Below are 57671 nucleotides of genomic sequence, written 5' to 3' on the forward strand. Positions count from 1 at the left end.
CTAACCTTCCCCTGTCTTCTAATCCCAGAGCATATGCCGAACGAAATGTAATACCTGCTAAAACTTCAGCGGTCGTTAACTTTTCGTATGTTGCTAAAATGGAAGCCTGGGTAATCAAGTTACCCATTGGTGCGGAACCCGGGTTCCAGTCACTGGCTATTGCAAGAATAGCTCCTGCATCCAACAACTTTCGTGCCGGAGTGAACTTCTCCCCCAGTCCTAAACTCGCTCCGGGTAGTGCTGTGGCTACTGTATTGGAATGAGCAAGAAACATGATGTCGTCATCAATTGTTGCCTCTAAATGGTCCGCAGACTGTGCTCCTACTTCTACTGCAATCCTTGAACTTCCGGGAGTAAATTGATCTGCATGAACAGTTATTTCAAAACCGAGCTCTTTAGTTCTTAATAAAAAATCCTTACTTTCTTCCGGTTGGAATGCTGACTTTTCAATAAAAATATCAACTCTTTTAGCAAGTCCTTCTTCTTTTACTTTAGGCAAAATTTCTGCGATAATAAAATCTAAATAAGATTTATTATCTCCCTCAAAATCTTTCGGCTTCAAATGTGCGGAAAGACAGGTAGGAATTAATGTGGCTTTGGTTAGTGTTTGTGCTTTTTTTATTATTCTCAGCATCTTGAGCTCATTTTCCACATCCAGACCATAGCCGCTTTTCACTTCAATGGTTGTAATTCCCAATGAAATAAGAAAATTGATCCTTTCTGATAAAGTTTTAAGCAACTCTTCTTCTGACGCATTTCTTGTATGTTGTACAGAACTCCAGATGCCTCCTCCGCTTTCAGCAATTTCAAGATAAGTTTTTCCTGCATTTCTCATGGCAAAATCATTTGCTCTGTTTCCTCCAAAGCAAATGTGAGTATGGGAATCTATGAAAGCAGGAAGCACGATCTGTTCACCTTCAACCTCTTCAATTGTTACATTGGGATATTCAGATCTTAATTCTTCGAAATTTCCAACTTTCTGAATGGTTTCACCTTCAATCAAAATACCTCCGTCACCTATAATTTCAAGTTGTTGATCAGATAATTTTCCTCTCAGTGAAAGATTAGCGAGTGTAATGATTTGCTTAAATGGTCCTATTAATTTCATAAGTAAATGGTCAGAAAATATTGTATTGGGATTTAAATTTCCATTCCAAAAATACTTAAAAAATATCTTTTAACCTTGATTTTTTAGCATAACCTTTTCCCCAACCTAAGTCTAAAATCCCTATCTTTGAGGTAAATGAAATGAATTAATGCCTGATTTTTTACATCCAGATAAGGAAAACTTTTCTCATGAAGAGCTCATGCAGGAAGAACAGATTCGTCCCCAGAGTTTTAAGGATTTTGCGGGACAGAGAAAGACGTTGGAAAATCTTGAAGTATTTGTAACTGCGGCTAAAAAGCGAGGCGGAGCCCTTGACCATGTTCTTCTTCACGGGCCTCCGGGACTTGGAAAAACAACTTTAGCGAACATCATTGCGAATGAATTGGGTGTGAATTGTAAAATAACATCAGGTCCAGTTCTTGATAAACCGGGAAGTCTGGCCGGCCTTTTAACCAATCTGGAAGAAAATGACGTTCTCTTTATTGATGAGATCCACCGTCTATCACCTGTTGTGGAAGAATATCTTTATTCTGCGATGGAAGATTATAAGATTGATATTATGCTGGAAACAGGTCCTAATGCAAGGAGTGTACAGATCGGGCTCAATCCTTTTACACTGGTTGGAGCAACTACAAGAAGCGGAATGCTTACCAAACCCATGTTGGCGAGATTCGGTATCCAAAGCAGGCTTGAATATTATACCATAGAACTTTTATCCATGATCATCATAAGAAGTTCCAGAGTTCTTGGAGTAAAAATTTACGAGGATGCAGCCATTGAAATTGCAAGAAGAAGCCGCGGAACTCCCAGAATTGCCAATGCTTTATTGCGAAGGGTACGAGATTTTGCAGAAATAAAAGGTAATGGAGAAATAGAGATCAATATCACAAAATATGCGCTCAATTCTCTGAATGTTGATGAATTTGGGTTGGATGAAATGGATAACAAGATCATGCGTGTCATGATTGAAAATTTTAAAGGAAAACCTGTAGGTATTTCAGCACTGGCAACCTCTATCGCTGAAAACCCGGAGACATTGGAAGAGGTTTATGAGCCTTTCTTAATTCAGGAAGGATTTATTATCCGTACCCCAAGGGGAAGAGAGGTGACAGAAAAAGCCTATAAACACTTGCAGATTCCGATACCTAAAAATCCGGGGGAGCTTTTTTAGGCTTGTTATTTAAAATATAATCGAGCTGATAAAGGTGTTGATCTTTTAGCCTTATGATAAGAAATATAAAGAGTTATTAATTAATGTTTATACCGAAGCTATACAGAAGTGAGGATTATAATGTAATGCGTGAAATCATTAGAGACAATGCTTTCGCTTTACTTATCTCTTCAGTCGACAAGATACGGGCCACTCATTCCATGATGATGCTTAATGAGGATGATCCGGATCACATTTATATTGAAACTCATATTTCCAAAGCCAATCCACAGGCAAAAACACTGAAAAAAGGAGATGAGGTATTATGTGACTTTTTAGGAGCACACACTTATATTTCCAGTAGCTGGTATGATCATATCAATGTTTCAACATGGAATTATGAAGCTGTACAAATTCATGGTAAAGTAGAACTTATGAATAATGAAGAACTTTACGCGCATCTGGAAAAGTTAACCAATAAGTATGAAAAGTTTCAAAAATGCCCTGTACTGGTAAAGGATATGGGTAAAGATTTTGTAGAAAAAGAAATGAAAGGAGCATTTGGAATAAAAGTAATACCAACGGAGATCTTTATTAAACAAAAACTTTCCCAAAACAGGAAAGAAAAAGATTATCAAAATATTATTTCCCATCTTGAAAATTCGGATGAGCAGGGAAAAAAGATTGCTGAAAAAATGAAACTTAACAAAAATTAAATACATAAAACATAATATTATATGAAGCTATATCCAATACAATGTGGAAAATTTAAGCTGGACGGCGGCGCTATGTTCGGAGTCGTCCCAAAGAGTCTGTGGGAAAAAACCAATCCTGCAGACGAAAGAAACCTGATAGAACTGGGAACTCGATCTTTGCTTATTGAAGATGGTAAGAAACTGATTTTAGTGGATTGCGGTCTGGGAAATAAACAGGATGAGAAATTTTTCGGACATTATTCTCTTTGGGGGGATGATAATTTAGATAAAAACCTTAAAAAATATGGTTTTGTAAAGGAAGACATTACTGATGTTTTTCTTACCCATCTTCATTTTGACCACTGTGGAGGAGCCATCGAATGGAATGACGATAAAACGGGGTACAGACCGGCTTTTAAAAATGCTCATTTCTGGACCAATGAAAACCACTGGCAATGGGCTACTGAGCCTAATCCGCGAGAAAAAGCAAGTTTTTTAAAAGAAAATATCATTCCTATGCAGGAAAGTGGTCAACTGAATTTTTTACCACTACCAACGACAGGAAACTATGGTTTCGCCCCGGACTTGAAAATGGATGTTATTTTTGTTGACGGACATACCGAAAAGCAAATGCTTCCTGTAATTCAATATCAGGAAAAAACAATCGTTTTTGCTGCAGACCTTATCCCTACAGCCGGACATATCAACCAGGTTTATGTGATGGGATATGATACAAGACCTCTCTTGACAATGGAGGAAAAAGGAAAATTTTTAAAGCAATGTGTCGATAACGAATATTTATTGTTTTTCGAGCATGACGCACATAATGAGCTGGCCAGTCTGAAAATGACAGATAAAGGAGTAAGGCTTGATGAAGTTCACAGTTTTAATGACGTTTTCGGATATTAATTGAAGTATGGAAGAATTGAATTCAGAAACACAAAAAGCAGAACCGGAACCAGCACCCAAGATCATTGGCCTTACTGGTGGAATAGGTTCAGGAAAAACAACGGTAGCCCATTTTATTGAAGAATGCGGATTTCCGGTTTATTACTCTGATGACAGAGCAAAAACCATTGTCAATGACAATGATACCCTAAAAGAAAAGATTAAAGAGCTCTTAGGAGCACAGTCTTATGATAATACCGGCCTTTATGACCGGAAATATGTTGCAGACAAAGTTTTTAATAATTCGGATCTACTGCAAAAATTAAATGAAATCATACACCCCGCTGTACGAATTGATTTTGAACAATGGGTAAAAGAACAGTCAAAATATTTAGTTTTTAAGGAAACTGCCTTATTATTTGAATTAAAGCTTAATCTGCAGTGCTACAAATCACTTTTAGTAACTGCACAAGACAACATAAGAATAAAAAGGGTAATGGACAGGGACAACAAAACCTATCGCGAAGTACAGGCTATTATGGAGCGGCAAATGCCCGAAAAAGAGAAAATAAGGCTTGCTGATTATATCATCTATAATGACACTAATTTAGAAGATTTAAAAGAGCGGACAGAACGCACCATCTTCGAAATAGAATAAAAAAAGAGCTCGTTAGAAAATAATTCTAACGAGTTTTTTATGTAAAAAAATAAGCTCTCATTTCTGAGAGCTCATTTTTTAATAGTAAATAATTTAATTATTCTTTGATAAACTTCTTCTGAGCTGTGCCCTGAACATCATCGATATCGATAACATATACTCCATTTATCAATCCGCTTACATCAATCTTATTATTGAGGATAATTCCTCCGGAAACAAGCTGACCTGCTGCGTTGTATAGCTTATAATTAGCTTTCTTGCTAATATTTTTCACATACAATATACTGCTTACCGGATTAGGATAGATCAGAATTTCAGTCTGGTTAACAGGATTAGGTACTGCCTGCTTAGAAATTCTTACGGTATAATCTTCAACTTCTCCGTTTGCAAAACTTACACAATTCACAGGAATCGCATCTTTCTGCATGGCAACTCTCATCACAACATATTTAAAATCCGTCATGCTGATGAATGCATCCGCCGGTACACTGAACGTTCCTTTAACAGGGGTTGTTGAGTTAGGCGAAGACACAAGGATTCTTTCATTAGGATCAAATGTTCCACTTCTGTCGAAATCTATCCATACAGCAATACCTTCATTATTCGTTGTTCCTGTCCATGATTTAGCAATTGAAATCTCATTACCAGTAGATCCCTGAATCAATTCAATAAACTTGGTAGGATCTCCGGTAAAGTCTGAATAATTCTGAGCATTTGAATCATTTGACATTTGCGGTTTACCAGTAGGTTTTACCGTAACGTTTGAAATGTATTCACTCACAGAACTTCCAGACGACATCTGACAATAAATAACGGTAGGTGTTGTAAAGAAGTATGGTTGTGTATACGTACCAGGAGTACCGCTACAAATATTAGCAACCTGTAATTCATACTTCGTCAACTCTGTTAATCCCGTAAGGGTAAGTGTATTGGTAGCCACCGGAACCGTTGTCCAGCTCGGAATACCTACTTTTCTGTATCTTAAGATATAAGTAGCTCCCGGGAATGGATCCCAAACTACAACAGCTGTTGTAGGAGTCAGGTTAGTGATGGTTAAGCCCGGAGGTGGTAATTCACATGTCCTTTCTGTAGTAAATACTTTAGGATTTGAATATGGATTGATTGTAGTCTCACCCACACACTTGTTAGCCACCTGAACCTCATAAGTAGTGTAAGGGCTTAATCCTGTCAACTGATAAGAGTTCCCAGGTGTTACCGGCACAGTTACATCCACCCACGTGGTTGTTCCCACTACTCTGTATCTTAATACATACGTTGAACTTGGCGCAATTGGTGCCCATGTTACTAATGCAGAGTTTGTTGTTACGTTACTGATTGTTACAGTAGGAGGCGTAGGATCACATCTGGTAGAGAATGTTTTAATCGCGGTAAATGTACCTGGTGTTGTACCACAGCTTGCAGCAACCTGCACCTCATAAGTAGTAGCAGGAGTTAAACCTGTTAACTGAATTGGAGGGTTACCAAGAAGAGTAGAAACGTTAATACTCGTCCACGCAGTAGATCCTAAAGGTCTGTACTGTAAAATATAGGTAAGCCCATTGGTTACACCAGTCCAGTTTACGATTGCTGAAGTATGGGTAATCGTATTAAACGCAAGGTTTGTAGGTGTACCTGTTGCACATGGTCTTATTCTCACTGCATAATCTTCCACTTCACCATTCACAGCTACCTGACACATTACAGGAGAACTGGAACGTTTTAGCACCACTCTCATTGTTGTTGTAAGAGGTCCGCTGTATGCAGTAGACGGAACATTGAACAATGCATTAACAGTACTTGTTGAATTGGAAGCTACTGCCATGATTTGTTCATTTGTCTCGAATACCCCATTTCGGTTAAAGTCGATCCAGGCACTTACAGCATCACTGTTGGTTGCTCCTGCCCATCCTTTAGTTACGGCGATTTTATTTCCCGTTGAGCCAAGCTCAAGGTTAATCAACGTAGCTGGTGTAGTATAACTGATATAGTTTGTCTGTAATGAGGTATTACTCATTGGAGCAATTCCCGGATTTACAGAAGTCACTGTTACATTAGCTATATAATCATTGGTTCCTGTTCCTGTCATGTTACAATAACTGATAGCAGTTGTAGTAAACGGAATTGAAGCAGAGAAGGCACCTAATGTACCACTACATCTTGTGGCAACCTGTACCTGATATCCGGTTAATTCGGTAAGCCCAGTAATCGTGTAGCTATTTCCAGGTGCAAGTACAGGATCAATTGTTGTCCATGCTCCTGTAGCCCCTAATCTCCATCTTAATACATAAGTAGCTCCCGTAGATGCTAACCAGGAAACATTAGCAGTAGTCGCAGTAATGTTGGACACTGTAATATTGCTTGGAGGAGCTGTTGTACATGGTTGAATGTCTACAAATTTAACTGCATAATCTTCTACTTCACCATTACTTGTTAAGTTCTGACATGCATTATCAATTGTATTATAGTATACGATAACACGCATTTTGACAATGTTCGTTCCTGTATATGCATTAGCAGGAACCGTGAAAGTAGCAGTCACAGGAGTAGTACTGGAATATCCAAGATTCATTACTCTCTCCGTACCATTATCAAACACACCGTCTCCGTTATAATCAATCCATACTGATGTAGCATACGTACTTGATAAGATCACTCTACCAATAGAAATATTATTTCCGGTAGAACCGCGAACAAATGTAATAAGTTTAGTAGGGTCAGTAGAATAATCTGTATACGTCGTTGCTCCAGAATTATTGATCATCATAATCGAATTCGTTGGAGTAACGGTTACATTATTTATATATCCGTCACCTACAGTCGCAGTACCGGAGTTACAGTAACTAACGGCCAGTGTGGTGAAATTCACAGATGTAGACCAAGGTCCCTGATTTCCCCCACAGATGGTTGCCACCTGCACTTCATAAGCAGTGGTTGCATTTAAGTTAAGGATCGTATAGGTATTTCCAGGCGCCGGAACAGGATTAACGGTTGTCCAGGCTGCTGCTGCTATAGCCTTATATCTTAATACATAAGTAGCACCTGTAGAGTTTAACCAGGAAACCGTCGCAGTAGATGCACTAACACCTGTTACAGAAATTGGTGAAGGTGCAGCGGTAGAACATGGTTGTAGGTCTACAATTTTAACTGCATAATCCTCTACTTCACCATTAGTAACATTGACACATGGATCATTGATATTTGATGAAGAAATGATGACTCTCATTCTAAGGGTAAGCGGACCATTATACGATGTGTTTGGAACCGTATATGTTGCCGTAATCGGAGTTGTAGTACTTGTTGTACTGTTGATTACCCTTTCATTGTTTTCAAAAATTCCGTTTCTGTTAAAATCGATCCATGCTCCGACAGCCAGAGATGGAGGGAATGTACTTGGTGTGATCCATGATTTGCTCACAGAAATTGCATTATTTGCAGATCCACGTACTAACGTAATCAATTTAGTTGGATCCACGGAATAATCCGTATAAGAGTTTGCTCCGGAATCATTATTCATAATATATGAATTGGTCGGAGTCATCTTAACATTTGAAATATATCCGTTGGTACTGTTACCTGTTACTGTACAGTAGTTAACCGCCGGAGTACTGAACTGAACAGGAGCTGTAAACGTTCCAGTAGTCCCGGAACAAATATATGCCACACGAACTTCGTACTGTGAAGATTCTGTTAAACCTGTAATTGTATAAGCACTGGTTGTTAATGGAACAGGTATCCATGCGGTTGCGCCAACAGCTCTGTATTCAAGTATATAGGTTGCTCCTACAGCAGGGTCCCACATTACGTAAGCTGATGTAGCCGTAATATTTGTTACGCTTAAATTCAATGGAGCATTACTTGTACAAGGTATAGGCTGAATTAATTTCACAGCATAATCTTCTACTTCTCCATAAGTAAAGTTCTGACACATCACAGAAGGAGAGCTAAAGCTTAGAGCCACTCTCATTCTTGTTGTAGAAGGTCCATTATATGCATTGGCAGGAACTGGGAATGTAGCTGTAACCGGGGTAGTTGTACTTGCCGGAGAAGTCATTACCTGTTCATTTGTTTCAAAAATTCCGTTTCGGTTAAAGTCAATCCATACATTCACAGCTTCACTATATGTACTACCCGTCCACCCTTTCGAAACAGAAATTGTATTGTTAGCAGACCCGATCACAAGATTTACCAAAGCACTTGCTGTTGTCGTGTAATCAGTATAAGTAGTTCCTAAAGAAGTATTACTCATTACGGCAGCTCCCGTAGGTGTTACTGTAACATTAGCAATATACTCATCATTAGAATTGCTTGACTGCATCTGACAGTAGTTTAGTCCCGGTGTTGTAAAGTTAACAGAGGCAGAGAAAGTACCCTGCGTTCCTGAACATACATTAGCAACCTGAACTTCGTATTGAATTCCATCCGTAAGACCTGTTAATACTGTAGTATTGGTCGTTGCATTTACTGTAATCCATGTTGTGCTTCCAACAGGACGATACTGAACAACGTAAGTTGCCCCGGCAGAAGCAGCCCAGGAAACAGTAGCCTGAGTCTGAGTAACTGCAGAAACTGTAATACCAGTCGGCGCAGCTCCAGTACATGCAGCTAAACTGGCTACTGTAGCACTGCCAATGGCATAAAATACATTTCCGATCGCACTTACTCTGATTTTCACGGTAGACCCTAATGTTAAAGCTCCAAAAGTTAAGCTTTCACTTCCATCATTAGGAGTAGATGGCGCCAAAACATTCCAGGTAACTCCATTGTCCGTAGTGTAATCTATTTTAACATTAGCAACACTATAAGGAGCAGCTGTGGTATTTACCACATCCCAGGTTACAGTGCTTGGTCCGTTATTATAAGCTGTTGCTGTTGTAACCTTAAAAGGTCCTGCACTACCTACGATAATTGTTTGTTCAGCAAACTGTGTCTGCTGTTGATTCGCAATGGGACTATTATCTCTTACTGTTACAGAGAATTTGGTTGTTCTCGCAACATTAGAAACAGATTCCCATCCATTATTCGAATTGTTAAGAACTCCGGCAAGCACAGAAGATAATTTAGGAAAATATCTAGTTGGACTTGTCGTTGGCAATACCGATCTAAAGGTTGCACCTGAAGTTGTTGTTCCTAAATTATTCTTGTTAATAGTAACGCTTGCATTATCCACTTCTTCCCAGGTATAGGTCATTGGATCATTTTCCGCATCGGTGGCAGAAGCTGTTAATACGAATGCGGTTCCTTTAGGAATATTATAAGTTGGTAATGCAGAAATCACAGGTGGATTGTTGGCAACTGTAGTTTCAACATCACAGGTTTTAGAAATTAGGTTAGCCTGTACCTGCTTGATACTGGCGATATGAAAATAATCATCTGAGTGAGGCTGAACATCGGTATTAGCTCCGGTAATTCCTGCATACCCCATAATTGTGGATCCAGAACCGGGTTCCATATTCACCCCTGTTCCTTCAAGACCGTGAGAAAATGTATGGTTTGCTCCTAACTGATGACCCATTTCATGGGCAACATAATCAATATCAAAATTATCTCCTTGTGGAATCCCATCTGCTGGCGATGTATATCCGGATCCTTTTCCTTTCGGAACTCCTGTAGTTGGATCTACGCAAACGCATCCGATACATCCTGCATTACCTCCACCTCCGGAAGCACCAAATAAATGCCCTATATCGTAATTGGCATTACCTACATTAGCCGTTAAAGTATTTTGCAATTCTAGATTCCATGCACCTCCAGCTCCTGCAGCAGCCGGAGAATAGGGATCGGTTGCCGGGTTGGTATAAATTACACCCTGAAAGTTTTGTAAATTTAAGTGTAATGCAAAATCTTTTTCAAATACACCATTTACCCGGGTAAGTGTTGCATTAATAGCCGCCATCGCCCCAGGAACTGTTCCTCCATGGAACTGGGTATATTCTCCTGTTACAGACATTACCAATCTCATCGTTCTGTACTTCTTATCTGAAGACTTCGCAAAATTAGTAGTTTGATTGCTAAATGCAGATCCTTTCTGATAAAGTTTGTTGATCTCTTCCTTATCCAAAAGGCTTTCATTCATGGAGCATAGAAAACCTTCTTTGCTCTTATCAGTTTTCGGATGCACACCGTAAACTGTCTTTTCTCTATTTAGAGGTTCTACAAATTCAGCGATCCCGTTTTTGATGATCATAGACTGAAAATCATTCGGCGCTAAACTGAACCTCAGATACTTACCCGGATCGTCGATTCCGACTCCGACATAAGATCCAAGTTGATACTCGTCTGCCAGTTCTTTTACAACAACCGGAAAGCTGTAAACGGCAAACCTTTCAATTTTCCCATCCATGGTTGGCAATGAAATTGTTACAGGTCGGGCATTCTTGCCCGTCTCCTGTGCATTGGCCAGTTGGGATTTTAATAAGGGAATGTCTAGAGAGTAATAGTTCTTAATTTCAGAACTTCCTCTGATTTTATCTCCTCTGAAAGATGTCGGGCTCCATTGTGCACTGGTGACCACAAACAGACAGAGAAGAAAGAAAGAAGTAAAAATTTTCTTCATAAGCTTCTCAATATATTATATTAATTACACAAATCTAATCATTTTTCATTATTAATTTGTGGCTACAATCATTTTTTTTATACAAATTTCACAATAATATATTTTATAAGTTCAAAATAAAAAAATCCCCAGGATTACCTGAGGATTTTTTATTGATAAAAATAATATCTTACTTTTTAATGAATTTGGAAGTGAATACATCTTTTCCTTTGTCATCAATTGTAATTACATAGCCACCTTTGATCAAAGCAGAAACATTAATTTTTCCACCATTGATATTCCCGCTGTCTACCAACTGACCCGCAGCACTATAAATTTTATATGCAGCTTTATCAGAAACTTTAGTAATGTTTAACACATCACTTGCCGGATTAGGATATATCTGGATACCATCGTTTTTAATAGCAGTATCAGAAGTTCCTAAATTAGAAGCAATGATCACATTGTAATCCTCAACTTCTCCGTTCGGGAAACCTCCACATGCAAAAGAATCTGGAATAGTAGCCCCTATACCTGCAGGATTTATCAGAACAGTAACAACTCTCATTCTTAAAGGAGTATTAGTCATAGCACTTGCAGGCACCGTAAAGTTTCCTGTCTTAACTGTAGCACCAACCGGTAATGCTACCACAGGCATATTTAAAACTCTTTCATTAGCTTCAAAAACCCCATTTTTATTATAATCGATCCATGCAGCCATACCATTAACTGAAGCACCACTGATTGTTGTAGTAACGGAAACACTTATCGAATTCGTACTATTAGGCAACAAAGTAGGTTGTAATGCAGCATTAGTGGTAAAGTTTGAGTATGAACTTCCTACAGTAGTATTATTTACTGTTCCCAACGTTACATTGGAAATATAATTAACTTGTCCACTTGTACTTGATGAAGTACAGTAAGTTACAGCTGAAGTGGTAAAGTTTGTTGAAGCTGAATATGCACCTGGAGTTCCAGAACAAACTGCAGATATCTGCACTTCGTAAGCTGTTCCGTCAGTTAATCCTGTTAATGTTACTATTGGGGAAGTAGAAGTTGTTTGTTGCCAAACAGCCTGCCCTACTTTTCTATAACGGATATTATATGTTGCATTAGCTACCGGAGTCCAGCTGATCGTTGCTCCGTTAATTGTAATATTACTTGTAGTAATTCCGGTAGGAGCCGTACCATCACAAGGAGCAAAAGCTTCAACAGTAATAGGCTTCACAGCATAGAAAATATTTCCGATAGCAGAAATTCTCAATTTAATCACCTGCCCGTTCAATGAAGTCGGGAACGTATAAGATTCTGATCCGTCATTAGGTGTTGAGGCAGAAAGCACAGTCCATGTTGTTCCGTTATTTGTTGTATAATCAATTTTAACGTTGGCAACACTGTAAGGAGCTGCTGTAGTACCTGCAACATCCCACTCTATTGGTGTAGGAGTATTAACGTTGGCATATTGTGTATTAACCTTAAATGGACCATTGTTCCCAACAACAACTGTTTGAATATTATAATCTGATTGTTGTTGAGCAGGATTAACATTATTATCTCTGACAGTTACGGCAAAATTAGTAGTTCTTGCAACTTGTGAAACTGATTCCCATGTATTATTGCTATTATCTAAATATCCATTTAATACAGATTCTAATTTAGGAAAATAACGGGTTGGGCTTGTTGTTGGATTCACAGATCTGAAAGTGGCACCACTAGTTGTTGTCCCAAGGTTATCTTTATCTATCTCAACGGAGGCATTATCAATTTCTTCCCATGCATACGTCATAGGATCATTTTCTGCATCCGTAGCAGAAGCCGTTAATACAAATGCCGTTCCTTTAGGGATGTTATAATCCGGCATATCTGCAATCACAGGAGGATTATTGGTAATTGTAGTTTCTACATCACAAGTTTTATCAATCAGGTTTTCATTAATCTGGTCAATACTTACAATATGGAAATATGGATCAGAATGCGGCTGAACATCAGTAGTAGCTCCGGTGATACCAGCATATCCCATAATGGTAGACCCTGACCCTGGCTCCATATTCGTTCCTGCACTCTCTAAAGAATGAGCAAAGGTATGAGTTGCCCCTAATTGATGTCCCATTTCGTGAGCAACAAAATCTATATCAAACGTATCCCCTGATGGCGGAGCTGCTGCACTAGGATTTACACTCCCTGTTAAAGGAGAAGTAATACCAGACCCCTTCCCATAACCCGCTACAGGATCATAAGTAGTACCTACAGGGTTAAGGCAAACGCAACCAATACAACCAGCATTTCCTCCTCCTCCGGAAGCACCAAATAAATGTCCTATATCATAATTAGCCTGTCCAACATTAGTTGCCAGTATATCTCTAAGAGACGTATTCCATGAAGATGGAGGTTGATTGGCATTTGTAACAGTAGCATATGGATCCGACGCAGGATCGGCATAAATAAGCGCCGGATAATTTAATACATTTAAATGCAAAGCAAAATCTTTTTCAAAAACAAAGTTTACTCTTGTTATCGTAGCATTAATTTGCGCAAGAGCCTGAGGTACTCCTCCAAAATACTGGGTATACTCTCCTGTAACAGACATTGCTAATCTTAGTGTTCTATACTTCTTATCATAACTTTTATTAGTAAAGCCTAACTGACTTGATGCAGATTTGCCTTTTTTAAGCAATTCATCGATTTGCTTTACGGAAGATGGAGCTTCTGCTGTACTACATACAAATGCTTTATCTCCTGTTTTTGCTGTTTTAGGATGCACATAGTATAATCCTGTTGATTTATCTACAGGTTCTACAAATTCATAACTCCCATTATTGAATAACATCGATTGGAAATCATTTGGAGCAACAGAAAATCGGATACTTTGTGAAGGATCATCAACTGCTGTTCCTACATATGAGCCTAATTCATATTGATCAGCAAGCTCTTTCACCACAACAGGAAAACTATAAACATTAAAGTTTTTAATCTTACCATCCAGTGTCGGAATAGAAACAACAACCGGTTTAGCATTACGCCCAGCTTCCTGCGCGTTTTTCAATTGAGATCTTAATTGGTTCAAATCCAATTTGAAATAAGATGCAACAGCCACAGCCTTTACATCACCACCTCTTTTTTTGTTATCTAGTTTAGCAGCAGCTGGCGTCCATTGCGCAACGGCAGAACCACCGACTAAACTACAAAACAAAATAGTAAGTAATTTCTTCATAAATTAATATATTTTTAAATTCACATTTAACAAAAATATAAAATATAGAAGAGATATTTTACATAAAACACAATAAATATACAGATAAACTCAATACACCTAAAAGACTAACTAATTAGTTAAAAAATAACACATTTTTTAAAGATAAAAAATCATATTAAAAAAAATACAAAACACATCACTTTAACAACAATTAACACAAAATACTTTTATATCACCAGATAATCATAAAAAACCAACATCCATACAAAAACCCCTATACTGTAAAATATAGGGGTTAAATATTTTAATATAAAATTAATTAAACAAATTCAGTGATTATTATTAATAATATTCAAAAATAAAAATCACCTTTCATTATTTATTTTTTTATAAACTTGAGACTTTCTGAAATAGTATTATCTTTTATTGAAATGATATAAGCTCCTTTCAACAATTCAGCTACCCTTACCTGGTTATTGGTAATTACACCGCTTTTCACAAGCTGTCCAACCGCATTATGAATCTCAAAATTTGCCTTGTTGGAAACCTTAGTAATATTCAACACATCATTCGCCGGATTAGGATAGATCTGGATCCCTTCATTTTTGACGTAAGATTCTGAAGTTCCGAGATTAGATGTTACCATCACATTGTAATCTTCAACTTCTCCGTAAGAAAAAGTTCCGCAGGTATTAGCCGCCCCCAATGAAGCCCCGGCACTTGTTGAATAACGAAGGATAACCCTCATTCTTAAAGCCTGGCCTGTTACCGCAGACTGTGGAACTGTAAATGATCCGGTAACAGGAGCAGATATAGCAGCTACTGGGAAATTAAGAACCTTTTCAGAGTCTTCAAACGCTCCATTTCTGTTATAATCTATCCATGCTGCAACTGCATCAGTATCAGGATCACCGATAGTTACAGAAATCGGATAAGTACTGCCTTTAACCAAATTGATCTGTAAAGCAGGGTTAGTTGTATAGTTGGTATAAGAACTTGCCAGAGACGGATTGTTTATATTAGCAACCGTTACATTAGAAATATACTCATATGTAGAATCATTTGCAGAAGAAGTACAATATGCTAAATTTTGTGTTGTGAAGTTTATGGATGCTGAATAAGTTCCTGTTGTACCACTACAAACAGTAGCCACCTGTACTTCATAAGCTGTACCATCTATCAAACCATTCAATGTAGTATAAGGAGTAGTTACATCCACCGATGTCCATACTGTTTCAGACACCTTCTTGTAACGAAGCTTATATGTAGCTCCAACAACTGGCTGCCACGCAACATCCGCAGAATTTGCTGTAATATTAGAAACAACAATATTAATTGGTGCCGCACTCGTACAAGGAGCAAGAGTAGTAACCATGATTGATTTAACGGCATAAAAAACGTTTCCTATTGCTGAAATTCTTAATTTAATAGTTTGTCCGTTCAGAGCAGAAGGTAAAGTAACGTTTTCTGAACCGTCATTTGGTGTAGTGGCAGCAAGCACTGTCCATGTAGCCCCGTTATCAGTTGTATAATCGATCTTCACATTGGCAACACTATAAGGAGCCGCAGTCGTATTGGCAGCATCCCATTCTAAAGATGAAGCTCCGCCACCGTTAAGATACAAAGTATTAACCTTAAACGGACCGGTATTACCCACGATAATCGTTTGATCGGCGTATTGCGTCTGCTGCTGATTAGCCGCAGGGTTATTATCTCTTACCGTTACTGTAAATTTCGTTGTTCTTGGCACCATGGAAACAGATTCCCATTGGTTATTTGAGTTATTAAGAACCCCTGATAACACCGAGGATAATTTAGGGAAATATCTTGTAGGACTTGTCGTAGGAACTACAGATCTGAATGAAGCTCCGGTAGTAGTAGTCCCCAGATTATTCTTATTAATGGTAACACTTGCATTATCCATTTCTTCCCAGGTATATGTTAAGGGATCATTTTCAGCATCTGTAGCAGAAGCTGTTAAAACGAATGCTGTCCCTTTAGGAATATTATATGTAGGTAAAGCTGCAATTACTGGAGGGTTGTTAGCAACCGTAGTTTCCACATCACAGGTTTTAGCTATTAAATTAGCCTGCACCTGTTTGATTGTTGCAATATGAAAATATGCATCAGAATGAGGCTGAACATCAGTATTCGGACCTGTAATCCCGGCATACCCCATAATAGTAGTCCCTGAACCTGGTTCTACATTTACACCTGTTCCTTCAAGACCGTGCGAGAATGTATGATTTCCACCTAACTGATGCCCCATTTCGTGAGCAACATAATCAATATCAAAAGAATCTCCCTGCGGAACATTATTAGCAGGTGAAGTAATTCCGGAACCTTTACCTTCCGGTTCTGCCGTTGTAGGATCTATACAAACACATCCTATACATCCTGCATTTCCTCCTCCTCCGGAAGCACCAAATAAGTGTCCGATATCATAATTAGCATTGCCTACCACCGAAGTCAGTGTATTTTGAAGCTGTAAATTCCAGTTCCCCATCTGAGCAGCAGGAGAATATGGGTCTGTTGCAGGATCTGCATAGATAAGAGCAGGATAACTTAATACATTTAAATGCAAAGCAAAATCTTTTTCAAAAACACCATTAACTCTTGTCATTGTTGCATTAATCTGGGCAAGCGCCTGAGGAACCCCTCCGAAATACTGAGTATATTCTCCGGTCACAGACATAGCCAATCTCATAGTTCTGTATTTCTTATCAGAAGATTTAGAGAAAGAAGTAGGCTGATGAGCAAAGGATTTCCCTTCCTTCAACAATTCTTTAATTTGTTGCTGAGAAACAGCACTTTCTTTTGTCGAACAAACAAAAGCTCCCTCTTTTTTTGTTTTCGGATGTACACCATATACTGTTTTATCAGCATTTACAGCATCAATGAATTCGTATTGCCCATCCTGTATAATCATCGCCTGAAAATCATTAGGAGCCACAGAAAATCTTAAATATTTACCAGGATCATCCATACTTACTCCAACATAAGAACCCAGCTGGTATTGCTCTGCAAATTCTTTTGTCATTACAGGGAAACTATACACCGCAAATCTTTCGATCTTTCCTTTTAAAGTAGGAAGTAAAATCTCTACAGGTTTAGAATTAGTACCCATTTCCTGAGCACCTCTAAGTTGTGTTTTAATTTTCTCGAGATCCAGCTTATAGTAATTTCTCACATTAGTGGATTCAAGTTTGTCACTTCTTTCAAATTTAGTTGGAGTCCATTGCGCAAAAGCTGAAACCCCAATTAAACTACAAAATAAAGTAGAAAATAGTTTTTTCATAAATTAATATCTTTTTAAAAATTTGGTTAAACAAAAATATGAAACCAATACATATTTATACTACAAAACATCAATAAAATCAAAAAATTATTTATACTTATAAACTATTAAATGAAAATATCAGGATATTATTGAATTTTTAATAAACCATTCAATCCATAATAAAATCAGTCCTATAAAGCAATTGGAAATCATAATTCACAAAAGCAATTGTTAAATTATAAGTAAAAAAAATACCTCAGTAAACTGAGGTATTTTCTATTGTTCTATTGAATCTATTTTTTAATAAACTTAATGCTTTCTGAAACAGCATTATCTTTTATTGAAATGACATACGCGCCTTTCACCAATTCAGCTACTCTTATCTGATTGTTGGTTATAATACCACTCTTTACAAGTTGCCCAACAGCATTATGAATTTCAAAATTGGCCTTATTGGAAACTTTAGTAATGTTCAATACATCATTTACCGGATTAGGATACACTTGAATTCCACTGTTTTTAATGTTAGATTCTGATGTTCCCAGTACCTGTACTTTTAAAGATCTGCTTTGCGTTGAAGCAAAATGAGATCCGGAAAGAAGGGTTGTTCCTGATAAAGACTTAATATTGTAATATCCTCCATACGGATAGAATCCATCACCAAATTCATCATTAACTGTTAATGTATAACACTCATCAGGACTTAAGGTCCAGTTAAATGTCTTCAGGGCAGGAAGAGCTCCCGTTGATGAATCAGTATAAGGACCTCCACTCTCCACAGTAGCCCCTGAGCTATTCTTTAAAGTCCAGCTTGTTTCAGAACCATATTGATCCAACTGAAGATTAAATACAACATTAGCGTCAGCTCTCACTACAGCTCCCAGATAATTTACTGTGATATTACTGTTAGATGCTCTTTGATCCGTAGTACCATTTACTGATGTTACATTGATATTCATTTGACCACCTAATACATTAGCATCCATTGGTAGTGTAATTATCTGGTATTTATCCTGAGCAAGATTTCCCGACCAGTTGTATGTTTTCGAATTACCATTTACAGAGTAAGTAATTACCGCAGATGTTAATGGGCTTGTTCCTCTATTATATAAAGATATTTTCGGATTTTGAGCTGCTGTAGTAGCACAGGTTGCTGTAGCACATTCTCTTTCAAGCTTTACTTCTGCATCATTTGGAAATAAAGGAATTGGCTGATCTGCAATTGAAGTCTTCAGCTCCATTCTTCTTGGAGAATTATTCATTACGGCAGTAATTCTATCTTTTTGATTGATTGTAAAGATATTCATACAGGTATCATTCGTATAATCCATATAGTTCTGAACCATTTCGAATACAGAAGGATTGGTACAACTTGCGATTGCAGGATTACAAGTATAATTGGATGTATGAGCTGTAGGAGTATCTGCACAGAAATCATCACCACAATTTGCATCCCCCCAGATATGTCTTAGACCTAAGAAATGCCCTACTTCATGTGTCATCGTTCTCCCTTTATCATAAGGAGCCCCAAGAAGGAATGTATTATTTACATTATAATCGCTGCTTCCAAATGTTGCATAATTAGCCACAACACCATCTGAATAAGCTTCACCTCCCTGTACATTCAAGCCAGGTAGTCCTGACGAAGAAGGGAACTGCGCATATCCTAACAAGGTATTATCACTAAATTTCACACTCCACATATTCATGTATTTGGTAGGATCCCAAATAGTTGAAGGCTTTACAAAAGTTTCGATATCAGCTCTTGCCCATGAAGCCTGACATAAGTTAATTCTATCAATACCATTCGTAGGATTTCCATTTGGATCTACCTTAGCCAAAGCAAACTGGATTTGCACGTCTGCCCCCACTGCATTATTATTAAAACCAGGAGTTCCCGCAAGTCTACGGTAATCGTTATTCATTACGGTAATTTGAGAAATAACCTGCTCATCAACTATATTAGGAGCAACTCCCAGATTCTGACCATTATGGATAACATGCACCACAACAGGAATTGTAATAATATTACCATTTTGGGATTTATTAGCTTTAGCATTTTGAACCAATGGAGCCAACCATGCTTCAAATTGGTCAGCATTCATTCTGCCAGGGAATTTTGCCTGCAAATAGTTCTCATACTCTACTGTAGAGCATCTTTCAAAACCATGCGATTGTGTAAGTTCTTCAGAAGATTTGCTTACAAAGTCCGCTTTCTTTTTAACAGCTCCATTTTTGCTCTGAGCGCTTAAAGCAACCGTAGCAAATAGAGGTAATAAAAAAAGAAATTTCAAAGTAGTAGATTTTTTCATTCTATAAATTTCTATAAGATTCGCAAATATATCAGTTTAGATTAATATATTTAACTATATTTAAATAAATAAAATAAAAAAATACAAAATGAAAAACATTATCATATTATTATTCTCAATAACAACAACTATTATTGGAAGTTGTCACTCTCAAAAAAGCACAGAAAACAAGCATGTTATAAAGAATAATCAGAAAAACGATCTGGAAAAAATTGAATTAACAGAGCAAACGCGAGGTACCGATAGAAAAATAACTTTTACCTCAGATTCTATAGTAACATATCTGAATGGAGAATCAAAGATCACAAAATCAAATGATACTCAATGGACAAGTATTGTAAAACAAACCAGTTCATTGAATCTGGATAAACTATCTTCCTATACCGCTCCAACAACAGGTCGCTTTTCGGATAGTGCTTTATCTTCAGTAATCATTATTACCTATAAGGGGAAAATATATCAATCTTCCGGATTCGATGCCGGAGCACCTCCAAAAGAACTGAAAGCTCTTTATCTGCTGCTAAAAAAATAAACCTGAAGAAAACTTCAGGTTCAGATATTTTTAAAATTTATAGGCTATATTCCAGGAGAACCCCATATTGAATTTGGAAGAACTCCTTCCAAATCCAGGGACGATCATGGGCTGTATATCGTCCTGTTTGGTTGTAAATACCATATATTTAGGCTGGAGGTTGACATCAATATAAAAATTGGATTCAAATAACTGTACTCTTCCTCCTATCACTCCTTCAAGCCAATAAGAAGATTGGGTAGAAGACGGAAAAGCTACAGAAGAATTACTACCTCCAAACCCCCGCACAGGCACAGCCATATACTCCTGAGTATAAAATGATCCTGCTGCCTTTCCTCCGGCATAAAAACCATTAAATTCATTCTCCGGATCCTGGGCTAACATGTAAAAAGCTCCCAGCTTAACAAATGGCCCATTCACTTTAGCGTCATATCCGTTTTTCTGGTATACATTTTTTTCAAAACCAGCTTCTGCAATTGCATGTACATTTCCGTTTATTTTGGAAGATATAAAACCTTGGTAGAGTTTTCTATCCGAAAAAAAGGCACTCCCAGCATTGAGAAGATCCAAACCAACCATAAAATTTGGTTCATATTTCCATTTTTCTTTTTTTTCCACAGGCTTTTTTTGCTGAGCAAATCCAAGCAGGCTTATGCTAAAAAAGAAGGTAAAGATTAGTTTTGTCTTCATTCTCTATATTATTTTGTCCTATTTCAACTTTCTTTACCGGATTGCTCGGTGTTGGTGAATCAGAGTTCAGGTTTTCATATGTTTTTTTCAATCCACATCCGGGAGATACATATGTAGATTTAGTGGTATAACTTATCCTTACCTTTGACTCAGTCCCCTTGTCCGCTAACCGGAAGTATACGTCTGTATAAGGGGAATCGTCAACCCTTAATGGAATGAGTCTTGAACTTATTTTTTGCTGTTTTCCCAACTGCACTTTTCCGTTCCCATAATCTACGGCTACGTAAAGAGAGTCTAATGTTATGATTTTGTCATTATCTGCATTTTTAAAAGCAATTTTAATTCGTGGCGTACCTTCACCACTCTCACAGATATCATCATCTCCGCCACAGGAGCAAAGCATTCCCAACATCAGGGTTAATAAGAGAAATTTAAAATATTTCATAATAATATTTAAACTCAAATTTAGGTAAATTATTTCTTTATCAGCAATGCAATATTCTCCACATGGTGGGTTTGCGGAAACATATCCACAGGTAATATCTTAACAACCTGATATTGATCTTTCATCAACGCAAGATCTCTTGCCTGGGTAGCTGAATTACAGCTTACATAAACCACTTTTTCAGGGGAAAGCTTTAATATTTGTTCTACCACTTTCTGATGCATTCCGTCTCTCGGAGGATCAGTAATCAACACATCCGCCTTTGGATGATTTTCGAGAAATTCATCATTAAAGACATTCTTCATATCCCCACAATAGAATGTACAATTCGTAAGACCATTGAGTTCAGCATGTTCAATAGCTGCATCAATAGCCTCCTGAACAGATTCTATACCTATCACCTGCTTCGCCTTTCTGGCCACATACTGTGCAATAGTACCTGTTCCCGTATAGAGATCATAAACTACTTCATCTCCTTTCAGATCTGCAAATTCCAATGTCTTTCTATATAACTCTAATGCCTGCTTATAGTTGGTTTGAAAAAAAGATTTAGGCCCGATTTTAAATTTCAGTCCATCCATCTCTTCCATTAAAAATCCTTCCCCGGAGTAAACATTAATATCCAAATCGTAAATCGAATCATTTTGTTTTGGATTAATTGCATACACCAATGTTTTGATCTGTGGAAACTGACCCAATAAAAATTCAAAAAGCTTCTCTCTGTTTTCAGTTTCTTCCCTGTATAACTGAAACAAGACCATCCATTCTCCCTGGGAATTCTGCCTCATCATCAGAGTTCTTAAAAAACCTTCCTGATTTTTTACATCAAAAAAGTCCAAACCATTTTCAACAGCATAATTTTTTACGGCTAAACGAATTGCATTGGACGGGTCTTCTTGAAGAAAACATTCTTTCAGGTCTAAAATCTTGCTCCACATTCCCGGAATATGAAATCCTAAAGCATCTTTATTTCCAAAATTTTCTTCGGAACTGATTTCGTACTGAGTAAGCCATCTTGCATTGGAAAAAGAAAACTCCATTTTATTTCTATAATAATATTGCTCTTCAGCACCCAGGATTGGCAACGTTTCAAAGTTCTCAATTCCTCCTATTCTCTTAATATTATTATATACCTCTTCCTGTTTAAAATCCAGTTGCTTTTCATAGCTCATATTTTGCCACTTGCATCCTCCACAAGTGCCAAAATGAATACACTTTGGATCTACTCTGTACGGAGAGCTTTCCACAACTTCTACAGCCTCTGCTTCGTAATACTTAGACTTCGATTTCTTCACCCTTGCATTTACCACATCTCCCGGAATAGCTCCTGAAACCAATACCGTTTTGCCTTCTTCCGTTCTACCTATGGCAACTCCTTTTGCTCCGGCTGCTATTAATCTTATATTTTCAAGAATAATATTCTTCTTCTTTTTCATCCGTAATTTCTATTTTTTCTATCTGTTCTAATGTAACCTTACGGTTTCATTTTGCAAAAATACAATAAAAAAAACCTTATCCTAGGACAAGGTTTTTCATGTATGTTAAAGTTTACTATTTTGTTGGAGCCGGTTGAGGATTTGCAGGTTGCGGATTTACTTGCTGAGCAGAAGGGTCAGCTCCCAAACCAGGTTGTAATTGTACATTCGGATTAACTTTTGGCGCAGAAAGTCCGGTTAATTTATCCAGTATCGTTACCAATTCAGGCTCTCCAAGATTTACAAAAGATCTGCTGGCAATTTTACCGTCTTTATCAATAATTACAAAACAAGGTAACTTGAATCCATAAACACCGTATTTTTTAGCAATATCAGAGTTCAGTCCCCCATCACCATAAACATTCGTTCCCGGAATTCCTTTCAATAAAGAATTGCTTGTTTTTACAAACTGATCTTTTGTATCGTCAACATTTACAAATACAAAATTCATTTTTGATTTATAGAAATTAACAACTTCTTTTAGTACCGGTACAGCAGCCTCACTGATATATGGATTCCATGAAGCATAGAAAAACAGCATATAAGGTTTTCCTTTATTTTCAGAAAGCTTATAGGATTTTCCATCTTGCTTTATTAAAGAGGCATCTGGCGCTAATTCTCCAATTTTAACCCCATTTACAGCTATCTGAATTTTATTAAGGTCGTTTTTAATGGTTGCGTCTTTTATATCCTCATCAATAATCTTCTTGATTTTATCCGTCACCTTTGCCGGTGATCCAGGATGGATATCAGACTGAGCCATAACAAATGCTAATAGATAGTCTTTCGTGGTTTGAGAAATATCCTTTTTTGTTTTTAAATACTGGGCAAATAATTCAGAAGTAGTGATATCTGTTTTATTTTTACTGTTAGCTTCAGCATATTTTTGAAAATCAGGACTCATTTTAGCCAATAAGTATTGTCTGTAGTAAGGATTCTCCTTTATCATAACATCCTTATTTTCCTGAAGTTTATTTTCATAATCAGTGAAAGTCTTACTGGCTTTAAAAGATGGATTTCCAGGCGTTTGGCCTTGTCTCATTTCATACTGGTTGATGATGGACAACAAAGTGCTGGAAAGATCATTCTTCTTCCAATTTACTACCTCGCTGTCAGGACTAAATTTTTTAACGTTTTCTTCAATATTATTATTGATATCCTTTTCAACTTTCTGAATTCCCTGAAGAAATCCCTTTTCATCTTTCATCATCAGCTCATTCATATTAACTGTTTGAGCGTAATTGGTAAGATATTTTTGAGTTGCCGTGAAGAAATCATTATTCTTTTTTGCATCACCTGTAATTACATAATCATTCGGAAAATTCATTCCGCTACCTGAAATGTTAAGTGTTTGCCCTCCTTTTAGATATACCAGATTTTGTTTTCCGGCGTAGGAAATAAGATACATCCCGTTTTTTGGAGCCTCAAAACTCCCTGAGAATGTTCCGTCATTTTTCACTCCAATGTTTGCCAACGGTAATGTAGCAACTCCTGAAGCTTCAATGAACTCTATTCTTTCCAATGGAGATCCACCTGTGATTTTTCCTTTTACTTCAACTTTTTTAGAGCAAGACATTACAAATATTGCAATGATAAACAATAAAAGATATTTTTTCATTTTGATTTTTATAATTAAACAAAAATAGGTTTTTCAGTATTACTAAATACAATTTAATAGTACTTTTTATGAAAGATTTAACTAAAAAAATCGCCATCCTATAAGGAGACGATTTTTTCTATTTAATTTAGCTGGTGTTATCCTTTATCTACCAGTGCTGCCATATATTCTCTGTTCATTCTTGCAATGTTTTCCAGAGAAATTCCTTTAGGACATTCTACTTCACAAGCACCTGTATTTGAACAGTTACCAAATCCTTCTTCATCCATAGCCTGCACCATGTTAAGAACTCTTCTTTTCGCCTCAACTCTACCCTGAGGAAGTAAGGCAAACTGAGAAACTTTAGCTCCAACAAATAACATCGCAGAACCATTTTTACATGTAGCAACACAAGCTCCGCAACCAATACATGCTGCAGCATCCATTGCTTTATCCGCATCATCCTTAGGAACAAGGATTGCATTAGCATCCAATGTGTTTCCTGAAGTATTCACAGAAATGAATCCACCTGCAGCCATTACTCTGTCAAATGCACTTCTGTCTACCATTAAGTCTTTAATTACCGGGAAAGCGGCACTTCTCCATGGCTCAATAACAATTGTTTCACCGTCTTTGAACATTCTCATGTGAAGCTGGCAAGTTGTAATACCTGTATCAGGTCCATGCGCTCTACCATTGATGTAAAGAGAACACATTCCGCAGATTCCTTCACGGCAATCGTGATCGAATGCGATCGGTTCTTTTCCTTCGTTAATTAAATTTTCATTAAGGATATCCAACATTTCTAAGAATGAAGAATCTGTTGATACATCCGATATTTTATAGGTCTCAAACTGACCTTTGGTTTTATTATTTTTTTGTCTCCAAATTTTCAGCGTAAGATGTAAGCCTTTTTTTGCACTCATAATTTTATATTTATAGGTTGGAGATTATTTGTAGCTTCTAGTTTTAACCTCAATGTTTTCATATATCAGGTCTTCTTTATGCAGAATTTCATTATTGATATCTGCTCCCTGATATTCCCAGGCTCCAACGTATTTGTAGTTTACGTCATCTCTTTCAGCCTCTCCATCCGGAGTTGAGTGATCTTCACGGAAATGTCCTCCACAAGATTCGTTTCTGTGTAATGCATCGATAGCCATTAACTGTCCAAGCTCTAAGAAATCAGCTACTCTGAAAGCTTTTTCAAGCTCAGTATTCATTCCTTCTCCTTCTCCCGGAACCTTTACATTTTTCCAGAAATCGTTTCTTACTTCTTCAATTTCTTTTATCGCTTCTCTTAAACCTTCAGGAGTCCTTCCCATTCCTACTTTGTTCCACATAATGTTTCCTAGTTGCTTGTGGAAATGGTCTACAGAGTGGGTTCCTTTATTATTTAAGAAGAAATCTATTTTCTCTTTAATTCCTTTTTCAGCTTCTTCAAATGCTCCTGTATTCGTAGGAATAGCTCCTGTTCTGATATCAGCAGAAAGATAATCTGCAATGGTATAAGGAAGAACGAAATATCCGTCCGCAAGACCTTGCATTAATGCTGATGCTCCGAGTCTGTTTGCTCCGTGATCAGAGAAGTTAGCCTCACCAATTACGAAACATCCAGGAATTGTTGACTGAAGATTATAATCTACCCAGATTCCCCCCATTGTATAATGTACCGCAGGATAAATTTTCATTGGTGTCTTATAAGGATCATCTGCGGTAATTTTTTCGTACATAACGAATAGGTTACCATATTTTTCCTCCACCCATTTTTTTCCTAAATCATAAAGCTGCTGATCTGTAGGATTATGAATATGCTTTTCAATTGCTGCTTCTCTACCTTTCTTCATGATCTCTGTAGAGAAATCAAGATAAACACCTTCTTTGGTATCATTATTTTCGATTCCATAACCAGCATCACATCTTTCTTTAGCAGCTCTAGACGCAACGTCTCTAGGTACTAAGTTACCAAATGCAGGATATCTTCTTTCTAAATAATAATCTCTGTCTTCTTCTTTTATATTTTCAGGTCTTAATTTACCTTCTCTGATTGCAACAGAATCCTCTATCTTTTTAGGAACCCAGATTCTTCCTGAGTTTCTCAAAGATTCGGACATCAAAGTTAATTTAGACTGTTGTGTTCCATGAACAGGAATACACGTCGGGTGAATCTGTACATAACAAGGGTTTGCGAAATACGCTCCTTTCTTATGAATTTTCCATGCTGCGGAAACGTTTGAACCCATTGCATTAGTGGAAAGGAAATAAACATTTCCGTATCCTCCAGATGCAATAACCACTGCGTGAGCAGAATGTCTTTCAATTTCTCCGGTTACAAGATTTCTGGCAATAATACCTCTGGCTTTTCCGTCTACAATAACAAGGTCCAGCATCTCATGACGGTTGTACATTTTGATTCTACCTTTACCGATCTGACGGCTCATTGCAGAATAAGCACCTAACAATAACTGTTGTCCTGTTTGCCCTTTTGCATAAAATGTTCTTTTTACCTGAACACCACCAAATGAACGGTTGTCTAACTGGCCACCGTAATCTCTCCCGAAAGGTACTCCTTGAGAAACACACTGGTCAATAATATTGGCAGATACTTCAGCCAATCTGTATACATTAGCCTCTCTTGCTCTGTAGTCACCACCTTTAATAGTGTCATAGAATAATCTATAGGTAGAGTCACCATCACCCTGGTAATTCTTAGCTGCGTTAATACCTCCCTGCGCTGCAATAGAGTGTGCTCTTCTTGGAGAATCCTGGTAGCAGAATGCCTTTACATTATATCCCTGCTCTGCTAAAGTAGCAGCTGCAGAACCTCCGGCCAAACCAGTACCTACAACAATAATATCAATCTTATCTCTGTTGTTTGGTGCAACAAGGTTCATATGGTCTTTATGATGCTTCCATTTATCCTTAAGAGGACCTGCTGGAATTTTTGAATCTAATTTACTCATACTAGTATAGTGATATTATTGAGTTATAAAATGATAAATCGCGATGAAAATAAATCCAAAAGGAATAAGGATTGAATACCATGTTCCTATCGCTTTAATTACCGGAGTATATTTTGGATGTCTTGCTCCAATTGACTGAAAAGAAGATTGGAATCCGTGAGCAAGGTGTAGTCCCAATAAAACAAATGAGATTACATATAAAGCTACTCTCCAGATATCTGCAAACTTTTCATGCAATTCCGGCCAGAAACGCTCTGCATCAGGTGCAAGCACTTCTACGTACTTATAATTGATTTCGTGAATCCAGAAATCATAAAAGTGAAGCGCTAAAAAAGCTAATATAACAGCTCCGGAAATGATCATGTTTCTGGACATCCATGTAGAATTTGCAGAAGCATTGTTGGAATCATATTTAATCGGACGCGCTTTATTATTCTTAACTTCCAAAACAAATCCCATAATAAAATGGAAAAGTACTGCGAAACCAAGAATAGGTTGCATTAAGAATTGAACAAAAGGATTATACCCCATAAAATCGGACGCTGTATTGAATGCATCTCGATTTATAACAGATAATAAATTTGTTGTTAAATGCAGTATAAGAAAAATCAGCAAAAACATAGCTGATAATGCCATAGCATATTTTCTACCTATTGTAGAACTCGTTAAACCTGCCATATTAAGTTTAAATTTGAATTTCTACAAAATTAGGAAATGTTAACAATACTGAAAAGTGAGAAATCTCACTATTAGCCAGTTTGTAATCTTTCTAAATAAGATTGTAAAAGCTTAATAAATAAGCGAAAATCAGAGAATGACAAGCATCAATTTATCTCATAAATCTTACCCTTGTAAATAATCTTTTTCCTGGTTACGTCCAGACTTTTTAATTCAGCACTTTTTATTCTTCGGGAAGTACAATAAGGATTAACCATATATTTAATAATTTTATCCCTGTCAGTGGAGTCTGATATCCAAAACAAGGCTTTATTGCCATATTTAATTGAAAGCACTTTATTTTTTCCTGAATCGTGTATTAAAACCTCATCCTTTTGATTTTCTACAATCGTAAAGATAGCTCTTGCAATAAAAAACAAAAGAATAAAACAAATCAGCATCATCCTGTTTTCAAAATTGAATTTCAGTATAACAAACCTCAACCAATAGACAGACACAGATAAAATAAAGACTTCAACAAGATTCATCGGAATATTCTCAAAAAAAAGAGTATCGAAATCAGCAAACCACCGGATACTTGTAAGCAATCCGTTAATCATGATATCATATCCTTGGTTGATCAAATTAAAATCCATATTAAATGCGGCTAAAGCTGCAATAACAAAAGAGCATATAATAATAAGCTCTGAAAAGGGAATCACGATGAAATTGGCAACAATGGAAATAAATGAAAACTGATGAAAGTAGTATAAAACTAAAGGAATTGTTGCAAGCTGAGCAGAAACAGAAACAGATATCGTATTGAAAAGCAATTTTTTAAAATAGCTATCCTTCTTTGGAAAGCATTTTAACAATGGCTGATTCAACCAGAATATTCCTATGACAGCTATAAAGCTTAATTGAAATCCAATGGTAAATAACTGTTGGGAATCCATAAATAAAATGATAAAAGCGGACAAAGCTACAGAATGCAGTACATCTGGTTTTCTCTGGAGTAAAACATAGATAAAATAAACAGTAAGCATAATACATGCCCGCAGAACAGAATTTCCAAATCCAATAAACAAAGCAAACATCCATATAAATATTAAACTCAGTATTACTGTATATTTCCTGAATTTCAAAGGAAGGATCATTCTGAAAATAAAATAGAACAGACCAAAAACCACCATTATATGCGTTCCCGAAATGGCAAGAAAATGCACCAATCCTGATTTGCTGAAATCCTGTATTACCGCTGAATCCATTTCCGTTCGATCAGCAAGGATAATTCCCTTTAAAAACTCCCTGTTTTTAGGAGAGATATTTATTCCGTCAATTTTTTGCAAAACTTCAAGCCTTCTCTGCCGAATAGATTCCTTTAAACTCATATCGTTTCTGGCAACGGATAACAGTTCTCCCGATAGGTACATCTGGTACCTTATATTTTTGCGATTAAGGTAACCGGAATAATTAAATTGAAAATCATATACAGGAGGTTTCAATTCCTGAATAAAAACCCAGCCTTTATAATAGTAATCAAAGTTAAGCTGATGAATATTCTTAGGAATAAATAAAATTGACTTGATGTTTTTTCCTTCTGCCTGAGCAATAACCTCATATTTCTTGTATTTTTCTGTTGAGTTTAGCTTTCTGACTATTTTAAATGTTACAAGTTCCCTGGATTTCATTACATCAGAATTCAAAGGAAACGTATTCAATGAATGTAAAATAATGCCAAGAAAAAAGAACATCAACGCTAAAAAAATTGGCCTGCCCCTATGGGAAAGATAGGACCGGAGAAACAAAGCGAGCAAAAGAACTGAACATAGAATTGTTACAATGACAATAAATCTCTTATCAAGTGATACATAGTCCTGAAAAAAGATCCCAAGAATAAAACATATAACGAGAATAAAAAGTGGCTGCTTATTCAATTCGAAAATTTGTGTTACTCAAAAATATTTATTGAGACAAAAATTAGCACATCAAAATTTCAGAATCTTTAAAAGACTATTAAATTCGTTTTAAAAAATAAAAATCGCAGAAAAAAATTCTACGATTTATGTTATTTATTATTGAATATTTCAAACTTTCAAAATCACATCTGCAGCATGATCACTTGCCCCCCTTCCACCGAGCTTTTCTTTTAAAAGAACATAATCATTCAATACTTGTGATCTTTTATTTCCATCCAGTATTTTTTTTAATTCCTCGATTAAATTTCCGGTGTTCAGATCATTTTGGATCAGCTCCTTTACAACCTCCCGATCCATAATCAAGTTTACTAAAGAAATATATTTTATATTTTTAACCAATCTTTTAGCAATAGCATAAGAAATCTTACTTCCCCGGTAACAAACTACTTCAGGAACATTCAGTAAAGCAGTTTCCAACGTTGCTGTACCCGACGTTACCAAAGCGGCTTTTGAACATCTAAGTAAATCATAGGTTTTATTTGAAACAAAATGCACATTATCATCTACATAAGATTCATAAAAATCTTTTGGCAGACTTGGAGCTCCGGCAATCACAAACTGATACTCTTTAAAAGATGATCTCACAGAAAGCATCATTTCCAGCATTTTTTCAACTTCCTGCTTTCGCGAACCTGGTAATAAGGCAATAATTTCTTTGTCATTTAAGCCGTTTTCCTTCTTAAAAGCATCAATATCGATTTCCTGTAAGCTGGATATAGCATCTAACAGAGGATGCCCTACAAAATGGGAATGAACTCCATGTTTTTTATAAAAGTCTTCTTCGAACGGAAGAATGACCATCATTTCGTCCACATATTTTTTTATGATCTCTACCCTGCCTTCTTTCCATGCCCAAAGCTGTGGTGAAATATAATACACTACTTTTATTCCAAGTTCTTTGGCAAATTTGGCTATTCTTAGATTAAATCCCGGATAATCAATTAAGATTAAAATATCTGGTTGATTATTTTTAATGTCCTCTTTACAGAATTTAATATTATTTAATATCGTCCTGAGATTCATAGCAACTTCCAGAAATCCCATAAAAGCAAGATCACGGTAATGTTTTACAAGGGTTCCTCCCTGCTTAGCCATCAGATCACCTCCCCAGAATCTGAATTCAGCATCCGGATCTTTCTTTTTTAAAGACTTCATTAAATTACTCCCGTGTAAATCTCCTGAGGCTTCTCCGGCAATGATATAATATTTCATTTCTATAATAAGGATAGAGAACAAATTAAAACTTTGTTGGATCTTAATTTGTAAATTTGTTCAAAGATAATGATAAAAAATGTCAGAAGAATTTGAAATCAGAAATAAAGTAAACGAAAGCGGTCTTGTAAATTTTGATCTTGCCACGCTTCTTCCAAAAGGCACAAGAAAAGGAATCGACCTGAAAGATTTTCTTTTTAAGGAAATGATTTTGAAAGAAAAAGAATTTCGTGCACAGGTGGCCGCTATCAATACTGATGAATATAGTGATGCTTACATATACATTTACAATTCGGCAGATGCTATTGTTCCATTGTGGGCTTATTTTGTCCTTACAGCCAAACTTACTGATGTTGCAAAGAAAATAGTCTTTGGTAACCGTGAAGATCTTGAAGTTATTTTAATGCACAATGCAATACAGACTTATGACTTTGATGATTTAAGAGATAAAAGGGTATTGGTGAAAGGATGTTCGGATAAGGAAATTCCTGAGAATGCGTATGTAGAATTGGTAGAACAATTGAAGCCGATCGTAAAATCTCTGATGTTTGGCGAAGCATGTTCCAATGTCCCTATTTTAAAAAACTAAACTCAGTACCAGTTGCTTAGAAAAAATAAAAAACTTTAACAGTAATTTTAGATTAAAAAAATTATTAGGGAATATTTTTTGATAACATTGGTTTATTAACAATTTAAATAAACACAACATGAGTTTAATCGATTTGCTAACAGGAAACACAAGCAACCAGGTTGCGGTACAGGCTGAAAACAAATTTGGAATCAGCAAAAACCAGATTATTGCTTTGTTAGCTGTAGCAGCACCCCTAATTATTTCATACTTAAGAAATAAATCTCAGGATTCTAAAGAAGCTGAAGCATTAAACAATGCTCTGGATAAAGACCATAACGGAAGTATCCTGGATGATGCTTCACAAGTTGAAGCAAGACAGGCAGAAGGAGGCTCAATCCTTAGCCACATTTTCGGTAACGACAAACAAAATGTTGAAAATCAGTTATCACAAAATACGGGAATTTCCATTGATAAAATAGGTCCTGTTTTGGCAATGCTTGCTCCGGTTATTATGGGCTATATTGGCAAAGAAAAACAACAGAACAATGTTGGAGCAGGTGGATTGGGAGATTTATTGGGTGGAATTCTTGGAAATGCCTCTAATCAGGCACAGGCTCAACAATCAACTCCGTTAAATGACATTCTTGGTAGTGTTCTTGGCGGTGGCGGGCAGGCTCAATCTTCAGGAAATCCATTAAATGATATTTTAGGAAGCGTTCTTGGTGGAGGCCAAAAGCAACAACAAGGCGGACTGGGTGGTATCCTGGGAAGTATATTCGGAAAATAATTTAATTTGTATAAAAAAAGACCGGGGATTTATTTCCGGTCTTTTTTATTCTGTTACTTCTTTGATTTTTCCTCCGAAGTTTCTAGTGATTTAGAGGCTTTTCTTGGTCTTCTTTTTCCATAGCTGCCATTATTAATTTTACCTCTTCTTGATTTTTTGTCTCCTTTTCCCATAATAAATTATTTGTTGGTTACGTCTAATGTAAGAAAACTTGTAAAAAAGCACAAAATATTGCCGTTAAAATTTTTATAAAACCAGTATACAAAAGACTAAATTCTCACAAACAATCCTTTAAAATTAGCAGAATTACATTTTGTCATTATTAACAAATAGCATATATTTTATTTAATTTCAAAAATTGAAATCATAATCATAGTAAATTGTATCAAAAAAATAAATTAACTTTGTGTATTCTTAAAATAAAATTTTCATGAAAAAAATAATCTCTACTACATTGGTTTTCGCAATTTCTATTTTTGCTGGTTCATTATTCGCTCAGCAAATTTCAAGTGAACAGAGAATAGCTTTTCAAACAGATAATATTGAAACATTTAAAAAAGCTTTTCCAAAAGAAGACTACGATAAATGTCTGGGAGAAAAAAATATCAGCTACAATCTTTTGGCGTACAGTGTAAGATTCGACAAAAAAAATATTTTTAATTATTTACTTACAAATAATGTAGACGTCAATAAAATCTGCAGCAATCTAAGTCCGCTTATGGCCGCAGCTAAATTTGGAAGACCTGACCTGGCTAAAATATTATTAAAAAAAGGTGCTTCAAAAAATCTGAAGAATGAAAACGGAGAAACAGCCAAAGACATTTCAGTAAAATATAAACAGGCGGCTCTTACAGAAATTCTAAAATAATTTTCTTAAAAAATATATTCAAAAACTTCCTTTGGGAAGTTTTTTTATTTATAAGACTTTCAAAAATCTTATCTTTGCACTTTAAAATTCAGACCTTAATGAGTCTGATATATAAAGTATAATATCTAACATCTAAAACTAATGTTTCGATCGCACACAAACGGAGAATTATCTCTAAAAAATCTTAATGAAGAAGTTACACTTTCAGGATGGGTACAAACTATCCGTGATAAAGGATTTATGATTTGGATAGATCTTCGGGATCGTTACGGAATTACACAATTGGTTTTAGACCAGGATCGCTCTTCAGCTCAATTAATGGAAGAAGCTAAAAAACTGGGACGTGAATTTGTGATTCAGGTTACCGGAAAAGTAATTGAGAGAGTAAGCAAAAATCCTAATATTCCAACCGGAGAAATTGAAATTTTAGTTGAAAAACTAAGCGTTCTTAATGACTCTCAACTTCCACCCTTTACAATTGAAGATGAAACAGACGGAGGTGAAGAATTAAGAATGAAATACCGTTATCTTGATATCAGAAGAAATCCGGTAAAAGATAAATTAATCTTCCGTCATAAAATGGCTCAGAAAGTGAGAAATTACCTTTCTGAAGAAGGATTCATTGAAGTAGAAACACCTGTTTTAATTAAGTCTACCCCGGAGGGAGCGAGAGACTTCGTGGTGCCAAGCAGAATGAACCCAGGGCAGTTTTACGCACTACCTCAATCTCCACAGACATTCAAACAACTTCTGATGGTAGGTGGAATGGATAAATATTTCCAGATTGTAAAATGTTTCCGTGACGAAGACCTGAGAGCAGACAGACAGCCGGAATTTACACAGATCGACTGCGAAATGGCCTTCGTTGAACAGGAGGATGTGATGAATGTTTTTGAGGGAATGACCAAAACATTGCTTAAAGATATTACCGGACAGGAATTCGGAGCTTTTCCGAGAATGACCTTCGCAGAAGCGATGCAAAAATATGGGAATGACAAACCGGATATCCGTTTCGGAATGGAATTCGTGGAGCTTAATGAACTGGTAAAAGGAAAAGATTTTAAAATATTTGATGATGCGGAATTGGTAGTTGGAATTAATGTTGAAGGCTGTGCAGACTATACCAGAAAACAGATCGACGAATTGGTGGACTGGGTAAAACGTCCTCAAATCGGAGCCTCAGGGATGGTGTGGGCAAAATTCCAGAATGATGGCGTAAAAACATCATCTGTTAACAAGTTTTACAACGAAGAAGACTTAACAAAGATCATTGAAAAATTCGGGGCGAAAGAAGGAGATTTGATGCTTATTCTTTCAGGAAATGAAAATAAAGTAAGAGCTCAGCTTTCCGCATTGAGAATGGAACTGGGAAACCGTTTGGGATTAAGAAAAGGAGATGTATTTGCTCCTCTTTGGGTAGTCGATTTCCCACTATTGGAATTTGACGAGGAAACTCAGAGATACCACGCGATGCACCATCCTTTCACTTCTCCTAAGCCGGAAGATATTCACCTGCTGGAAACTGATCCCGGAAAAGCCAGAGCAAATGCTTATGATATGGTTCTTAATGGAAATGAAATCGGAGGAGGATCAATCAGAATTTTCGACAGGGAACTTCAATCTAAGATGTTTGATTTATTAGGTTTTTCAAAAGAAGAGGCGGAAGCACAATTTGGGTTCTTGATGAACGCATTTAAATATGGAGCTCCTCCTCATGGTGGTTTAGCTTTCGGGTTTGACCGTTTGGTGGCCATTCTTGACGGAAATGAAGTGATCAGAGATTATATTGCCTTTCCTAAAAATAACTCGGGACGTGATGTGATGATTGACGCACCGGCATCAATTGCTGATGCACAGCTGGATGAACTGGAATTACAATTAAATTTAAAAGCATAAATTAAAGCGAGGTTTTTACCTCGCTTTTTTATTTTATACTATCTGAGATATCAGTTTGAAGTCAGCTTTATCATATCTTCCCTGCCAGGTCCTGTAGAAAGATAACTCACAGGAATTTCAAGCTCATTTTCAAGAAATTGAATAAACTCCAACAATTCCTCGGGTAAAGAGGAAGGATCTTTACATTCTGAAAATTCAGTTTTCCATCCTTTCATCCGACGGAAAACCGGACGTGCTTCATCATCAGTCATTAAACCTGACACTACAGTCTGATCTTTGACTTTATAGTGAGTACATATAGCCACAGACTCAAAGCCATTCAAGACATCAGCTTTGGTAATGATCAATTGAGTCACTCCATTAATCATTACAGCATATTTTAAAGCAGGCAGATCCAGCCACCCTACTCTTCGGGGCCGTCCTGTATTAGAACCAAACTCATTACCTATTTGCCTTATCTTCTCACCTGTTTCGCCAAAAAGCTCCGTAGGAAAGGCACCATTTCCTACCCTGGTACAATATGCTTTTGTAACCCCATAGATTTCGCCTACCTTTTTAGGCGAGACTCCCAAACCGCTGCACGCTCCTGAAGCAATCGTTGTAGATGATGTAACGTAAGGATAGGTTCCGTGATCTATATCGAGTAATGTTGCCTGTGCACCTTCTGCAAGAATTTTTCTTCCACTCTTAATCGATTCATTTAAAAACACTTCAGCTTCTATCCATCGAAATTTTTTCAGAAACTCTATAGCATCGAAAAATGTATCTTTCAGATCTGTTATCGGAGGAAGTATCTGACCATAATCTAACAGCTGCTGATAGTCTCTTTCTACAATATGATTTACTGTTTCATTAAAGTCGGATCTATCAATATCACCCACTCTTAGATTCTGCCGCAGAATTTTGTTAGCATAGGCCTGTCCTATACCATTTTTAGTTGTACCAATTGTATTATAGGATGAATTCTCTTCCATAAATACGTCCATTAATGTATGTGTGGGTAATACAAGATGTGCTTTCCTAGATACAGCCAGGCGTTTTTCAACCTGAATATTCATATCAAAAGCATTTAGTTTCAAAACTTCCTGCTTGAAATTAACAGGATACAATACGATCCCTGCCCCGATTACATTGTCTACTCCTTCTATAAATATTCCCGAAGGAAGAGTTTTCAATGTTATTCTTTTTCCATTTCGTTCAATACTATGTCCTGCATTCGCTCCTCCGTTGAAACGTGCGACAATGTCATAATTCCGACTGATCAGGTCAATGAATTTACCTTTCCCTTCATCTCCCCACTGTAATCCTAATACGATATCCATATTTTATAATTTATCTCTTTTTACAGAGCAAAACTATAGCATGAATACGAGGGAGCAATTGTCATTTGACAAGAAAGGGAAATCTATATTATATTTTTTCTGATCCGGCTGAATGAGGAGGGAGTAATTCCGAGATAAGACGCCAACATTGCCTGAGGAACACGGTTTGCCAATCCTGGATAATGATCCAGAAAATGAAGATACCTGGATTTCGCATCCAGGCTCAGCATCGTGCTGGCAACCTTTAGCTTATTCTCTGCTACAAAAGCATGCAACTTAGCGATCAGAACCGGCCAAACAGATATTCTGCTTTCTATGGTTTTAAAATGATTAAAATCTATGACCCATAAAGTTCCATCCGTAATTGCTTCTATATACTCGTTAGAAGGGGTTTGATTAACAAAACCCTGAAAATCTCCGATAAACCGGCCTTCATAAATAAAATATCGTGTGCAATCGTCTCCTTGTTTATTATAATACAATGAACGAAATACACCTTCTTTTACAAAAGCAATCATCTGGCTTATCCTGCCCGCCTCTACAAATACCTCTCCTTTTTGGATAGTTAGTTCCTGTACTCCAACAGCAATCAGGTCTTCCTCTTCTTCACTTAGTCCCGCGAATTTCCTTATGTAACTGAATAGCTCTTCCATTCTTTATTCATTGGTATTTTAAAGATATACAAATACTTTTATTTTCAATTGACAATTGAGAATAAAACAAAAACACATTTTTCTTTTTACATTTTATAAAATCATAATAAAGTACCACATTACGTAAATATTTTTCATACGGCACAATCATTGTACGTTATCTAAACAAACATAGTACAATGAAAGCAATCTGGAATGGCGCCATTGGCTTTGGCTTAGTAAATATCCCTGTTAAAATATATTCAGCAACAGAAACCAGCAAACTGGATCTGGACATGCTGGATAAATCTGACTTTTCTAATATTAAATTCAAAAGAGTTAATGAAAAAACAGGGAAAGAAGTAAAGTGGGAAAATATTGTGAAGGCTTACCTGATGGAAGACCGGTATATTGTTCTCGACGATGAGGATTATGCAGCGGCAAGTCCTGAAAAAAGCAAAATATTATCGATCGACCAGTTTGTAAAAGAATCTGAAGTAGATAGTGTTTATTTTGAAAATCCATATTTTCTTGAGCCCCAGAAAAATGGGGAAAATGCTTACAGGCTTCTCATGAAAGCTTTAACAGAAACCGAAATGGTAGGTGTAGGAACATTTGTATTGCGCGAAAGTGAAGCAATAGGGATGATCAGGCCATACAATGAAGAGGTTCTTATTCTCAACCGATTACGCTTTGATCAGGAAATAAGAGATTACCATGATTTAAAAATCCCGGCTAAAAAAGCTCCTAAACCTGCAGAATTAAAAATGGCAGTAAGCCTTATTGAGCAGCTTTCCCAGAAGTTTGATCCTACGATGTATAAGGATACTTACTCTGAATCACTCATGAAGATCATTAAACAGAAAGCTAAAGGTAAGAGTGTTAAGGCTCAGAAAGCTGAACCCGCAAAAGAAGGAAAAGTAATTGATTTGATGGCTCAATTAAAAGCCAGTTTACAAAGTTCAAAATCTAAAAACGCATCCTGATGGCTCTTAAAGATTATAACGAAAAAAGGAAATTTAACGAAACAAGTGAGCCTAAAGGCAAAACAAAAAAGAGTAAGGATCAGCTTATTTTTGTCATCCAAAGACATGCGGCCTCACATCTTCACTATGATTTTCGTTTAGAGATGGAAGGGGTTCTAAAAAGCTGGGCAGTTCCTAAAGGTCCTTCATTAGATCCAAAGGATAAACGTCTGGCTATGATGGTTGAAGACCATCCTTATGACTATAAAGATTTCGAAGGAAATATACCCGAAGGAAATTATGGAGCCGGACAAGTCGAAGTCTGGGATAGTGGAACTTATGAACCTTTAGAGAAAGACAGCAAGCTTTCTGACGAAAAAGAATTGTTGAAAGAACTACATGCAGGATCTTTGAAATTTATTTTACACGGTAAAAAGCTGAAAGGTGAATTTGCTTTGGTAAAAATGAAAAACACTGAAGGGAATTCCTGGTTACTCATAAAACATAAGGATGACTTTGCAGAAGCTGGCTATAATGCCGAAGACAATACCTCTCCCAAATCTTTGGTGACAAAATTCTTAGAGGAAAAAAAAAGCCCAAAAAACAACAAAAAGAAGTCATAACATCAAAGCCTGAATTTAAAAAATTCAATGCATTAGCCGATGAAAAGAAGCTTACCTCTTTCATTAAGCCTATGTTGGCGAAGTCCTATGAAAAAGCATTTGATTCTCCGGAATGGATCTTTGAAATCAAATGGGACGGCTACAGGGCAATAGCCGATCTGAGCAAAAATGATCCTTTATTTTATTCAAGAAACGGAATTTCTTTTTTATCAAAATTCAGAAAAGTTACCCAAGACTTTAGTCTTCAAAAGCAAAAAATGATTTTGGATGGAGAAATTGTGGCTTATGATGAAAATGGAAAGCCCAATTTCCAACTATTACAACAGATTGGTGATAATCCTGATCTCGCCCTGGTATATCAGGTTTTTGATCTGCTTTGGCTGAATGGTCATTCTACCGAACAACTCCCATTATTGCAAAGAAAAGAGTTATTAAAAGAAGCGTTAGTAGAAACAGAAATGATTAAATATTGTGACCATATACCTGAAAATGGAATCAGTTTTTTTAATCAGATGGAAAAAATGCAGCTTGAAGGTATGATCGCAAAAAAATCCGATAGCCAGTATGTTGAAAATCATAGAACTTCTGATTGGTTAAAAATAAAATTCACCAGTACTGAAGAAGTCATTATTTGTGGATTCACAGAACCCAGAGGCTCCAGAAAAGGCTTCGGAGCATTGATATTAGGAAAATATAAAGGTGGAGAGCTCATTTACTCCGGACATACAGGAACGGGATTCAATAGTGAATCTTTGAATCAACTTCATCAGCGTCTGAAAAAATTAACCATAAAAAATTCACCGTTTGACAAGATCCCCAAAACCAATATGCCAGTCACATGGGTAGAACCGAAACTGGTTTGCGAAATCAAATATTCTGAAATCACCAAGGACGGAATTTTCAGACATCCTGTTTTTATCACGATCCGGGAGGATAAAAACCCTGAAGAAATCAATGATTCCGTCAATAAAGTGAACCAAAAAAATGAAAAACCTAAAAAAATGAAAGCCACCCCATCATCAAAAAATACAGAAAAAGAAAAGGAAGTTACTTTAGATAAGCATAAAGTAAAATTGACAAATCAAGATAAAATATATTTTCCGGAAGATGGTATATCAAAAGGAGATGTGATTGAATACTATCAATCGGTTGCCAGATATATTTTACCGCATCTGAAAAACCGTCCGTTATCCTTAAACCGTTTCCCAAACGGAATTGAAGAACAAGGTTTTTATCAGAAAGATGCCAGTGACAATACTCCGGAATGGGTAAAAACAACACAGGTTTATTCAGAATCCAACGATAAATACATTGATTATATCTACTGTAATGATAAAGCCACACTCGCATATCTTAATAATCTAGGTTGTATAGATCTCAACCCCTGGAACAGTTCACTCCCTGATCTTGAACATCCCGATTATTTAGTGCTTGATCTCGATCCCTCTAAAAAAAATACATTTGATGATGTTATTGAAACCGCTTTACAGGTAAATGAAGTCCTGAAGTCAATTAAAGTGAAAGGGTATTGTAAAACATCAGGAAGTACCGGAATTCACATCTATATTCCGATGGGAGGTAATTATGAATTCGATCAGGTAAAGGATTTTGCTCATATTGTCATGAAACAGGTCAATGAAAAACTTCCTAAAATAACCACCTTAGAAAGAAGCCTTCAAAAAAGGGATGATAAGAAAATCTATCTGGATTACCTTCAAAACAGAACAGGACAAACGTTGGCAAGTGCTTACAGCTTACGTCCAAAACCGGGAGCTTCGGTTTCTATGCCCATTGCATGGGAAGAATTAAAGCCCGGATTAAAACCTACAGATTTCAATATCCACAACGCACTTGACAGGATTAAAGAAAAAGGAGATTTATTTAAACCGGTTTTAGGAAAAGGAATTGATATGATGAAGGCATTGGATTTATTGCAGAATTTAGGATAAATCAACGCCTTGATGAAATAAAAAAACCTGCATTTTATCAATGCAGGTTTTTCATTATAAGGTTTTTAGTTATTATTATATACATGTACATCCCTTTGTGGAAAAGGAATTTCAATTCCTGCCTTATCAAGGGCTGCTTTACAAGCTATAATCAATTCTTCATTCATTGCCCAGAAATTTTCATTAGTGGTCATCACCCTTACAGACAAATTCACTGCACTATCTCCTAGCTCGGTTACAACTACTTGTGGCGCAGGTTCTTTAAGAGCATATTCATTCTGATGTATTGCCTCCAGCAGTATTTCTTTAGCTTGCTTTAGATCTGCATTATAAGAAACTCCTATATCAAACCACGTTTTTCTTGTTCCCAACTGCGTATAATTGGTAATACTCTTGTTGGAGATTTCACCATTAGGGATTACGATCAACTGATTCTGAGGCGTAATAAGCCTTGTATGGAAAACGTCTATAGCATTTACTGTTCCGGATACTCCGGAACTTGCCGAAATAAAGTCTCCGATCTTAAACGGTTTTAATAATAAAATAAGAATGCCTCCCGCAAAATTCGTCAAAGATCCCTGTAAAGCCAATCCAACCGCTAATCCGGCAGCACCTATCATGGCGACAAAGGCTGAAGTCTGTACTCCTAATTGGGTAACCACTACAATAAAGAGCAGGATATTAAGTCCCCAGTTGATAATATTTAATAAAAAAAGCTGTAAGGACGGCTCCATATTACGCCTTTTAAAAGCTTTTTCAACAAGTCTTTTAATCATCCTGATCATCCATGATCCTACCAGATATATCAGGAATGCTGAAATCACAGCTGTAATAATTTTCGGTGCCCATGCAATAGCTGAGGTCAAGAAGGTGTCCCACTGTTGTTGAACGTTGTCTAATTTTAAATCATCCATTTTTGTATTTATTTAAATTGATATGTTATTTTTCTGATAAATCCTGAAACGATCCACATCCCATAAAAAAATTAACCTTAAACCCTGGTTTAAAGTAATCTATATAATAAAAAGTATTGGATAGCAGAACGACCTGTTCAGGTGCACTCAATGATCATTTTTTGAAATTTATTCAGGTAAAAGAATCATTTCAGATTTTAAAAATACTGAAAAAAAGAATGATTTCCAATTTCCATACCGTACTCCTTTTTTGAAAAAGAGCAGTCTTTTTGAGACTTAAAAATTAAAAATAAACAGATTTAAGAGTTTAATTAAAATTTATTTAGAAAAATAAAAATTCAGCGAAAAATATCATGGTAATTTTGCCACCATACTTTCAGGTAAAATTTTCAAAATAAAATAAATAATTTTCCATTTAAAATTCGGGACTATAGTAAATGAGCTCCCTGCATTGACCACAAAGTTCGCAACATAATCCGGTTCCATTATCAGGGATTCCGTAAGCTTCAGACCTGTATTCATTTTAGTGCGAATATATCCGATGACCAATGCATTGACAATAATATTTCTTGAAGATAATTCCTGTCGGAGACCGGCTAAATATTGTGTGAATGCAGATTTTGTGCTTCCATATATAAAATTACTTTTTCTTCCTCTTACGCCGGAAAGTGAAGAAAGTCCGATAATTCTCTCAAGGTTATTATTACTTTTGTCCATAGCAATAATATTAAGAATTGAAACCCCACCCATATAGTTTACCTGCATCATCTGGTATGCACCTTTAAAATCAAGCAAAGCTTTTTGATTGTCAACCAGAAATCCGGCTGCATAAACTACAATAGCCGGTTTTATCACCAAGTTATCATAAAATTGCTGATGCGAAGCAAAATCGGAAGCATCAAAATATATAATCTTAATTTTCGCTTGATCTAATTGATTTTCTTTAACAAAATTTTCCAGCGAATCCGTATTTCTGGAAGCCGCAATTACTGAGTATCCTTTTTGCAGATACTGCTTAAAAGATTGTTTTGCAACGTCAGAATTTGCTCCTAAAATCAGAACCGTTTTGTGTATATTTTGCTTCATCGGACAAAGATAATTTAAAACTATAAAAATAGTAAGGATTTAATGCCAACAGGAATTTATTGGTTACCATTTTTGTCGGCTTATCTCTATATAAAAGAACGGCGCGGTGAACAAAGTTCACCGCGCCGGTTATATTCTCTTTTAAACTAAAAAATTATTTCTTTTCAGTATCAATTTCTTTTTTCTCAGCAGTTTTTTCAGCTGCTTTAGTTGCTTTTTCTCCAAAACGATTGTCTGTAAATTCTCTTGATACAGCCGCTTTTTCGAACTTTAACTTTCCTGATAATGTTTCAATAACAAAACCATCATCCTGGATTTGAGCAATTCTTCCATGAAGGCCTGAAGTTAGTACTACCCTGCTTCCTACTTTCAGATTTTCCTGAAAGGTTTTCTCCTGCTTCTGTTTTTTCATTTGTGGCCTTATCATTAAGAAATAAAAACCTACAAACATCACACCCATCATGATCAGCATCATTGAAGATGATCCTCCTGCCGGCTGTGCCTGTAAAAAAATGGTTAATGTATTCATTTTAATTAAGGTTGAATATTCGCAGTGAATGTTAATTTAATTGGAGATTTTTCTACGTTCGCATATACGTCAGCATATTTCTGAACATTTCCATCGAAACTTGAAGAATCAAAATGTAAGGTAATCTTTCCTTTTTTACCTGGTAAAATAGGCTCTTTAGTAAAGTCAGGAGCTGTACATCCGCATCCAGGCTTAACTTCAGAAATTACCAATGGATTTTTACCTGTATTGGTTACTTCATAAACATGCTCTACTTTATCTCCTTTTTTGATATTTCCAAAATCGAAGTTGCTTTCAGATAAAGCAAGTGAAGTTGAAGGTTGGTTAGATTGAGCCGGAGTTGCCGCTTCTGTTGTTGCAGGAGCTACCGCAGAATCAGCGGGAGTTGTTGCAGCAGCAGAGGAATCTGTTGCTACAGATTCAGCAGTTTGAGCCTCTTTGTTTTCTTTTTTACAAGAAACTAAACCAAAGCCTATAATAGACAAAGCGATAATTGATAACGTCTTTTTCATGTTAAATTCTATTTTGATCTTTACAATATTTATCTAAAATTCCGTTAATGAAGATATTGGATCTGTCTGTAGCAAATACTTTAGCAATTTCAATATATTCATTGATAATAACTCTTGAAGGTGTAAAAGGAAAATTATCAAGTTCCGATATAGCGGTAGACAAAATAACTTTATCCATTAAAGAAACTCTTTCCAAATCCCAGTTTTCCAATCTTTCACTTAGTTTCTTTTCATTATTTTCCCAATTGTTCAAAGTATCTCTTAGAAGTTTAGCTGCAAAAGCCTTATCATCTTCATCCTTGATCATTTTGATTAATGTTCTGCTTTCTTCATCTTCTTTCAGAAATCCAATTGTCTTTTGAACCATTGAATTGGAAATGTGAATATCATCAGACCAGGTCAGTTCCTTGTCTCCAAGATAATCATGAAAATCTTCATTTTCAGCGATATAGCGCAAAAATAATTTTCCGATAAACTTCTGATCCTCTTCAAAAGAATATTCTTCTACTTTCATGAAATCCTGGTAACGTTTCCCTGCGGTAATTCTCTGGAAAGTTTTTACCAATAGATCATCATGTAAATCCCATTTCAATTCTTTATGTTGCCCTGTAAAGAATAGCCTTTCAGGGTTTTCCTCTAGTTTGATCAACACCTGATTGTTAATAAATTTCTGGTTGGGATTGATATCAGAATCTGTTTTCAGATATTTTTTCTTCCCAATTTCCATCTGGTTTTCAGCAAGCGCCTTTAGACCTACTAAAAAATTCAGTTGGTAAATATAGAGATGATAGATTTTCTCTATACCCGAAAACATGTTTTTCTCTAAAACATCAAATTTAATCGGATTCTGGTAGTATGAATACACATTTTCCACCACTTTTTCACGGATTTGTCTTCTTCCTAACATTCAAAGAGCTTTTTATGGGTGCAAAGATACAAAATTTAAAATTTATCGAATTCGTAGTGTGAAGGTATTTTTGTAATTTTGTAAAACTATATGAAAGCTTTAAAAACCCTGAACCCCTACTTTTGGAAACACAAGATATTGTTGTTTTGGGGGCTGTTATTTATCATTGCCAGTAATTTTTTTAATACATACAAAGTTCAGTTTGTAGGAAAATCGGTTGATGAACTTACCAAAAACGGACAAATGGGATTCAACAAGCAGGTATTGATTTACGTTGCCATAATTGTTGGTTGTTCGTTATTGACGGGATTCTTTACTTTCATGATGAGACAGACCATTATTGTAGCGTCAAGGAGAATTGAATATGAGCTTAAAAATAAAATCTACAGACACTATCAGGAGCTTTCCCTTACAGATTATAAGCAGACGACTATCGGTGACCTCATGAACCGATTGAGCGAAGATATTGTAGCGGTAAGAATGTACCTTGGACCGGGAGTCATGTATGTCGTAAATTTACTGGTGTTACTTCTTATTACCAGCATCTATATGATAAAAACGGACGTATCCATGACTTTATGGACATTACTACCACTTCCGATTTTGTCATACCTTATTTTTAAAGTAAGTTCAATTATTAATAAGAAGTCAAAGATAATGCAGAAAAGCCAGTCCGGTATTTCAACTTTTGTACAGGACAGTTTTTCGGGAATAAGAGTTGTAAAATTCTTTGCCAGGGAAAATTATATCAAAAAGAATTACGGGGCAAAGGTAACCGATTACCAGGATAAAGCATTAGACCTCGCAAAGACAGAAGCTTATTTTTTTACTATTATTTTATTTGTAATCGGATTGCTTAACGTAGCCATCATCGTCATCGGTGGACAAAAATATATTGCAGGACAACTAAGTATCGGTAAAATAGCCGACTTTTTTATGTACATCAATACCCTTATATTTCCTTTTTCAATGGTAGGATGGGTAACATCAGTCAATCAAAGAGCAGAAGCCTCCATGCAGAGAATCAATGAGTTTCTGGATAAAAAATCTGAAATCATTAACAAAAATTCTGATCAGTATAAAATAAAAGGAGATATTGAATTTAGAAATGTTTCATATATGTACCCTAACACAGGAATCAAAGCTTTAGAAAATTTAAGCTTTACAATTAATGCGGGACAATCCTTGGCGATTATGGGGAAAACAGGAAGCGGAAAATCTACGATCGCCTTATTGCTATGCCGTTTGATAGACCCTACTGAAGGTGAAATTCTGATTGACGGGAAAAATCTTAAGGATCACAATCTCGAAGTGTACAGGGATTTTATTGGCTATATTCCTCAGGAGAGCTATTTATTCTCGGATACTATAGAAAATAATATTGGATTTGCGATCGACCATCCGTCCCATGAGAAAGTAGTAGAATATGCTAAAATCGCAGACGTTCATAAAAACATCATAGGATTTAAAGAACAGTATAAAACGACGGTTGGAGAGCGTGGAGTGATGCTTTCGGGAGGACAAAAGCAAAGAATTTGTATCGCCAGAGCCCTGATTAAGGATCCAAATATCATTATTTTTGATGATTCTTTATCTGCATTAGATACCGAAACCGAACAAAATATACTGCAAAATATTGAGTCAAAAATCCACAATGCAACCTCCATAATTATCACACACAGAGAGTCTAGCGCACAAAGAGCTGACAAAATCCTTAATCTTACTGAAATTACCAATTCTGTAACTGCTTAGCCGATTCATTCAAAATTGTTAAATAAATCATAAAAAAAATTTTGTGATTAAAAGAAATCTTTTATATTTGTTCTTAACAAGATTAAAAAATATCTAACAATGAGTGAATACAAGGAACGCCATGAAAATGAAATTTTCACGAAGGTGTTAAAAGCAGGAAGAAGAACATATTTCTTTGATGTGCGTGAGACGAAAGCGGGGGATTATTATCTTACGATTACCGAAAGTAAAAAGAACTTCGGTGAAAATGGAGAGGCTACATTTGAAAAACACAAAATTTACCTTTACAAAGAAGATTTTAAGAGTTTCCAGGAAATGTTCAATGAGTCAACAGATTTCATCATTAATGAAAAGGGTGAGGATGTAATTTCAGAAAAACATGACAAAGACTTCAAAAGCAAATCTTATACTATAGATTCTGACGACGAAGTATAAAAAAAGAATATCTAAAAACACAAGCATCTGAAAAAAGGTGCTTTTTTTATGTCTATTTTTTTACAGGATTATTCTAAGGACAATGGATTTAAAAGATGCAAAAGAGTACTTTTAAATCTAACTACCTATGATATACCACTCATTAACAGTAATTATGCTAGAAAACTCCCTCTAAAGTATTCTCACTTCACATTCTATTTCAATCAAGTATTCCCCTTAAAACAGCATCAAAATAAAAATTTATCCTGATCCTAAAATAAAATTAAATGTTTTTGATATTTTTTTGGATAAAAAAGTGAAATATCAGAAAGGTATAAAATAAAAAAGTACACTTTAAAAGTGTACTTTCTTTGGGTGAATGATGGGTCTCGAACCCACGACCTTCGGAACCACAATCCGACGCTCTAACCAACTGAGCTACAATCACCGTTTTGTGGTTGCAAATATAGGAAAGATTTTTTAATTACAAAACAATTCCTTCAAAATTTTTCAAAGCAATTAACTTCTCTGTTGTAAATCCCTCAGCGTAAGCAACTCCCGATAGACGCCCTAAATCCTGAGCTCTGTATGTTAAGCTTTCCAGAAAGTCTTTTGTAGCAATCGGAGTTACTGGTTCGGTAGAATTCGGATCATAAAACTGAGTTTTAAATGCAAGGCATGCTTCAATTTTCTTATCTAGATATTCTGAAATATCAATTACAAATTCAGGTTGAATATGCTTCCATTGGATATAATGAAAAATGTGTTTAGGTCTCCATACGTCCTGGCTTTCTCCTCCCTCTACAGTTTCTATCTTTCTAAGACCAGCTAAAAAGCACGCATCGGAAACTAATTTCGCTCCTTTTGCATGATCCGGATGTCTATCATCAATCGCATTGGCTAAGACGATTTCCGGGCGGTATTTGCGGATCATTTTTACAATCTTCATCTGGTACTCTTCTGAATTAACCAGAAACCCGTCTTTCATACCTAAATTTTCCCTTGCGGAAACCCCAAGAATTTTTGCAGATTCAGAAGCCTCCGTTTTTCTGGTTTCGTCTGTTCCTCTTGTACCCAGTTCACCTTTTGTAAGATCTACAATAACACATTTTTTTCCTTCTGATATCAATTTGGCAATGGTACCTCCACAGCCTAGTTCTACGTCATCAGGATGCGCTCCAAAAGCAAGTATGTCTGTTTTCATATTCTTCAAAGATAAGGCTTAAAATAAAAACTTCCCAAACATTATGAATGGGAAGTTTTAATATATATAATTTAAATTTTAAATTACTTATTGATCTCACCGTTAAGTTTAACAGCATCCTGATAAGTCGGATCCAACTGAACAGACTTAGCAACATAATCTTTAGCTTTAGCAAGATCAGAATCTTTGCTCATATAAGCTACGGCAAAGTAAGCATAAGCTAAAGTTTGCTTATTAGCCTCTACATCAGCAGGCTTTACAGTAGTGATGAATTTTTCATATGCTATTTTCGCAGCATCATTATTCCCAGCTTGTTGGTAAGAATAACCTAAACTGTAATAAGCAGGAGCCCAATCAGGAAGAAGTGTACTCATTTTCTGCCATGTTAATATAGCTCCGTTCCAGTTTTTAACATCCTGGTAAGCAGTCGCTAATTTGAATAATGAATCTGTATCCTGTGCATTAGCTGCTACTTTTTGCTTTAATCCTTCAATGGTAGGGTTTGTAGGTCCTGCATCAGCTGATCCCTGAGAAGCTCCTCCTCCGGCAATCTTAGCTAATTCCATATCCCATTTCATTGTTTCATCTTTTGCAGCTTTTGCGATAGCTATTTTCTGCTGAGCTTCAGTTGTTAAAGCAGTTTTCTTTGCTGCATCTTTTTCATCCTTAGCCAATCCAGCGGCAATTAAACCTTGTAATCCCTGGTCAGCAGGTTGTACTCTTGATTTATCCGCCTGAGAAACGAAAGTATCCATGTTTTGCTTAGCATCTGCATATTTACCTTCAGAATATAATTGATAAGCTCTCAATTTGAACTTAATAGGATCATCAATTTTATCAAAGATCTTATCTAAAACAGTTCTTGAATTGTTATAATCTTCGTTTGTAAAATAAAGCTTAGCGATTTCTAATTGTGTATATGGATCTTCATCCGCATATTTAGTATAATTGATCAAGTCCTGAGTCGCTTTATCATTTTGCTGATATTTAATATCATAGGCAGCCAAAGCTTTATAAGCAGGTGCATACGTAGCATCTACAGCAATTGCTTTATCAATATTTTCTTTAGCTAATTTCCATTGTTGAGCAGCCATCCATAAAGTACCCATTCTGGTATAAACAGAAGCTTTATTTTTAGCCAGAGGTAACGCTTTATCATAAGCAGTCATAGCATCACCAGGGATTTTTTTCAATCTGTAAGCGTCTCCCAGTGTATAGTAATAATTCGCAGGAACTTCTTTTTTCTGTGCCCTTTCAATTGCCTTATTAAGGAATTGAATGGCAAGATCAGGAGAGTTATTTTTCTCAAATAAAGTTAAAGCCTCTGCAGCTCTGAACAATACTTCAGCATCTTTTTCTCTTGAATCGCTAACAATTTTCTGTATTTCTGCAACAGCTGCCTTATCACCTTTTCCAAGCTTTACAGCTGCCAATCCGATCTTGTTTAAATAGCTTTTGCTGTCTGCTGCAAGACCTTTATTGAAGCTTTCAGTTGCTTTAGCAAAATCCGGCTCACCTTGTCTTAGAAAAGTATTTCCTAAATAGAAATAGTTTTCAGCAGTAGGAGCTTTAGCAATCATATCGGTGAACTGAGTCTTTGCCTGGGCAAATTTATCACTGTCGATACTGTTAATACCATCTTGCAATATTTGTGCAAACGAAAAATTGGCAAAAAATACCACCGCTGCTCCAAAAGCAATCTTTTTTACATTCATAATCATTATATCTTTCATTTTATATTTTCTAAATCGAGTAATATTATACACAATTTTCAGACCAAAATAGTGTATTTATTTGGGGGATAAAGTCAATTTAATATTTTTTAACGCATTTGCACCTCTCTTTTGTAAATATTGTAGGGTTGCAAACCTTCCTTCTGCACAATCATTTGCCCTAATTGGGTACATGAATATCTGATGAAACCATTGGCAATGTTAAAGTTTCCTTCATTTGTTAAAAAATACAAAACTCTAGTAAAAGGATATTTCATTTCACGCAGTCCTGCAGAATCCGGAGTATATAATTTTCCTTTGTTTTCAACCGGCAATATTTTAACCATATCCCTTAATTTTTCAGAAGTTTTATCATAAGGGCGGCTAAAGGTATTAAGACCTATGACACCAATTTTATCGGGATATTTATTGAGCTGTTCAATGATATTTTCACTACCTGGAATCACAGAAAATTGGAGATCTTTAGGCTGCTTCTTAAGCTTCTGAGCCACATAGTTTAAGTTACTAGAATTAGTCCCGTCAAAAATAAATTCCTTTTTATCAGAAAGAAGACCGTTTTGAATTTCATCCATTGAAATACTGGTCCTGGTAGAATTTTTTGGAACAATAAAAACAACCGCGTCAGCAGCAAATCTGGCAGGCAAAAATTTAGAACCCACCTGCTCTTTAAAAGCTTTAAGCTCTTCAGGACTTAAATCTCTGGACATTACCGCTACTCTGGCTTTTCCTTTCAGAAGATCTAAAAAGCCCAGGTCTTCCTTCCTTGTAACTACCTTTAGGTGTGCTTCGGGATAATTAATCATGTATCCGTCGGCTAAAGCTTCAGTAACACTTTTAAAGGATTCATCAGTAAGGATTGTAAGATCTCCCTTATAATAGGATGGGGATTTGTCTTCTTTTTTACAGCTTACTGCAATTATACATAAGACAAAAAGCATGATTACTTTAAAATTATTCTTCATTTCCTGAATTTTTTATTCTTGAAACCGCTCTGTAAATTCTAAAGATTCCATACAGAATCATAACACCTCCAAGAGGGTACGCTACAGTAGGCTCTAAAATAATAAAGAAGAATTTGTAAAAAATAACTACAATTCCTAAAACGATATAAAACAATCCCGTAACCAGGGATAACCAATTGAACATCATATAACAAAAATACCAAAAAAAATAAAAAGAGAAGCATATGCTTCTCTTTTTTAATTATTATTTAAAGATAAAAATTATCCTTCAAAATTCATTGTTAATGGTAATCTGAAACGGTAACGTACAGATTGTCCATTAATCTTAGCAGGAGCCCATTTAGTCTTAATAGACTTAATAGTTCTTACTGCTTCAGCATTAAAGTCTGAGCTTTTTCCACTCGCTTTAACGTCTGTAATACTACCGTCTCTTTCAACAACGAAAGTTACTTCAGCTTTTACAGTTCCTTCATCACCATTCATTGCAGATCCGTCAAAGTTACTAGACACTTTATTTCTAAAGGCATTAATACCTCCTGGGAATTCTGCAGTTTGCTCTACCTCTGTATACACCTGAGTGTCACTTACCTGAGGCTTAACTTCAGCAGTTGAAGTTTTAGTCCCCGTTGATGGTGGAGGTGGTGGAGGTGTGTAAGCCGGAGCTTTAACACCCTCCTGATTTTGCAAACCAGTTGTTGTTTCTAATTGCTTAGAAATCGGTGGTGGTGGAGTTTCAATTTTCGGAGCTTTTACAGGCTCTGGAACCACATTCTGAATTACCTCGATTTTCTCTTCTTTTGGAGGTGGAGGTGGTGGAGGTGGTTCTTCTTCTTTTGGCTGCTCAATAATTTTATCTTCCTGAAGAATTTCCACCAAATCAGCTTTTACTTCTTTCTTCTCTGGTGCAGTAAGTCTTTTAATCGTAAGATAAATAAAAGGAGACAAAGCCAAAATCAGGAATAGTGCCGTTCCGATAAGAAAAGATCTTGTCAGAAGCTTTGGATACTGATGTCTCAGATCATAGGCACCATATTCTTTGTTTCTATTTTCAAATACAATCTCGTCTAAAGTAAGATTCTGACTGTATACATTTTCATCTGCCATAGATTTACAATTTTATGGTTAAATTACTTTGTAGCTGGTGCAGCCGCAGCTCCATTATTCCCAACTTTCTTGTTATAAATAGCTACCTCCCAAGGTTTCAAATCGGTAACCCCGTATTGTTCACTTTTGGTAATTGCCATTTCATCAAGAATATCAACAAAGTTTTTATATACAGCATCATCTGTCGGCTTGATAATTACAGTAAATTTACTTTTATCTGCCGCATTTGCTTTTGCTTGCTCAATTACCTTTCTAACACCTTCTCTATCGAAAGTAGTTTCATTCAGATTCTGATCAGTTAAAGATGTATTATCTTGCTGATGCCAGAAAATTTTATTGTCTTTACCCAATAACAATGAAATTGAGTTAGAAAGTTTAATTTCAGTTGGAGGTGGCTTTTTATCTTTTTCTTTCGGTTTTGCCGGAAGACCCAAATCCATTACGTTAGGTTTACTAAACGTGGTTGTGAACATAAAGAAGGTGATCAATAGAAAACCCAAGTCCACCATCGGAGTCATGTCAACTCTGGTACTCTGCTTCTTGGAACGTACCTTGCCGCCCTTGGCGCCCTTTTCCTGTACTTGTACTTCTGCCATTTCTGCTCGATATTATTCGTTAGGTTTACCTTCTTGTGATGTAATCAACCAAAATTTAAGAAAATCAATATCTCTTAAACCTTCAAATAAGCTTTTCACTTTAGGGTATTGAGTAGTAACGTCTCCTTTAATCGCTAATTTGTATTCAGGATTTACGCTCAAACTTTGTTGTACCCAGTCTACTAACTGCTTATTTGTACTATCCATAGGAATCCCTGTAGGACTCTTAAAATTCTTCTGCTCGTCATCTGGCAAATCAAGATAGCTTTTAAGTTGGTTCATTGGAACCCCAATCGCTTGTACTTTTTGAAATGCAGCTTTTTCGTTGTTGTCAAAAGTAATACCATATTTTTGACCCATTTTATCTAAAAGCTGTAATCTCTCTGATGCATTCTCTACCGGTTGGAAATAGAATTTCCCGTCCGGAGTAGCGTTGATAGTCATTAAACTAGCATCAGGAAGTAACTTCTCTGATATTGAAGATGGCGGTTTAATCTGCTCCACGTCAGGTTTTTTAAACTGAGTGGTCAATATAAAGAATGTAAGTAGTAGGAACGCAACGTCACACATCGCGGTCATATCCGTCACTACTCCATGTCTTTTTGGTTTGACTCTCGCCATTATTTTTATTATTTTTAATTAAACTTCTTTTATTGCTAATGCAAATTCCTTGCTGGAAATTCTTAGTTGAATTCCGCGAAAGATTGTTGGATACTCATTGCGATCTCATCGATCTTATAAGTTAATCCATCAATTTTAGATGTAAAGAAGTTATAAAGGATAATAGCGATAGCTGAAGTACCAATACCTAAAGCCGTGTTGATCAATGCTTCAGAGATACCTGTAGAAAGTGCAGCAGCATCTGGAGTACCACCACCTGAACCTAATGCGAAGAATGCTTTGATCATCCCGATTACGGTTCCTAAAAGTGCTACTAACGTTGCAACTGTACCTAAAGTAGAAAGAATCATCATATTCTTTTCCAACATTGGCATTTCAAGAGTTGTAGCCTCTTCGATAGCTTTGTTAAGAGCCACCATTTTTTGCTCTTTATTTAAAGTCGTATCATGAGATAAAGCTTTGTAAGTCGTAAGACCTTCTTTTACTACATTACCTACAGAACCTTGTTGTCTGTCGCACTCTTCTAAAGCCTCATCAATTTTGTTTTGGTTTAATAAGCTTCTTACCTGAACAACGAAGCTATCCAAGTTTCCTTTTCCAGCTGCTTTACCAAGTACGAAATATCTTTCAAAAGAGAAAACGATTACAGTGATCATGAAAGTAATCAAGATTGGTACGATAACCCCTCCTTTGTAGATAATACCTAAAAACGACTCTGGGTGAATGTCTTTTCCTTCAACACTTGAAAAAGCTACAGATCCACTACCTAGTTTATCTGCATCTTTGAAGTTACCAGGACTCCCTAGCACGAATAAATAAATACAAACTCCTATAACGAATAAAATAGGAATAATAATAGCCGGGTTTAAACCTCCTGCCTTTCTAGCAATTACTTGCTCATCATTTTTTGAAACATTCATTTCCATATTTAACTAAATTATATTGTTTTAAAATTTTATCAAGTTGTAAATTAAAGGCAAAATTAATTAAAATACAATAGTCTCAAATAAACATTTTGCATTTTTTTGATAACGAAATATTATTACGATTTCGATAAATCAATTATTCTCTTTTTTTTTAATGATATTTCTCAGTATTTTTAAATACTTTAAAAATTTCAAAAAATTAAGCCTTCATTTTTTTTAATTTGCCAATGTTAATTTTTTTTTAAATTACAATATTCACAATTCTGTGAGGGACTACAATGATTTTTTTCGGGGTTTTTCCTTCCAAAATCTGTTGCATTTTGGGGTCATTAATCACCAAATCTTCTACTTGCGCGGGTGATAATTGAGCAGATAGGGATAATTTGAACCTCATTTTACCATTTACACTCACCGGATATTCGATTTCATCTTCCACTAAATATGATTCCATTAATTCAGGGAATTTTTCAAATTCAATAGAATCGGTATGTCCTAACAAACTCCAAAGCTCTTCACAAATATGTGGTGCATAAGGAGAAATGATAACGGCTAACGGCTCAAGAATATTGCGTTTGTTGCATTTTATTTTTTGTAATTCATTTACAGCGATCATAAATGAAGATACAGAGGTATTGAAAGAGAAGTTTTCGATATCGTAAACCACCTTCTTTATTAAAGTATGCAGAACTTTATATTCTGCTTTTGTCGGTTCTTCATCAGAAACTTCAAATACATCTCCGTTAAAATAAAGGTTCCAGAATTTTTTAAGGAATCCGTACACTCCACTTAGTCCCTGGGTATTCCATGGTTTCGATTGTTCCAATGGTCCTAGGAACATTTCATATAATCTTAATCCGTCCGCTCCATATTCTGCACAGATATCATCCGGGTTTACAACATTATATTTAGACTTGGACATCTTCTCTACCTCGCGATCTGTAATATACTTTCCGTCTTCCAAAATAAATTCAGCATCAGCATAGTCGGGTCTCCATTGTTTGAATGCTTCAGTATCCAATTCATCAGATGTTCCTTTTAATAAGGATACATCCACATGAATCTTCTGTGTTTTATATTGAGTTGCCAATGATTTGGAAACATACTGATTTGTTCCTTCTACCCTGTACACAAATGCACTCATTCCCAAAATCATCCCCTGATTGATCAATTTCTGGAAAGGTTCATCCTGATTGATGTATCCTCTGTCCTTTAGGAACATATTCCAAAAACGGGAATACAGCAAGTGACCTGTTGCATGTTCACTTCCTCCTATATATAGGTCTACCTGTCCCCAATAATCAGTGATATCTTTTTTAGCAAAAACTTCTTCATTATGAGGATCCATATATCTTAAGAAGTACCATGAGCTTCCAGCCCAACCAGGCATGGTGGACAACTCTAATGGAAATACATTAACCTCATCGATTAATTCTGTAGCTACAACTTTTTGATTTGTCTCATCCCACGCAAAAAACTTAGCGTTTCCTAATGGAGGATCCCCGTCTTCTGTTGGTAAATATTTTTCAACTTCGGGAAGCTCCAAAGGCAAAGAAGACATTGGTAAAGTATATGGCATTCCATCCTTATAATATATAGGAACCGGTTCACCCCAATAACGCTGTCTTGAGAAAATAGCATCACGCTGTCTGTAATTTGTAGTTCCATGACCGATATTACGCTTCTCAACTTCGGCAATCATTTTTGCTTTAGCCTCATCGTAAGATAATCCATTCAGGAAATCTGAATTAACACAAACGCTGGTCTTAGAGTCAAAAGATTTTTCCTGAACATCTTCATCGGTCTCAACAACCTTTTTAATTTCAAGATTAAACTTCTTTGCAAATCTGTGATCACGTTCATCGTGAGCAGGTACTGCCATAACAGCTCCTGTTCCATATCCCATCAATACATAATCTGAGATATAAATCGGCATCTTCTCATTGCTGAAAGGATTGATTGCATAACTTCCGGTAAATGCACCACTCACGTTTTTTACATCAGACATTCTATCCCTCTCTGTTTTCTTAGAAGTCTCTTCTATATAAGCATCAACTTCAGCCTTCTGAACAGCCGTAGTAATGGTATCAACTAATGGGTTTTCCGGCGCAAGTACCATGAAAGTCGCTCCGAAAATAGTATCAGGTCTTGTGGTGAAAACCTCGATCTTTTCGTCGTGATTCTCAACATTGAATTGAACCTGCGCTCCCTGGGATTTCCCAATCCAGTATTCCTGCGAATCTTTTAAAGGCTGTGGCCAGTCTATTGTATTTAATCCCTGAAGTAATCTCTCAGAGTATGCGGAAATCCTCATACTCCATTGCATCATCTTTTTCTGAAATACTGGAAAACCTCCTCTTTCGGACTTCCCATCTTTTACTTCATCATTGGCTAATACTGTTCCAAGAGCAGGGCACCAGTTAACTGTCGTTTCAGCTCTGTAAGCCAGACGATAATTTAATAAGATATCTTCCTTATCAATATCTGAAGCATTCTTCCACTCTTCTGCCGTGAAATCAAGTTCGTCATTTTGATTTGCATTTAAACCTTGTGTCCCTTTTTCTTCAAAATGCTGAATCAGCGTTTCTATAGGCTCTGCTTTATCGGTATCTTTATTGTACCACGAATGGAACAACTGGATAAATATCCATTGTGTCCATTTATAATAGGAAGCATCTGAAGTTCTCACTTCCCTACTCCAGTCAAATGAAAAACCAATTTTTCTTAATTGTTCTTCATACCTGTTAATGTTTTGTTCAGTAGTAATAGCAGGATGCTGTCCTGTTTGAATAGCATACTGTTCAGCAGGAAGTCCAAAGCTGTCATAACCAACCGGGTGAAGCACATTAAATCCCTGATGTCTTTTATACCTTGCATAAATATCAGATGCAATATATCCAAGAGGATGTCCTACGTGTAATCCTGCTCCTGATGGATAAGGAAACATATCGAGAACATAAAATTTGGGTTTATCTGTTGTATCGGAAGTTTTGTATGTCTGCTTTTCTTCCCAGTATTTCTGCCACTTTTTTTCTATCTGCTGATGATCGTAAAACACTTTATGTATAGATTTTATTTAAAATTAATCTTCAAAAAATTTGAAGAGGTACAAAAATAAAGATTTTAAAAGAAATAGAACTTTAATTTTTAATTAATTAGCATACTTTGGTTTAAACAAAAAAATCTCATCCGAAGATGAGATCTGTATTCTTTATTTTCAACCTTATATATTACTGAGGAATTCTCTTTAATGTATATGTGGTAGACTTGTATAGATTAGGATCTGTAGTATCTTCAATGGTAAGATTCAGCGTCGTATCAGTGAGTGTAGTTACTTTTCCTTTGTCCGGAACTACTGTACCCTGATATTTGATTTCAATCCTCTTATCACTTGTACTATAGGTATAGGTAAAATTTCGGTCTGAAACAGTACTA

General features: G+C 36.1%; 46 protein-coding genes and 1 tRNA gene (2 of these 47 running past the window's edge). 14 read left to right on the forward strand and 33 right to left on the reverse strand.

Annotated features, from left to right (window positions below):
- On the reverse strand, positions 1-1108 hold the 5' portion of the coding sequence (hutI, locus tag ACNFU2_RS11490) for an imidazolonepropionase (protein ID WP_418121742.1). Its footprint begins 122 nt before the window's first position; only the first 1108 of its 1230 coding nucleotides appear in the window; its start codon is at positions 1106-1108; the stop codon falls past the left edge of the window.
- Between the two features lie 148 nt (positions 1109-1256).
- Here hutI and ruvB point away from each other — a divergent pair, with 148 nt between their 5' ends.
- The 4 genes from ruvB (at position 1257) to coaE (ending at position 4499) form a co-directional block, all read left to right on the forward strand.
- Complete coding sequence (gene ruvB / locus ACNFU2_RS11495; protein ID WP_172280723.1) at positions 1257-2279, forward strand: Holliday junction branch migration DNA helicase RuvB; 1023 nt, start codon at positions 1257-1259, stop codon at positions 2277-2279.
- An 83-nt stretch (positions 2280-2362) separates the two neighbouring features.
- Entirely contained in the window at positions 2363-2974 is a 612-nt protein-coding gene (locus ACNFU2_RS11500; protein ID WP_273649630.1) for an FMN-binding negative transcriptional regulator, read from the forward strand.
- A 21-nt stretch (positions 2975-2995) separates the two neighbouring features.
- Positions 2996-3862: an MBL fold metallo-hydrolase gene (locus tag ACNFU2_RS11505; RefSeq protein WP_172280727.1), complete on the forward strand. Its 867-nt coding sequence runs from the start codon at positions 2996-2998 to the stop codon at positions 3860-3862.
- Between the two features lie 7 nt (positions 3863-3869).
- Positions 3870-4499, forward strand: a complete 630-nt coding sequence (coaE, locus tag ACNFU2_RS11510) for a dephospho-CoA kinase (protein ID WP_172280729.1) — start codon at positions 3870-3872, stop codon at positions 4497-4499.
- 97 nt (positions 4500-4596) lie between these two features.
- Here coaE and ACNFU2_RS11515 read toward each other — a convergent pair whose 3' ends face one another.
- The 4 genes from ACNFU2_RS11515 to ACNFU2_RS11530 all read right to left on the reverse strand — a co-directional run bounded on the left by ACNFU2_RS11515 (position 4597) and on the right by ACNFU2_RS11530 (position 19816).
- On the reverse strand, positions 4597-11052 hold the full coding sequence (locus tag ACNFU2_RS11515) for a GEVED domain-containing protein (RefSeq protein WP_418121745.1): 6456 nt from the start codon (positions 11050-11052) through the stop codon (positions 4597-4599).
- A 169-nt stretch (positions 11053-11221) separates the two neighbouring features.
- On the reverse strand, positions 11222-14242 hold the full coding sequence (locus ACNFU2_RS11520; protein WP_418121747.1) for a reprolysin-like metallopeptidase: 3021 nt from the start codon (positions 14240-14242) through the stop codon (positions 11222-11224).
- 361 nt (positions 14243-14603) lie between these two features.
- Positions 14604-17522 (reverse strand): reprolysin-like metallopeptidase, encoded by a 2919-nt coding sequence (locus ACNFU2_RS11525; protein WP_418121749.1) that lies wholly within the window; start codon positions 17520-17522, stop codon positions 14604-14606.
- A gap of 275 nt (positions 17523-17797) precedes the next feature.
- The gene (locus tag ACNFU2_RS11530) at positions 17798-19816 is read right to left on the reverse strand and encodes a M43 family zinc metalloprotease (RefSeq protein ID WP_418121751.1); all 2019 of its coding nucleotides are present in this window, start codon (positions 19814-19816) and stop codon (positions 17798-17800) included.
- A gap of 88 nt (positions 19817-19904) precedes the next feature.
- Between ACNFU2_RS11530 and ACNFU2_RS11535 the strand changes: the two genes are divergently transcribed.
- A complete protein-coding gene (locus ACNFU2_RS11535; protein WP_418121753.1) occupies positions 19905-20348 on the forward strand; it encodes a hypothetical protein in 444 nt (147 codons plus the stop codon).
- 30 nt (positions 20349-20378) lie between these two features.
- Here ACNFU2_RS11535 and ACNFU2_RS11540 read toward each other — a convergent pair whose 3' ends face one another.
- The 9 genes from ACNFU2_RS11540 to lpxB form a co-directional block, all read right to left on the reverse strand.
- Positions 20379-21038 carry a DUF6048 family protein gene (locus ACNFU2_RS11540; protein WP_345991776.1) on the reverse strand — a complete coding sequence of 220 codons (660 nt, stop codon included), beginning with the start codon at positions 21036-21038 and terminating at the stop codon, positions 20379-20381.
- Positions 21004-21483, reverse strand: coding sequence for a DUF6452 family protein (locus ACNFU2_RS11545; protein ID WP_172280742.1), 480 nt, complete (start codon positions 21481-21483; stop codon positions 21004-21006). Before ACNFU2_RS11545 ends, ACNFU2_RS11540 begins: the two co-directional genes overlap by 35 nt.
- Before the next feature lie 29 nt (positions 21484-21512).
- Positions 21513-22919 (reverse strand): 23S rRNA (uracil(1939)-C(5))-methyltransferase RlmD, encoded by a 1407-nt coding sequence (gene rlmD, locus ACNFU2_RS11550; protein WP_345991775.1) that lies wholly within the window; start codon positions 22917-22919, stop codon positions 21513-21515.
- A gap of 115 nt (positions 22920-23034) precedes the next feature.
- Positions 23035-24576, reverse strand: coding sequence for a TlpA family protein disulfide reductase (locus tag ACNFU2_RS11555; protein ID WP_418121756.1), 1542 nt, complete (start codon positions 24574-24576; stop codon positions 23035-23037).
- A gap of 137 nt (positions 24577-24713) precedes the next feature.
- Positions 24714-25481, reverse strand: a complete 768-nt coding sequence (locus ACNFU2_RS11560; protein WP_172280747.1) for a succinate dehydrogenase/fumarate reductase iron-sulfur subunit — start codon at positions 25479-25481, stop codon at positions 24714-24716.
- 24 nt (positions 25482-25505) lie between these two features.
- Positions 25506-27518: a fumarate reductase/succinate dehydrogenase flavoprotein subunit gene (locus tag ACNFU2_RS11565; RefSeq protein ID WP_172280749.1), complete on the reverse strand. Its 2013-nt coding sequence runs from the start codon at positions 27516-27518 to the stop codon at positions 25506-25508.
- 15 nt (positions 27519-27533) lie between these two features.
- A complete protein-coding gene (locus ACNFU2_RS11570) occupies positions 27534-28196 on the reverse strand; it encodes a succinate dehydrogenase cytochrome b subunit (RefSeq protein WP_172280751.1) in 663 nt (220 codons plus the stop codon).
- A 146-nt stretch (positions 28197-28342) separates the two neighbouring features.
- Complete coding sequence (locus ACNFU2_RS11575; protein ID WP_418121759.1) at positions 28343-29866, reverse strand: ComEC/Rec2 family competence protein; 1524 nt, start codon at positions 29864-29866, stop codon at positions 28343-28345.
- A 396-nt stretch (positions 29867-30262) separates the two neighbouring features.
- Positions 30263-31366: a lipid-A-disaccharide synthase gene (gene lpxB, locus ACNFU2_RS11580; protein WP_418121761.1), complete on the reverse strand. Its 1104-nt coding sequence runs from the start codon at positions 31364-31366 to the stop codon at positions 30263-30265.
- A 79-nt stretch (positions 31367-31445) separates the two neighbouring features.
- On the opposite strand from lpxB, the gene ACNFU2_RS11585 reads away from it, so the two are divergent.
- On the forward strand, positions 31446-31955 hold the full coding sequence (locus ACNFU2_RS11585; RefSeq protein ID WP_418121763.1) for a DUF2480 family protein: 510 nt from the start codon (positions 31446-31448) through the stop codon (positions 31953-31955).
- A 118-nt stretch (positions 31956-32073) separates the two neighbouring features.
- A complete protein-coding gene (locus ACNFU2_RS11590) occupies positions 32074-32724 on the forward strand; it encodes a DUF937 domain-containing protein (RefSeq protein ID WP_418121764.1) in 651 nt (216 codons plus the stop codon).
- Positions 32725-32777: 53 nt separating this feature from the next.
- On the opposite strand, the gene ACNFU2_RS11595 is transcribed toward ACNFU2_RS11590, so the two are convergent.
- A complete protein-coding gene (locus ACNFU2_RS11595) occupies positions 32778-32897 on the reverse strand; it encodes a 30S ribosomal protein THX (RefSeq protein ID WP_172280761.1) in 120 nt (39 codons plus the stop codon).
- Between the two features lie 257 nt (positions 32898-33154).
- On the opposite strand from ACNFU2_RS11595, the gene ACNFU2_RS11600 reads away from it, so the two are divergent.
- Together ACNFU2_RS11600 and aspS are read left to right on the forward strand one after the other, a co-directional pair.
- The gene (locus ACNFU2_RS11600) at positions 33155-33592 is read left to right on the forward strand and encodes an ankyrin repeat domain-containing protein (RefSeq protein WP_172280763.1); all 438 of its coding nucleotides are present in this window, start codon (positions 33155-33157) and stop codon (positions 33590-33592) included.
- Positions 33593-33733: 141 nt separating this feature from the next.
- Positions 33734-35488 (forward strand): aspartate--tRNA ligase, encoded by a 1755-nt coding sequence (aspS, locus tag ACNFU2_RS11605; protein ID WP_273649659.1) that lies wholly within the window; start codon positions 33734-33736, stop codon positions 35486-35488.
- A gap of 50 nt (positions 35489-35538) precedes the next feature.
- On the opposite strand, the gene ACNFU2_RS11610 is transcribed toward aspS, so the two are convergent.
- Positions 35539-36810, reverse strand: coding sequence for an adenylosuccinate synthase (locus ACNFU2_RS11610; protein ID WP_418121766.1), 1272 nt, complete (start codon positions 36808-36810; stop codon positions 35539-35541).
- Positions 36811-36893: 83 nt separating this feature from the next.
- Entirely contained in the window at positions 36894-37463 is a 570-nt protein-coding gene (locus ACNFU2_RS11615; protein WP_418121768.1) for a Crp/Fnr family transcriptional regulator, read from the reverse strand.
- Between the two features lie 179 nt (positions 37464-37642).
- On the opposite strand from ACNFU2_RS11615, the gene ACNFU2_RS11620 reads away from it, so the two are divergent.
- The 3 genes from ACNFU2_RS11620 to ligD all read left to right on the forward strand — a co-directional run bounded on the left by ACNFU2_RS11620 (position 37643) and on the right by ligD (position 40979).
- A complete protein-coding gene (locus ACNFU2_RS11620) occupies positions 37643-38428 on the forward strand; it encodes a Ku protein (RefSeq protein ID WP_172280771.1) in 786 nt (261 codons plus the stop codon).
- On the forward strand, positions 38428-39030 hold the full coding sequence (locus ACNFU2_RS11625) for a DNA polymerase ligase N-terminal domain-containing protein (protein WP_345991758.1): 603 nt from the start codon (positions 38428-38430) through the stop codon (positions 39028-39030). Before ACNFU2_RS11620 ends, ACNFU2_RS11625 begins: the two co-directional genes overlap by 1 nt.
- Positions 39031-39101: 71 nt before the next feature.
- A complete protein-coding gene (gene ligD / locus ACNFU2_RS11630) occupies positions 39102-40979 on the forward strand; it encodes a DNA ligase D (protein WP_418121771.1) in 1878 nt (625 codons plus the stop codon).
- A gap of 65 nt (positions 40980-41044) precedes the next feature.
- On the opposite strand, the gene ACNFU2_RS11635 is transcribed toward ligD, so the two are convergent.
- The 5 genes from ACNFU2_RS11635 to ACNFU2_RS11655 all read right to left on the reverse strand — a co-directional run bounded on the left by ACNFU2_RS11635 (position 41045) and on the right by ACNFU2_RS11655 (position 44927).
- Complete coding sequence (locus ACNFU2_RS11635) at positions 41045-41893, reverse strand: mechanosensitive ion channel family protein (RefSeq protein WP_172280776.1); 849 nt, start codon at positions 41891-41893, stop codon at positions 41045-41047.
- 351 nt (positions 41894-42244) lie between these two features.
- On the reverse strand, positions 42245-42979 hold the full coding sequence (locus ACNFU2_RS11640; RefSeq protein WP_418121773.1) for an SDR family NAD(P)-dependent oxidoreductase: 735 nt from the start codon (positions 42977-42979) through the stop codon (positions 42245-42247).
- A 154-nt stretch (positions 42980-43133) separates the two neighbouring features.
- Positions 43134-43508 carry a preprotein translocase subunit YajC gene (yajC, locus tag ACNFU2_RS11645; protein ID WP_172280780.1) on the reverse strand — a complete coding sequence of 125 codons (375 nt, stop codon included), beginning with the start codon at positions 43506-43508 and terminating at the stop codon, positions 43134-43136.
- A 5-nt stretch (positions 43509-43513) separates the two neighbouring features.
- Positions 43514-44020, reverse strand: a complete 507-nt coding sequence (locus tag ACNFU2_RS11650) for a DUF1573 domain-containing protein (protein ID WP_273649674.1) — start codon at positions 44018-44020, stop codon at positions 43514-43516.
- A gap of 1 nt (position 44021) precedes the next feature.
- Positions 44022-44927, reverse strand: a complete 906-nt coding sequence (locus tag ACNFU2_RS11655) for a transcription antitermination protein NusB (protein ID WP_172280784.1) — start codon at positions 44925-44927, stop codon at positions 44022-44024.
- Between the two features lie 90 nt (positions 44928-45017).
- On the opposite strand from ACNFU2_RS11655, the gene ACNFU2_RS11660 reads away from it, so the two are divergent.
- Together ACNFU2_RS11660 and ACNFU2_RS11665 are read left to right on the forward strand one after the other, a co-directional pair.
- The gene (locus ACNFU2_RS11660) at positions 45018-46679 is read left to right on the forward strand and encodes an ABC transporter ATP-binding protein (protein ID WP_418121776.1); all 1662 of its coding nucleotides are present in this window, start codon (positions 45018-45020) and stop codon (positions 46677-46679) included.
- Between the two features lie 99 nt (positions 46680-46778).
- Positions 46779-47114, forward strand: coding sequence for a DUF3276 family protein (locus ACNFU2_RS11665; RefSeq protein ID WP_034679055.1), 336 nt, complete (start codon positions 46779-46781; stop codon positions 47112-47114).
- A gap of 352 nt (positions 47115-47466) precedes the next feature.
- On the opposite strand, the gene ACNFU2_RS11670 is transcribed toward ACNFU2_RS11665, so the two are convergent.
- From ACNFU2_RS11670 to ACNFU2_RS11720, 11 genes are all read right to left on the reverse strand, one after another.
- Positions 47467-47542 (reverse strand) — tRNA-His (locus ACNFU2_RS11670).
- A 35-nt stretch (positions 47543-47577) separates the two neighbouring features.
- On the reverse strand, positions 47578-48297 hold the full coding sequence (bshB1, locus tag ACNFU2_RS11675; RefSeq protein WP_418121778.1) for a bacillithiol biosynthesis deacetylase BshB1: 720 nt from the start codon (positions 48295-48297) through the stop codon (positions 47578-47580).
- A gap of 83 nt (positions 48298-48380) precedes the next feature.
- Positions 48381-50030 carry a tetratricopeptide repeat protein gene (locus ACNFU2_RS11680; protein ID WP_418121780.1) on the reverse strand — a complete coding sequence of 550 codons (1650 nt, stop codon included), beginning with the start codon at positions 50028-50030 and terminating at the stop codon, positions 48381-48383.
- An 89-nt stretch (positions 50031-50119) separates the two neighbouring features.
- Complete coding sequence (locus tag ACNFU2_RS11685) at positions 50120-50992, reverse strand: PstS family phosphate ABC transporter substrate-binding protein (RefSeq protein ID WP_418121782.1); 873 nt, start codon at positions 50990-50992, stop codon at positions 50120-50122.
- Positions 50982-51179: a DUF308 domain-containing protein gene (locus tag ACNFU2_RS11690; RefSeq protein ID WP_373428030.1), complete on the reverse strand. Its 198-nt coding sequence runs from the start codon at positions 51177-51179 to the stop codon at positions 50982-50984. The genes ACNFU2_RS11685 and ACNFU2_RS11690 overlap by 11 nt, the downstream gene beginning before the upstream one ends.
- Positions 51180-51253: 74 nt before the next feature.
- Entirely contained in the window at positions 51254-52096 is an 843-nt protein-coding gene (locus tag ACNFU2_RS11695; protein ID WP_172280794.1) for an energy transducer TonB, read from the reverse strand.
- 23 nt (positions 52097-52119) lie between these two features.
- Positions 52120-52692 carry an ExbD/TolR family protein gene (locus tag ACNFU2_RS11700; protein WP_172280796.1) on the reverse strand — a complete coding sequence of 191 codons (573 nt, stop codon included), beginning with the start codon at positions 52690-52692 and terminating at the stop codon, positions 52120-52122.
- A gap of 12 nt (positions 52693-52704) precedes the next feature.
- Positions 52705-53313 (reverse strand): ExbD/TolR family protein, encoded by a 609-nt coding sequence (locus tag ACNFU2_RS11705; protein WP_172280798.1) that lies wholly within the window; start codon positions 53311-53313, stop codon positions 52705-52707.
- Positions 53314-53375: 62 nt separating this feature from the next.
- Positions 53376-54239 (reverse strand): MotA/TolQ/ExbB proton channel family protein, encoded by an 864-nt coding sequence (locus tag ACNFU2_RS11710; protein ID WP_172280800.1) that lies wholly within the window; start codon positions 54237-54239, stop codon positions 53376-53378.
- Between the two features lie 241 nt (positions 54240-54480).
- Positions 54481-57294 (reverse strand): leucine--tRNA ligase, encoded by a 2814-nt coding sequence (leuS, locus tag ACNFU2_RS11715; protein WP_418121786.1) that lies wholly within the window; start codon positions 57292-57294, stop codon positions 54481-54483.
- Between the two features lie 172 nt (positions 57295-57466).
- Positions 57467-57671, reverse strand: partial view of a lipocalin family protein gene (locus ACNFU2_RS11720; RefSeq protein WP_273649692.1) — the end only. Its footprint extends 263 nt past the window's final position; only the last 205 of its 468 coding nucleotides appear in the window; the start codon falls outside the window, past its right edge — the gene reads right to left on this strand; it ends in the stop codon at positions 57467-57469.

This window comes from Chryseobacterium sp. PTM-20240506 (genome assembly GCF_048296755.1).
GTDB lineage: Bacteria > Bacteroidota > Bacteroidia > Flavobacteriales > Weeksellaceae > Chryseobacterium > Chryseobacterium proteolyticum.

Excerpts from the sequence above, each read along its gene's own strand:
- ruvB (WP_172280723.1), top strand. The coding sequence starts at position 1,257 with ATGCCTGATTTTTTACATCCAGATAAGGAAAACTTTTCTCATGAAGAG.
- ACNFU2_RS11500 (WP_273649630.1), top strand. The coding sequence starts at position 2,363 with ATGTTTATACCGAAGCTATACAGAAGTGAGGATTATAATGTAATGCGT.
- ACNFU2_RS11505 (WP_172280727.1), top strand. The coding sequence starts at position 2,996 with ATGAAGCTATATCCAATACAATGTGGAAAATTTAAGCTGGACGGCGGC.
- coaE (WP_172280729.1), top strand. The coding sequence starts at position 3,870 with ATGGAAGAATTGAATTCAGAAACACAAAAAGCAGAACCGGAACCAGCA.
- ACNFU2_RS11515 (WP_418121745.1), bottom strand. The coding sequence starts at position 11,052 with ATGAAGAAAATTTTTACTTCTTTCTTTCTTCTCTGTCTGTTTGTGGTC.
- ACNFU2_RS11520 (WP_418121747.1), bottom strand. The coding sequence starts at position 14,242 with ATGAAGAAATTACTTACTATTTTGTTTTGTAGTTTAGTCGGTGGTTCT.
- ACNFU2_RS11525 (WP_418121749.1), bottom strand. The coding sequence starts at position 17,522 with ATGAAAAAACTATTTTCTACTTTATTTTGTAGTTTAATTGGGGTTTCA.
- ACNFU2_RS11530 (WP_418121751.1), bottom strand. The coding sequence starts at position 19,816 with ATGAAAAAATCTACTACTTTGAAATTTCTTTTTTTATTACCTCTATTT.
- ACNFU2_RS11535 (WP_418121753.1), top strand. The coding sequence starts at position 19,905 with ATGAAAAACATTATCATATTATTATTCTCAATAACAACAACTATTATT.
- ACNFU2_RS11540 (WP_345991776.1), bottom strand. The coding sequence starts at position 21,038 with ATGAAGACAAAACTAATCTTTACCTTCTTTTTTAGCATAAGCCTGCTT.
- ACNFU2_RS11545 (WP_172280742.1), bottom strand. The coding sequence starts at position 21,483 with ATGAAATATTTTAAATTTCTCTTATTAACCCTGATGTTGGGAATGCTT.
- rlmD (WP_345991775.1), bottom strand. The coding sequence starts at position 22,919 with ATGAAAAAGAAGAAGAATATTATTCTTGAAAATATAAGATTAATAGCA.
- ACNFU2_RS11555 (WP_418121756.1), bottom strand. The coding sequence starts at position 24,576 with ATGAAAAAATATCTTTTATTGTTTATCATTGCAATATTTGTAATGTCT.
- ACNFU2_RS11560 (WP_172280747.1), bottom strand. The coding sequence starts at position 25,481 with ATGAGTGCAAAAAAAGGCTTACATCTTACGCTGAAAATTTGGAGACAA.
- ACNFU2_RS11565 (WP_172280749.1), bottom strand. The coding sequence starts at position 27,518 with ATGAGTAAATTAGATTCAAAAATTCCAGCAGGTCCTCTTAAGGATAAA.
- ACNFU2_RS11570 (WP_172280751.1), bottom strand. The coding sequence starts at position 28,196 with ATGGCAGGTTTAACGAGTTCTACAATAGGTAGAAAATATGCTATGGCA.
- ACNFU2_RS11575 (WP_418121759.1), bottom strand. The coding sequence starts at position 29,866 with ATGAAATCCAGGGAACTTGTAACATTTAAAATAGTCAGAAAGCTAAAC.
- lpxB (WP_418121761.1), bottom strand. The coding sequence starts at position 31,366 with ATGAAATATTATATCATTGCCGGAGAAGCCTCAGGAGATTTACACGGG.
- ACNFU2_RS11585 (WP_418121763.1), top strand. The coding sequence starts at position 31,446 with ATGTCAGAAGAATTTGAAATCAGAAATAAAGTAAACGAAAGCGGTCTT.
- ACNFU2_RS11590 (WP_418121764.1), top strand. The coding sequence starts at position 32,074 with ATGAGTTTAATCGATTTGCTAACAGGAAACACAAGCAACCAGGTTGCG.
- ACNFU2_RS11595 (WP_172280761.1), bottom strand. The coding sequence starts at position 32,897 with ATGGGAAAAGGAGACAAAAAATCAAGAAGAGGTAAAATTAATAATGGC.
- ACNFU2_RS11600 (WP_172280763.1), top strand. The coding sequence starts at position 33,155 with ATGAAAAAAATAATCTCTACTACATTGGTTTTCGCAATTTCTATTTTT.
- aspS (WP_273649659.1), top strand. The coding sequence starts at position 33,734 with ATGTTTCGATCGCACACAAACGGAGAATTATCTCTAAAAAATCTTAAT.
- ACNFU2_RS11610 (WP_418121766.1), bottom strand. The coding sequence starts at position 36,810 with ATGGATATCGTATTAGGATTACAGTGGGGAGATGAAGGGAAAGGTAAA.
- ACNFU2_RS11615 (WP_418121768.1), bottom strand. The coding sequence starts at position 37,463 with ATGGAAGAGCTATTCAGTTACATAAGGAAATTCGCGGGACTAAGTGAA.
- ACNFU2_RS11620 (WP_172280771.1), top strand. The coding sequence starts at position 37,643 with ATGAAAGCAATCTGGAATGGCGCCATTGGCTTTGGCTTAGTAAATATC.
- ACNFU2_RS11625 (WP_345991758.1), top strand. The coding sequence starts at position 38,428 with ATGGCTCTTAAAGATTATAACGAAAAAAGGAAATTTAACGAAACAAGT.
- ligD (WP_418121771.1), top strand. The coding sequence starts at position 39,102 with ATGTTGGCGAAGTCCTATGAAAAAGCATTTGATTCTCCGGAATGGATC.
- ACNFU2_RS11635 (WP_172280776.1), bottom strand. The coding sequence starts at position 41,893 with ATGGATGATTTAAAATTAGACAACGTTCAACAACAGTGGGACACCTTC.
- ACNFU2_RS11640 (WP_418121773.1), bottom strand. The coding sequence starts at position 42,979 with ATGAAGCAAAATATACACAAAACGGTTCTGATTTTAGGAGCAAATTCT.
- yajC (WP_172280780.1), bottom strand. The coding sequence starts at position 43,508 with ATGAATACATTAACCATTTTTTTACAGGCACAGCCGGCAGGAGGATCA.
- ACNFU2_RS11650 (WP_273649674.1), bottom strand. The coding sequence starts at position 44,020 with ATGAAAAAGACGTTATCAATTATCGCTTTGTCTATTATAGGCTTTGGT.
- ACNFU2_RS11655 (WP_172280784.1), bottom strand. The coding sequence starts at position 44,927 with ATGTTAGGAAGAAGACAAATCCGTGAAAAAGTGGTGGAAAATGTGTAT.
- ACNFU2_RS11660 (WP_418121776.1), top strand. The coding sequence starts at position 45,018 with ATGAAAGCTTTAAAAACCCTGAACCCCTACTTTTGGAAACACAAGATA.
- ACNFU2_RS11665 (WP_034679055.1), top strand. The coding sequence starts at position 46,779 with ATGAGTGAATACAAGGAACGCCATGAAAATGAAATTTTCACGAAGGTG.
- bshB1 (WP_418121778.1), bottom strand. The coding sequence starts at position 48,297 with ATGAAAACAGACATACTTGCTTTTGGAGCGCATCCTGATGACGTAGAA.
- ACNFU2_RS11680 (WP_418121780.1), bottom strand. The coding sequence starts at position 50,030 with ATGAAAGATATAATGATTATGAATGTAAAAAAGATTGCTTTTGGAGCA.
- ACNFU2_RS11685 (WP_418121782.1), bottom strand. The coding sequence starts at position 50,992 with ATGAAGAATAATTTTAAAGTAATCATGCTTTTTGTCTTATGTATAATT.
- ACNFU2_RS11690 (WP_373428030.1), bottom strand. The coding sequence starts at position 51,179 with ATGATGTTCAATTGGTTATCCCTGGTTACGGGATTGTTTTATATCGTT.
- ACNFU2_RS11695 (WP_172280794.1), bottom strand. The coding sequence starts at position 52,096 with ATGGCAGATGAAAATGTATACAGTCAGAATCTTACTTTAGACGAGATT.
- ACNFU2_RS11700 (WP_172280796.1), bottom strand. The coding sequence starts at position 52,692 with ATGGCAGAAGTACAAGTACAGGAAAAGGGCGCCAAGGGCGGCAAGGTA.
- ACNFU2_RS11705 (WP_172280798.1), bottom strand. The coding sequence starts at position 53,313 with ATGGCGAGAGTCAAACCAAAAAGACATGGAGTAGTGACGGATATGACC.
- ACNFU2_RS11710 (WP_172280800.1), bottom strand. The coding sequence starts at position 54,239 with ATGGAAATGAATGTTTCAAAAAATGATGAGCAAGTAATTGCTAGAAAG.